The 57,671-nt window shown below is 49.3% G+C and carries 52 protein-coding genes, 1 pseudogene and 1 riboswitch; of the genes and pseudogenes, 33 read left to right on the top strand and 20 right to left on the bottom strand.

Annotation, left to right across the window (positions count from 1 at the left end; all coding sequences use genetic code 11):
* The first annotated feature begins 150 nt into the window (after positions 1 to 150).
* The 16 genes from HPY28_RS20055 (at position 151) to HPY28_RS19980 (ending at position 21,337) form a co-directional block, all read left to right on the top strand.
* The gene (locus tag HPY28_RS20055; RefSeq protein ID WP_173623698.1) at positions 151 to 1,911 is read left to right on the top strand and encodes a phage tail sheath subtilisin-like domain-containing protein; all 1,761 of its coding nucleotides are present in this window, start codon (positions 151 to 153) and stop codon (positions 1,909 to 1,911) included.
* A gap of 37 nt (positions 1,912 to 1,948) precedes the next feature.
* A complete protein-coding gene (locus HPY28_RS20050) occupies positions 1,949 to 2,380 on the top strand; it encodes a phage tail protein (RefSeq protein WP_174231253.1) in 432 nt (143 codons plus the stop codon).
* Positions 2,381 to 2,466: 86 nt separating this feature from the next.
* The gene (locus tag HPY28_RS20045; protein ID WP_007721338.1) at positions 2,467 to 2,844 is read left to right on the top strand and encodes a hypothetical protein; all 378 of its coding nucleotides are present in this window, start codon (positions 2,467 to 2,469) and stop codon (positions 2,842 to 2,844) included.
* Positions 2,841 to 3,032, top strand: coding sequence for a DUF6760 family protein (locus tag HPY28_RS20040; RefSeq protein WP_017250500.1), 192 nt, complete (start codon positions 2,841 to 2,843; stop codon positions 3,030 to 3,032). Before HPY28_RS20045 ends, HPY28_RS20040 begins: the two co-directional genes overlap by 4 nt.
* Positions 3,033 to 3,037: 5 nt before the next feature.
* Complete coding sequence (locus HPY28_RS20035) at positions 3,038 to 3,502, top strand: phage tail protein (protein ID WP_017250499.1); 465 nt, start codon at positions 3,038 to 3,040, stop codon at positions 3,500 to 3,502.
* A 33-nt stretch (positions 3,503 to 3,535) separates the two neighbouring features.
* Complete coding sequence (locus tag HPY28_RS20030) at positions 3,536 to 7,357, top strand: hypothetical protein (RefSeq protein WP_174231252.1); 3,822 nt, start codon at positions 3,536 to 3,538, stop codon at positions 7,355 to 7,357.
* A gap of 57 nt (positions 7,358 to 7,414) precedes the next feature.
* On the top strand, positions 7,415 to 8,050 hold the full coding sequence (locus HPY28_RS20025) for a CIS tube protein (RefSeq protein WP_069847664.1): 636 nt from the start codon (positions 7,415 to 7,417) through the stop codon (positions 8,048 to 8,050).
* A gap of 7 nt (positions 8,051 to 8,057) precedes the next feature.
* The gene (locus HPY28_RS20020; RefSeq protein WP_106836075.1) at positions 8,058 to 9,173 is read left to right on the top strand and encodes a phage late control D family protein; all 1,116 of its coding nucleotides are present in this window, start codon (positions 8,058 to 8,060) and stop codon (positions 9,171 to 9,173) included.
* Positions 9,170 to 9,895 (top strand): phage baseplate assembly protein V, encoded by a 726-nt coding sequence (locus tag HPY28_RS20015; RefSeq protein WP_017250495.1) that lies wholly within the window; start codon positions 9,170 to 9,172, stop codon positions 9,893 to 9,895. The genes HPY28_RS20020 and HPY28_RS20015 overlap by 4 nt, the downstream gene beginning before the upstream one ends.
* A gap of 16 nt (positions 9,896 to 9,911) precedes the next feature.
* Entirely contained in the window at positions 9,912 to 10,313 is a 402-nt protein-coding gene (locus HPY28_RS20010; RefSeq protein ID WP_174231251.1) for a GPW/gp25 family protein, read from the top strand.
* Between the two features lie 48 nt (positions 10,314 to 10,361).
* Positions 10,362 to 13,436 carry a putative baseplate assembly protein gene (locus HPY28_RS20005; protein ID WP_174231250.1) on the top strand — a complete coding sequence of 1,025 codons (3,075 nt, stop codon included), beginning with the start codon at positions 10,362 to 10,364 and terminating at the stop codon, positions 13,434 to 13,436.
* Between the two features lie 17 nt (positions 13,437 to 13,453).
* The gene (locus HPY28_RS20000; RefSeq protein WP_174231249.1) at positions 13,454 to 15,694 is read left to right on the top strand and encodes a putative baseplate assembly protein; all 2,241 of its coding nucleotides are present in this window, start codon (positions 13,454 to 13,456) and stop codon (positions 15,692 to 15,694) included.
* Between the two features lie 33 nt (positions 15,695 to 15,727).
* Positions 15,728 to 17,827, top strand: coding sequence for a phage tail protein (locus tag HPY28_RS19995; protein WP_217444847.1), 2,100 nt, complete (start codon positions 15,728 to 15,730; stop codon positions 17,825 to 17,827).
* 36 nt (positions 17,828 to 17,863) lie between these two features.
* Entirely contained in the window at positions 17,864 to 19,501 is a 1,638-nt protein-coding gene (locus tag HPY28_RS19990; protein ID WP_174231247.1) for a hypothetical protein, read from the top strand.
* 78 nt (positions 19,502 to 19,579) lie between these two features.
* Positions 19,580 to 20,404, top strand: coding sequence for an aldo/keto reductase (locus HPY28_RS19985; RefSeq protein WP_017250489.1), 825 nt, complete (start codon positions 19,580 to 19,582; stop codon positions 20,402 to 20,404).
* 186 nt (positions 20,405 to 20,590) lie between these two features.
* A complete protein-coding gene (locus HPY28_RS19980) occupies positions 20,591 to 21,337 on the top strand; it encodes an IclR family transcriptional regulator (protein WP_017250488.1) in 747 nt (248 codons plus the stop codon).
* Between the two features lie 71 nt (positions 21,338 to 21,408).
* On the opposite strand, the gene HPY28_RS19975 is transcribed toward HPY28_RS19980, so the two are convergent.
* Positions 21,409 to 22,374 (bottom strand): NAD(P)-dependent alcohol dehydrogenase, encoded by a 966-nt coding sequence (locus HPY28_RS19975; RefSeq protein ID WP_173623690.1) that lies wholly within the window; start codon positions 22,372 to 22,374, stop codon positions 21,409 to 21,411.
* Positions 22,375 to 22,555: 181 nt separating this feature from the next.
* Here HPY28_RS19975 and HPY28_RS19970 point away from each other — a divergent pair, with 181 nt between their 5' ends.
* The 3 genes from HPY28_RS19970 to uvrA all read left to right on the top strand — a co-directional run bounded on the left by HPY28_RS19970 (position 22,556) and on the right by uvrA (position 26,418).
* Entirely contained in the window at positions 22,556 to 23,188 is a 633-nt protein-coding gene (locus HPY28_RS19970; RefSeq protein WP_017250486.1) for a TetR/AcrR family transcriptional regulator, read from the top strand.
* Between the two features lie 9 nt (positions 23,189 to 23,197).
* Complete coding sequence (locus HPY28_RS19965; protein WP_017250485.1) at positions 23,198 to 23,701, top strand: DUF4188 domain-containing protein; 504 nt, start codon at positions 23,198 to 23,200, stop codon at positions 23,699 to 23,701.
* Positions 23,702 to 23,976: 275 nt separating this feature from the next.
* A complete protein-coding gene (uvrA, locus tag HPY28_RS19960; RefSeq protein WP_174231246.1) occupies positions 23,977 to 26,418 on the top strand; it encodes an excinuclease ABC subunit UvrA in 2,442 nt (813 codons plus the stop codon).
* Between the two features lie 60 nt (positions 26,419 to 26,478).
* Here the strand turns inward: uvrA and HPY28_RS19955 are convergent, their stop codons facing one another.
* From HPY28_RS19955 to acnA, 5 genes are all read right to left on the bottom strand, one after another.
* Positions 26,479 to 26,802, bottom strand: a complete 324-nt coding sequence (locus tag HPY28_RS19955; protein ID WP_017250483.1) for a DUF3892 domain-containing protein — start codon at positions 26,800 to 26,802, stop codon at positions 26,479 to 26,481.
* 71 nt (positions 26,803 to 26,873) lie between these two features.
* Positions 26,874 to 27,680 carry a DUF2785 domain-containing protein gene (locus HPY28_RS19950; RefSeq protein WP_017250482.1) on the bottom strand — a complete coding sequence of 269 codons (807 nt, stop codon included), beginning with the start codon at positions 27,678 to 27,680 and terminating at the stop codon, positions 26,874 to 26,876.
* Positions 27,681 to 27,792: 112 nt separating this feature from the next.
* Entirely contained in the window at positions 27,793 to 29,385 is a 1,593-nt protein-coding gene (locus tag HPY28_RS19945) for an alkaline phosphatase family protein (protein WP_174231245.1), read from the bottom strand.
* A gap of 79 nt (positions 29,386 to 29,464) precedes the next feature.
* On the bottom strand, positions 29,465 to 30,646 hold the full coding sequence (gene alr, locus HPY28_RS19940) for an alanine racemase (protein WP_174231244.1): 1,182 nt from the start codon (positions 30,644 to 30,646) through the stop codon (positions 29,465 to 29,467).
* A 238-nt stretch (positions 30,647 to 30,884) separates the two neighbouring features.
* The gene (gene acnA / locus HPY28_RS19935) at positions 30,885 to 33,614 is read right to left on the bottom strand and encodes an aconitate hydratase AcnA (protein ID WP_017250479.1); all 2,730 of its coding nucleotides are present in this window, start codon (positions 33,612 to 33,614) and stop codon (positions 30,885 to 30,887) included.
* Positions 33,615 to 33,901: 287 nt separating this feature from the next.
* Here acnA and HPY28_RS19930 point away from each other — a divergent pair, with 287 nt between their 5' ends.
* From HPY28_RS19930 to HPY28_RS19920, 3 genes are read left to right on the top strand one after another with little or no spacing between them, the layout of a single operon-like run.
* Entirely contained in the window at positions 33,902 to 35,659 is a 1,758-nt protein-coding gene (locus HPY28_RS19930; RefSeq protein WP_174231243.1) for an ABC transporter ATP-binding protein, read from the top strand.
* Between the two features lie 3 nt (positions 35,660 to 35,662).
* Positions 35,663 to 36,337, top strand: a complete 675-nt coding sequence (locus HPY28_RS19925; protein ID WP_069847628.1) for a response regulator transcription factor — start codon at positions 35,663 to 35,665, stop codon at positions 36,335 to 36,337.
* Positions 36,334 to 37,416 carry a sensor histidine kinase gene (locus tag HPY28_RS19920; protein ID WP_174231242.1) on the top strand — a complete coding sequence of 361 codons (1,083 nt, stop codon included), beginning with the start codon at positions 36,334 to 36,336 and terminating at the stop codon, positions 37,414 to 37,416. Before HPY28_RS19925 ends, HPY28_RS19920 begins: the two co-directional genes overlap by 4 nt.
* A 36-nt stretch (positions 37,417 to 37,452) precedes the next feature.
* Here the strand turns inward: HPY28_RS19920 and HPY28_RS19915 are convergent, their stop codons facing one another.
* The 5 genes from HPY28_RS19915 to HPY28_RS19895 form a co-directional block, all read right to left on the bottom strand.
* A complete protein-coding gene (locus HPY28_RS19915) occupies positions 37,453 to 38,478 on the bottom strand; it encodes a ThiF family adenylyltransferase (protein WP_017250475.1) in 1,026 nt (341 codons plus the stop codon).
* A gap of 4 nt (positions 38,479 to 38,482) precedes the next feature.
* Positions 38,483 to 39,190 carry a molybdenum cofactor biosynthesis protein gene (locus tag HPY28_RS19910; protein WP_017250474.1) on the bottom strand — a complete coding sequence of 236 codons (708 nt, stop codon included), beginning with the start codon at positions 39,188 to 39,190 and terminating at the stop codon, positions 38,483 to 38,485.
* 103 nt (positions 39,191 to 39,293) lie between these two features.
* Positions 39,294 to 40,112, bottom strand: coding sequence for an SPL family radical SAM protein (locus HPY28_RS19905; protein WP_174231241.1), 819 nt, complete (start codon positions 40,110 to 40,112; stop codon positions 39,294 to 39,296).
* Between the two features lie 12 nt (positions 40,113 to 40,124).
* Positions 40,125 to 40,838: a 2OG-Fe(II) oxygenase gene (locus tag HPY28_RS19900; protein ID WP_173623685.1), complete on the bottom strand. Its 714-nt coding sequence runs from the start codon at positions 40,836 to 40,838 to the stop codon at positions 40,125 to 40,127.
* Complete coding sequence (locus tag HPY28_RS19895; RefSeq protein WP_173623684.1) at positions 40,831 to 41,370, bottom strand: methylated-DNA--[protein]-cysteine S-methyltransferase; 540 nt, start codon at positions 41,368 to 41,370, stop codon at positions 40,831 to 40,833. The genes HPY28_RS19900 and HPY28_RS19895 overlap by 8 nt, the downstream gene beginning before the upstream one ends.
* A 172-nt stretch (positions 41,371 to 41,542) precedes the next feature.
* On the opposite strand from HPY28_RS19895, the gene moaC reads away from it, so the two are divergent.
* From moaC to HPY28_RS19870, 5 genes are all read left to right on the top strand, one after another.
* Positions 41,543 to 42,025 (top strand): cyclic pyranopterin monophosphate synthase MoaC, encoded by a 483-nt coding sequence (gene moaC, locus HPY28_RS19890; RefSeq protein ID WP_017250470.1) that lies wholly within the window; start codon positions 41,543 to 41,545, stop codon positions 42,023 to 42,025.
* 3 nt (positions 42,026 to 42,028) lie between these two features.
* The gene (locus HPY28_RS19885) at positions 42,029 to 43,276 is read left to right on the top strand and encodes an MFS transporter (protein ID WP_173623683.1); all 1,248 of its coding nucleotides are present in this window, start codon (positions 42,029 to 42,031) and stop codon (positions 43,274 to 43,276) included.
* Positions 43,277 to 43,336: 60 nt separating this feature from the next.
* Positions 43,337 to 43,451, top strand: a riboswitch (SAM riboswitch).
* An 83-nt stretch (positions 43,452 to 43,534) separates the two neighbouring features.
* A complete protein-coding gene (locus tag HPY28_RS19880; RefSeq protein WP_017250467.1) occupies positions 43,535 to 44,716 on the top strand; it encodes a pyridoxal phosphate-dependent aminotransferase in 1,182 nt (393 codons plus the stop codon).
* Positions 44,717 to 44,867: 151 nt separating this feature from the next.
* Positions 44,868 to 45,338 carry a hypothetical protein gene (locus HPY28_RS19875; RefSeq protein ID WP_017250466.1) on the top strand — a complete coding sequence of 157 codons (471 nt, stop codon included), beginning with the start codon at positions 44,868 to 44,870 and terminating at the stop codon, positions 45,336 to 45,338.
* 196 nt (positions 45,339 to 45,534) lie between these two features.
* The gene (locus HPY28_RS19870; RefSeq protein ID WP_017250465.1) at positions 45,535 to 46,743 is read left to right on the top strand and encodes an aminotransferase-like domain-containing protein; all 1,209 of its coding nucleotides are present in this window, start codon (positions 45,535 to 45,537) and stop codon (positions 46,741 to 46,743) included.
* A gap of 56 nt (positions 46,744 to 46,799) precedes the next feature.
* Here HPY28_RS19870 and HPY28_RS19865 read toward each other — a convergent pair whose 3' ends face one another.
* The 3 genes from HPY28_RS19865 to HPY28_RS19855 form a co-directional block, all read right to left on the bottom strand.
* On the bottom strand, positions 46,800 to 47,618 hold the full coding sequence (locus tag HPY28_RS19865) for an alpha/beta fold hydrolase (protein ID WP_173623681.1): 819 nt from the start codon (positions 47,616 to 47,618) through the stop codon (positions 46,800 to 46,802).
* A gap of 143 nt (positions 47,619 to 47,761) precedes the next feature.
* Positions 47,762 to 48,610: a family 1 encapsulin nanocompartment shell protein gene (locus HPY28_RS19860; RefSeq protein WP_007721249.1), complete on the bottom strand. Its 849-nt coding sequence runs from the start codon at positions 48,608 to 48,610 to the stop codon at positions 47,762 to 47,764.
* Positions 48,611 to 48,647: 37 nt separating this feature from the next.
* Positions 48,648 to 49,247 (bottom strand): IMEF encapsulin system ferritin-like cargo protein, encoded by a 600-nt coding sequence (locus HPY28_RS19855; protein WP_017250463.1) that lies wholly within the window; start codon positions 49,245 to 49,247, stop codon positions 48,648 to 48,650.
* A gap of 328 nt (positions 49,248 to 49,575) precedes the next feature.
* Here HPY28_RS19855 and HPY28_RS19850 point away from each other — a divergent pair, with 328 nt between their 5' ends.
* Positions 49,576 to 49,857: a DUF2325 domain-containing protein gene (locus tag HPY28_RS19850; protein WP_016742090.1), complete on the top strand. Its 282-nt coding sequence runs from the start codon at positions 49,576 to 49,578 to the stop codon at positions 49,855 to 49,857.
* A 63-nt stretch (positions 49,858 to 49,920) separates the two neighbouring features.
* Entirely contained in the window at positions 49,921 to 50,067 is a 147-nt protein-coding gene (locus HPY28_RS19845; protein WP_017250462.1) for a hypothetical protein, read from the top strand.
* Between the two features lie 30 nt (positions 50,068 to 50,097).
* Here HPY28_RS19845 and HPY28_RS19840 read toward each other — a convergent pair whose 3' ends face one another.
* From HPY28_RS19840 to HPY28_RS19830, 3 genes are all read right to left on the bottom strand, one after another.
* The gene (locus HPY28_RS19840; RefSeq protein ID WP_007721243.1) at positions 50,098 to 50,376 is read right to left on the bottom strand and encodes a S1C family serine protease; all 279 of its coding nucleotides are present in this window, start codon (positions 50,374 to 50,376) and stop codon (positions 50,098 to 50,100) included.
* Between the two features lie 22 nt (positions 50,377 to 50,398).
* Positions 50,399 to 51,850 carry a recombinase family protein gene (locus HPY28_RS19835; RefSeq protein ID WP_174231240.1) on the bottom strand — a complete coding sequence of 484 codons (1,452 nt, stop codon included), beginning with the start codon at positions 51,848 to 51,850 and terminating at the stop codon, positions 50,399 to 50,401.
* Between the two features lie 112 nt (positions 51,851 to 51,962).
* Entirely contained in the window at positions 51,963 to 52,283 is a 321-nt protein-coding gene (locus HPY28_RS19830; RefSeq protein ID WP_017250460.1) for a winged helix-turn-helix transcriptional regulator, read from the bottom strand.
* A 199-nt stretch (positions 52,284 to 52,482) separates the two neighbouring features.
* Here HPY28_RS19830 and HPY28_RS19825 point away from each other — a divergent pair, with 199 nt between their 5' ends.
* Positions 52,483 to 53,577 carry a YheC/YheD family endospore coat-associated protein gene (locus HPY28_RS19825; protein ID WP_017250459.1) on the top strand — a complete coding sequence of 365 codons (1,095 nt, stop codon included), beginning with the start codon at positions 52,483 to 52,485 and terminating at the stop codon, positions 53,575 to 53,577.
* A gap of 64 nt (positions 53,578 to 53,641) precedes the next feature.
* Here the strand turns inward: HPY28_RS19825 and HPY28_RS30955 are convergent.
* A pseudogene (locus HPY28_RS30955) lies at positions 53,642 to 53,896 on the bottom strand (trypsin-like peptidase domain-containing protein); the annotation flags it as partial.
* A gap of 398 nt (positions 53,897 to 54,294) precedes the next feature.
* Here HPY28_RS30955 and HPY28_RS19815 point away from each other — a divergent pair.
* Positions 54,295 to 54,828, top strand: coding sequence for a PadR family transcriptional regulator (locus HPY28_RS19815; protein WP_017250457.1), 534 nt, complete (start codon positions 54,295 to 54,297; stop codon positions 54,826 to 54,828).
* Between the two features lie 57 nt (positions 54,829 to 54,885).
* On the opposite strand, the gene HPY28_RS19810 is transcribed toward HPY28_RS19815, so the two are convergent.
* Together HPY28_RS19810 and HPY28_RS19805 are read right to left on the bottom strand one after the other, a co-directional pair.
* Positions 54,886 to 55,998, bottom strand: a complete 1,113-nt coding sequence (locus HPY28_RS19810) for an aminopeptidase (RefSeq protein WP_017250456.1) — start codon at positions 55,996 to 55,998, stop codon at positions 54,886 to 54,888.
* A gap of 173 nt (positions 55,999 to 56,171) precedes the next feature.
* Positions 56,172 to 56,264: a YjcZ family sporulation protein gene (locus HPY28_RS19805; RefSeq protein WP_017250455.1), complete on the bottom strand. Its 93-nt coding sequence runs from the start codon at positions 56,262 to 56,264 to the stop codon at positions 56,172 to 56,174.
* Positions 56,265 to 56,489: 225 nt separating this feature from the next.
* Here HPY28_RS19805 and HPY28_RS19800 point away from each other — a divergent pair, with 225 nt between their 5' ends.
* Both HPY28_RS19800 and HPY28_RS19795 read left to right on the top strand, forming a co-directional pair.
* The gene (locus tag HPY28_RS19800) at positions 56,490 to 56,723 is read left to right on the top strand and encodes a hypothetical protein (protein ID WP_017250454.1); all 234 of its coding nucleotides are present in this window, start codon (positions 56,490 to 56,492) and stop codon (positions 56,721 to 56,723) included.
* A 454-nt stretch (positions 56,724 to 57,177) separates the two neighbouring features.
* Positions 57,178 to 57,576, top strand: coding sequence for a hypothetical protein (locus HPY28_RS19795; RefSeq protein ID WP_017250452.1), 399 nt, complete (start codon positions 57,178 to 57,180; stop codon positions 57,574 to 57,576).
* Positions 57,577 to 57,671: the final 95 nt, after the last annotated feature.

Genomic DNA, 57,671 nt, shown 5'->3' with positions numbered 1-57,671 from the left:
GACACCCTGCTGCCTGATTATAGAGCAAGATTCATGTATCAAAACGGCTTTTTTCGTAAGTGGTAAAGCAAGTGATGAAATTAATCGGAGGGAGGGACTGATTGCAGGTTTCTGCTGCTAATACATGCGGAACTCTCCAATCAGGATACGATGCCAGAGTACTTATCACCAGGGGTGTATGTCGAGGAGTTTGATAGTGGCCCCGTTCCCATGGAGGGAGCGAGTACGAGCACGGCCGGCTTTATCGGGTTGGCCCAAAAAGGACCCGTTGCGGGATTGCCTGAGCTGATTACAGGTGTCAATGATTTCCGCAAGTTGTTCGGTTCCTATTTGTCTGAGAACGCGTTTGGCGAATACCGCTATCTCGCCTATGCGGTGGATCACTTCTTTCTGAATGGAGGCTCCCGTTGCTATGTGATGCGAGTAGCGCCAGCAGATGCGAAGCCAGCTTCCAATGAAGGCAACAGCGAAGGAGCTGTCCTTCGGATTGCTGCTAAAAACCCAGGGGCATGGGGAAATCAGATCCGCGTAAATTTGATTCCGTCGAGCAAGGCAAAAACGCAGATTTACGAGCAGCTAGGAGAGGCTCCCAAGTACCGTGTGAAAAATAGTGCAGGCTTTCAACCAGGTGATGTCGTCTCTTTCTATGACGGTGAAACCAAACAGTACAGGGAAGTGGTTTCGTCCCAAGACAATGTGATCGAGCTGTCAGCTGTGCTCACAGGAGACGTCGTCGATAACAATTTGCTGCCAGTCAAAATTTTGTCCACATGCGAATTCACGGTGCAAGTCTTCTACAACGATGAGGCTGAAGAGTTCGACAAATGCTCGCTCAATGTCTCTGCTGCCAATCATGTAAGCAAGCTGCTGTCCAAGAGCAATATCGTTGAGGTCGAAGCGGGTGCTGCTCCAGCAAGCCCTGAAGTCATTCCTCCTTTTACCGTCATTTCAGGGATGGCAGAAGAAACTCAATCCGAGGGCGGAAAGACGGAATTCGGTCTGTATCAAATCTCTTTGGCAGGAGGTAGCGACGGTTCTGTCGCCAATCTGTCAGCGGGCGAATACATGGGGGAGGATCACGGACCGGGGAAACGTACGGGAATCCAAGCCTTCATCGATAATGACGAAGTGAGTATTATGGCCATTCCTGGCGTGACAGACCCAAATGTGCAGCTCGCGCTTGTGGCTCATTGTGAAAACTTGAAAAGCCGCTTCGCCATCCTCGATATCCCACGTGACAAGAAAAAAGTAAGCGATGTGTTGACGCATCGCAATATTTTCGATACGCAATACGCGGCCATCTACAATCCTTGGCTGCAAGTGTTTGATCCGCTAGACAAGCGCAACATCTACATTCCGCCATCAGGCTCCATGGCTGGTATTTACGCACGCTCGGACAATACCCGAGGCGTGCATAAGGCTCCGGCAAACGAGGTTGTGCGCGGCTGCACAGGACTGGATTGCCAGTACAATACGGGCGAACAGGATATTTTGAATCCGAAGGGAGTCAACCTGATTCGCGCGTTTACAGGTCAAGGAATTCGCGTCTGGGGTGCGCGGACGATGTCATCGAATGGGCTATGGAAGTACATAAACGTACGCCGCCTGTTCATTTTCCTCGAACAATCGATCAAAAACGGGACAAACTGGGTGGTATTTGAGCCGAATGACGAGAGGCTGTGGGCCCGCGTCCAACGCACGATTGATTCTTTCCTGACGCGTGTTTGGCGAGATGGCGCGTTGATGGGCTCAAGCCCGCAGGAAGCCTTTTACATTCAAATCGGCAGAAGCACGATGACACAGGATGATATCGACAATGGCAGATTGATCTGCGTGATTGGTATAGCACCTGTCAAACCAGCAGAGTTCGTCATCTTCCGTATTACGCAAAAAACATCTGATCAGCAATAATTCACGACGGAAAACGGTGTGAGGAAAGGGGTACAGTATGGCAGAGCGCAAGGATCCATACCGCAAGTTTCGGTATCGGGTAGAGATGGATGGGATTCAGCAGGCTGGCTTCAGTGAGGTTTCGGGTTTTGATGCGTCTGTGGACGTAGTCGAGTATCGCGAAGGCAATGAGGTAATTACTCCGCGCAAGCTCCCGGGCTTGGCGAAGTACGGGAATATCACGCTGAAATGGGGCGTGACGGATTCGATGGATTTGTACAACTGGATGCAGGACACCATCCAGGGCAAGGTCGCACGCAAAACGGTAACGATCATCGCCATCAATGAAGCTGGGGATGATGTCGCTACATGGAAGGTCATTGAAGCATGGCCGACCAAATACACGGCGCCTGATTTTAACGGTACGTCCTCAGAGGTAGCGATTGAGCAGCTGGAAATCGCCCACGAAGGAATGACACGCACGAAATAATAGAAGATCCCGACGCCAAAGAGTGGCAAGGAAATGACTTTTCTTTGTCATTCTTGCTGGCCTAGGGTGATGAGGAGGATGATACCATGGCATTTAAAACGGAATACGAATTCGAGCTCCCGCGCGGCTATGTTGATGAAGAAGGAAACCTGCACAAACGAGGTGTCATGCGCTTGGCGACGGCTGCCGACGAAATTTTGCCGATGCGTGATCCACGTGTCCAGCAAAATCCCGGTTACTTGACGATTATTTTGCTGACGAGAGTGATTACCAAGCTGGGAGATGTACGGGGAATTGACACAAGAGTGGTGGAAAGGCTGTTTACCGCTGATCTCGCGTACCTGCAAAACCTGTACAGACAGATTAATGAGTTGGACAGCTCGATGTTCAAGACATCTTGCCCGAAATGCGAGCATGAATTCCAGGTAGACATGGCTTTTTCAGGGGCGCTGGAGGGAGTATGAGTGGGTATCCCATCGACAAGATTTATGAAGAAGCCGCCTTCATCGCCTACTATTTTCACTGGCCACATGACGAGATCATGTCGATGGAACACAAGGAACGGCGGCGCTGGTGTGAAGAGATATCCGCGATTAACCGCAAGCAAAATGACGAACCCGAAAACGTTTTTGATGTGTTCAAGCGGAGGTGATTCTGGTGTTAGCCAATGAGAATCCATATTACACCAACCTCCGATTTCGTGTGGACTTTCTTCCGTTTGGATTGGAGATGGATGGCATCTGGGTCGCTGGATTTAGTGAAGTGTCCGGATTGGCCGTAGAAACAGAGCTGGAGGAGTACCAAGAGGGCGGCGTGAATCATTTCGTCCACAAGCTGCCGAAACGCAGCAAGTTTCCCAATCTCGTCTTCAAACGAGGGTTTGTGAGATCAAACGAGCTGTGGAGATGGTATGAGGACTTCCACTTTGGCCCGCCAGAAAAGCGCAAGCGCAAGCAGGGAGCGATCATTCTGATGGACCCAAACGGAAATGACGTGGGGGCTTGGGCATTTGAAGGGGCTTATCCGGTCAAGTGGGTTGGACCGGAGTTCCGGGCCACGCATGGAGAAGTGGCCATCGAGACATTGGAAATCGTGCACCACGGCTTAAAAGCGTATTTTTAAGCCTTATCCCGTCTGCAAGGAGCAAAAGAAACGATGATAACGATCAAGGCGCTCCCACCTTCGCGTGGTCCATCACTGCAGCCAAGGGCGTCCAGCCAAGGCTTTGCACAAAGCATCATGCAGAAGTATCGGCACGAGGAAGGGCGCGATCCCGGCTACCTCGCTTTGATCCATCGTGATTTTTCGCCGAGTATCGGAGGGCAGGAAAACCACTTTCATCAAACCTTCATTCATGTACGCATGCAAGTACAAGTGGAATCCTACCTCGGATTGAATCGAGAAATGTTGCCGAACGGACAGGCTGGTTTCCCATGGCCAAAAGAGCGTGCGGTGATAACGCAAGCATCGGGATCAGGACGAAAAGTACAACCAGCTACTTTGATACATGAGCTTTTTCGGAAGTGGGAGTCATCCAAATTAATCGAGAAGGTTTACCTGCCTCGGATCACGGTTGTCTCAAATGGGAGAGATAGATATCGCTGGCCCAGTTATGTTCAGTCTTCAGTTCAGCGAGCAAGCTCACTTGAAAAATGGCTGCCGCTAGGTCGATTCAAAGAGCAGATAGACCCGGTCGATATTACCTCGCCTCTTTGGAAAGCAATCGTTTCAGACAGCAAAGAAACCGTACGGGAAAGATTCAGGACGCCTGAGACTTCCTATGGTTCACCGGAATTTTTGGTACACATGGCGCGAATGGGTGATCCTGGTGGACGCAAGGGCATGCAAAATGCACGTGAGCGGATACGGCTCGAATCAGCGACAAGAATAGACGCGATCTCGCATTCACGTGTCAGAGCAACGCGTTCTGAAACAGGGCGATTCGAACGGTTTGGGGCTCGCAATTTTTTGCAGTTGATCGGTAGAGGAAGGGAACCAGAGATTGGGACGTGGTCTTTTCCTATTTTGCTAAAACGAGCAGAAGGACGGGCTGCGAGCTCTTTTTTGGATCGCGTGGTGTGGACAGAGAAAGCCGGAATTGACGGCAAAGATATCACTAGACGAATCGTTCATGAAAGTGAAAGTACACGTTGGTCCGTAGCTTCCCGGCAGACTGAGCTGTGGGTGCGCTGGTGGGAAAACCTGAGTCTGTACTGGCAGAAAAGTAGAAGAGCAACATGGCTGCCAAGGACGATGACTGTGCATCCACGTCTACGTGTTTTACAGCCGATTGTTTTCCCGAAAAGCCGTCAACATCCGCAAGCGAAAAGCGCATGGATGCTAGAAACGCTGTCCCCATTGGAACGGAAGATATTTCAGAGCAATGAGCTTTCGAAGATGTTCTCGTCCGTATTGCCTAGCATACTTCATCGAGCTGATGCTGGTCGGACCAAACAGCAGGCTGTAAGGGAACGGTTCAAACAGCTGTTCCATTTAGCTCAACAGTTTTCGAGGGTAGAAAGTGAACATGGGCAAGCAGTGCTTGTTTCTCGACAGAGGTTGAAGCAGATAGAAAGCAGGCGGGAAGAACAGTCGAGTGCCTTGGCGCATTGGTTGCGTCACCTTGTCATAAGTCGAGAGCGACAAGCAACCGCGCTTGCATCTAGGGTGGAGCAGGAGCAGCCGAGTAGCATTACATTTCACCCGTCACAACTGCTGCTTCCTTTCGAATCCATCGGAACAAGGAATCAGCAGACATACGCGTTCCTTCAACAACTGATATTTCAGGAAGCTAGGTTGAACGAGATTGTCCGGGAGCAGTCCATTCGCTTGCGATCAAGCCATGAGCAAACTCATCCAGGCAAAACGCGCGTGATCCCGGTTGTCTCTCATGCATCGTATCAGCAGCTCGACGTGCTACAGCATGAGTGGTGGACGGGTTTGTCGTTACGCGTTTTACACCCCGTGCAGGGGCTACTGTTCCCATTGCGTATGACGCGTATCACAGATAGTTCCCAAACAGCTCCGCTTCTCTCGCAGCCAATTGTCAGGAAGTCGATCGCTGCTTATTGGATACAGAGCTTCCAGTCCGCCAATGCTCCTGTTTTCTTTGAAAAACGAGGATGGTTGAACCAGCCTTGGATCAAGGAATATCTTGAAACGCATAACGAAATAGAGCGCGGGCCAGCTGGTATAGCTAGTGCTGCACGATTTGCATGGAATCGCTTCGTACCTGTCTTCCATGTGAATCGCCAACTCTGGCAAACGCTCCAGAATCAAATCGTCAGTTCTACCCATCAGGAGATGAACAGGAAGTCTGTGATGGCGTGGGTGCATCTTCAACAGAGAGTGGCAAAACAGCTCAGCGCAAGGGAATTCCTTGCAACTAGAACGCATGCGCCAAGGTACCTTCCGTATGAGCTGGGGAATCAATCTCCGTATCCTGAAGGCATCTCCCAACCGTTTTTTCAGTCACCTATTCATTTTCCGGGAAATAAACACGTGTATCAGTTGCCATACGAGACGATACGTCAGCTACTGTCGTTCCAGGGTAGGAAAAACAAGCGGGCAGATGTTGCTTTCTTCAAGAATCAAGAAAAGTTCAGCCTACCGGGACGAAAAGCGACGATCTCGATGGTACACGAGCATGAGCATAGACCAATACGGCACACCTTCTTCCTAAAAAATGAACAGAGTACAAGTCGAGCATTCTTGCATACTCATCGTCATGATCGGGATGCCGTTTCCCTCAGGTTGAACGGCTTTGGTTCTGCAATGCTTCGTGTCACAGAGTGGATTGGACTTGAAAGAACAGAACATCAGCGATTGTACAACACGTCTGCGAAGTCGTTTTCTATCAGAGAGGATGTCTCTGACAGGAACTCATTGCAACGGATCGCTGCTGGATGGAGTGCAGAACTAGGACTCACGATCCTCTTGCAAAAAAGCGCGAAGCTGGCTGCGATGAGCGAGTTTGCAAAGGTAGGCAAAATTAGCACAAGTGGGAAAGCTCCCCCGAGCAGTGAAAAGCAATCGAATGATCAGCCAAGGTCTCGCCAGGGCAAAAGCAATCCATTACGAGAAAGCCGTCCATCCCGTGAAAGCTACCACTCCCGTTTCTTGCGCCAGACAGCCAGCTTGTGGACAAGCTCCATTGCCCTGCGTGCTCGTCTCTATCTTCAAGTCATGGAGCAAATCAGAAAGGCTATCCAGACTGATTTCCGAACGGAAGCATATGTCCAAAACCATCACTTACTCGTGACTGTTCTGAATCGTCACGATGCACAAATGGTTGTTCAGAAACAATGGGGACGACTCCCTAGCCTTGTGCATGGTCAAAGCGTGGGGGTGCCCGACAGTTTCATGCATGAGAGTGGAAGCAGACGTGCAACAGAGCGACTACCACGAAAAGGTCGCGTCAACAGCTTGGAGCCATTATCTCGCCACAGCCGTTTTCAACAAACGAACCATGAGCAGATTCTGACGGTCAATCAAGGGCTATTCAACCTGACGTCAACAACACCAATGGCGGCGGAAAAAGTGGAGCATGCGAAAGAAAACACATCCCTAGCATTTTTGCCAAAGCCAATGCTTGCGATGGAGAAGCAGCCACCACTCCTGCAAGCTTTGCAGCAAGCTCAAAGAGCGCCCGGAGAATCCGAGCAGCGCTCCTTGTCCGAAAACGCAACCCATACTCATCGACAATCGTTACGCACAGCAGACAGCTATGCAAGCCCTGCTGCTACCGTTCAGTCCCCGCCGTCCATGGCGTTTCTGAGAAAAAGCATTCCGCCTCAAGAAACCGCAGTGCAGCAGACGACAACACTTCCACTCCAACGACAAGTCGATCTAGACGTGCAAGAGAGGGCTGGCAATCAGGCGTCGTTATCCCCACAAGAGGTGGATCGATTGATGGATAAAATGATGAAGGAGCTGGACAAGCGCCTCATTCAAGAGCGGCAGCGACGAGGTTTATAAGCAGGAACTGCCGCATTCACAGACGACTATTTCTTCGGTAAAGAGAGGCAAAAGCCAATGATGGGTCAGGAGAAAAAGGCCAAAATTTTAGTGGATCGCAACGGGCAAGGAGACTTCAAGGAGAGTATTTCCGTTCTCTTTAACCCTTCCGAATACAAGGTGGATGCTTCCAATAACTACTCGTGGCAAAAGATATTGGGACAATCGGTACCAGTGGGGATGTTCACGAGCGGAGATATCGAGACATTATCGGTCGACTTGTTTTTTGATACATACGAGGCTGGAGTGGATGTGCGTGCATTCACGAATCAGGTGCTGGGGCTGATGGCCGTAGAAAAGAAAATCAGTACACCACCCCTATGCAAATTCGTCTGGGACAGCTTTCAATTCACCGGTGTTGTCGAAAAGGTTTCGCAGCGGTTTACGATGTTTCTCGATCAAGGGACACCAGTACGAGCCACGTTAGGCGTCACGTTTAAAGGCACGAGTGTGAAAAAGTCCGCGGACGATATCGGAGCCGCAAGAGAAAAAGTCGCACAACAAACGGTCAACCAAGGAGACCAGCTGTATTTGATGGCGTATCGCTCGTACAGTGATGCATCGAAATGGCGAAACATTGCGAACGCCAATCGGATCGACAATCCCAGACTTCTAAAACCGGCTACTACCCTGCATGTGCCACTTGTGAGGTGACGAAGGAATGAGCGAATTGAAATTGACGACAGACCGCCATTCCTTTGATGACCTGCGCCAAACGTACAATAACTTTCATTCCCCAGCCTTGGAAATACTCGTTGGAGGGAAAAAGCTGATCAGCCAGGTAGGTGTCGCCATTACCAAAGCAACGATCAACTCCAGCTTGGACGGCAAAGCCGATACGTTTTCGTTTTCGGTAACCAATGCTTTTGATACGGCAAAGTGGGAATTTCGCTGGGCAGATGATCATTTGGTTCCTGGAAATGAAATCGAAATTCAGTTGGGCTACGGAACTGAGCTTTCCAGTCTCTTTTACGGGCATATTACAGCCGTTTCGTTTGCATGCGAGGAGACGCCTACCATTACGGTAAAAGGGATGGACAAATCGTTCCTGCTTATGGTGGATAACAAGTCTACCTCCTGGAATAAAAAGAAATACAGCGATGTCGTGAAAGAGTTGGGACAAAAATACGGCTTGTCGACGCATGTGGATGATACAGTTCAGACAATCGAGACCATTACAAAGACGGTCTCCGAGACTGACTTTCAATTTTTAAATCGTCTCGCTAAAATTTGTAACTACGATTTTTTTATCGTCGGGAAGAATTTATATTTCCGTAAGCCACTGAGCAACATGACGCCGGTCCTCACCTTGATCTGGGGAGTTTCCTTACGCAGCTTTTCCGTCGATGTCAACATCGCTTCCCAAGCTTCCTCATACACGGTGCGATGGGTAGACAAGGACAAATCAACGGTGCTCCAAGAAGCAAAAGCAACGAGCACAGATATCGGGAAGCTCGGGACCAATTCGAAGACAAGTGCTGATCTGTTGAAAGCAATCGGTGATTATTTTGATAAATACGAGTCAACGAAAAAACTGGACTCACCTGAGGAGATAAAAGCGGTTGCCAAAGCACGCTTGAATCAACTCGCCATGAACCTTCTCGACGGCAACTGTGAGGCAGTGGGTCTACCAGAAATTCGGGCTGGCCGCTATATCAAGCTAGAGGGCCTAGGGAAAAAGCTGAGTCAGCCTTATTACATCACATCCGTCACACACACCATCGATGTGGCATCTGGCTACGTCACGACGTTTCATGTGAAGGGAAATACAATATGAGCTTTGATCATTGGTTCTACCAGGATGAAATCACAGAAGAAGAACGGGCGAAAATCCACGGTGTCATTGTCGGCATTGTGACGAACAACGAAGACCCGGAAAAGCTCTCGCGAGTAAAACTGAAGCTGCCTCTGGTTGATAATGAACGGGAGACGGACTGGGTGCGAATCGCCACGCTTTTTGCAGGAAAAGATCGCGGCAGCTTATTCATTCCGGAGGTAGGCGATGAGGTGCTAGTTGCATTTCACTGGGGAGATGTACGCGAACCATTTGTGATCGGGATGCTCTGGAATCAGGAAAACAAAGGCCCGGAAATGGCGGAGAAAAACAATATCCGAAAAATCACGACCCGTGCAGGCCACGAAGTGATTTTTGGTGATGATCCGAATGACGGGAAGATCACGATTGCTACGAAAAAAGGACAACAGGTGGAGCTGTCGGACAAGGATGAGAGTATTGTGCTTACGGAGAGCAGTGGAAACAACCAAATCTCCATCAAAGGCGGCAGCACCAACGAGGTTACGGTGAAGAGCGGTTCAAGTACGATTACGTTGAATGCAAAAGGGCAAGTGACCATACAGTCAGACACATCGCTGACAATCAAGTCCACCCAGCTGAATCTGGAGGCGCAGGGAGCCATGTCGATTAAAGCAGGAGCGTCCCTGAACATCAAATCTGACGGAATGGTTGCCGTCAACGGTTCGGTGATCAAATTGAATTAATTCATGGGAGGATTCCATGCAGCAGCCATTCGGTGAAAAAGGATGGAAGTTCCCTATTCAGGTGGATCAGGCTACAGGCCGGATTCGTTTGTCCGACTACGAGGATGACATCGCTGAAGCGATTCGCATCATTCTTTCCACGGCAAAGGGAGAGCGTGTGATGCGACCGAAATTCGGGAGCGGATTGCAAGGCTTCATGTTTGATGGGACGGACGGAACGAGTCTAGCTTTGCTCCAGTCGGACATCGCAGAAGCGATCATGATCTGGGAACCACGTGTGCGGGATGTGCAGGTGGAGGCCAAGGTCGACAAGACTCATTCCGAAACGGTGAACGTTACGATCAGCTATACGGTACGTGCGACAAACAAAGGCTATCAGCTGTTGTATCCTGTCCATCGTCACGGTCCACGTGGATAGTGCAAGAGTCACAGTCGCGTGAAGAAAAATGGAAGGGAGGTGGGTAACGTGAAACCACCTTTGGTCGATCCGCGGGACATGCAGGCAGTCATCCGAAAAATGCGCGAAATGGTGCCATTCTACACCCCGGAGTGGCGCTTCACTCCAGAAGATCCTGATGCGGGTACGGCTTTATTTCTCCTTTTCGCAGACATGCTGATGAATAATCGTGAGCGTTTGAATCAAGTACCCGAGCGGAATTTTATCGCTTTTCTCAATATGCTCGGTGTTGGAATGGCTCAGGCTAGATCGGCAGAAACCTTTTTGACATTTGAATTGAGTACAGGTGTGCAAAAGCCAGTGTGGATTCCGGCGGGCACAAAAGTTTCGGGTAAGTCTGAGGAAGGCGATGAAGTGGTTTTCGAAACCGATCAGCCTATGCTGGCTACCCCCTCTCTCCCGACAGATCTGTTGTTTTCCAATGGCAGTCGAGATTTTTTAACAGATGTAACGGGGTGGCTTGGAACAAATGCACCGCTCTCTCTCTTGGACTGCAAGGCTTTACCGAATCATCAGGAGCATTGCTGGTATTTGGGGCATGAGGACTTGTTTTGTTTAGGAGATCGTGCTTCGATCCAGCTCACGATGGTTTCCAATCAGGAACGCTATCTGGAATCCTTGCTAACAGAGAAGCTGGCGAATCCAGAGCTGGTCGAGTGGACGTATCTGTCAGAGGGCGAATGGGTTTTGTTCGACAAAGTCGAGGCTGATCAAAATCGGCTGCGCTTGGAAAAAAAGCAGCGGAAAAAATGGGAATCGAGTGAAGTACAAGGAATCGAAAATCGTTGGCTCTGTTGCAGAGTGAAGCCAGGCATGATTCATGAATGGGTGAAAAATGGTGGGAGCACCTCTCTGACCCACATCCAGATGAAGACGGATTATTTGCCAACGGATGACCTGGAGGGCCTTTCACCCGACATGCTTTTTTCCAATGATGTACAGGTTTCTGGGAGCGGTTGTCTTGCGTTTGGCGAGCAGCTCGCACCGTATGGCATGTTTTTTTTGTCCTGTGAAGAGGCGCTGACGAAGCCTGGAAGTACGGTCGCCCTTCGTTTTCGGATGAAGACGGTGGCTTATCCCGCTACGCATCTGTCACAACCGGAACCGAAATGGAAATGGATCATGAAGGAATCTTCCTTTGACCCTCCTGCGACGACACCCGTCACGGTCAGCAAGGTGGTATGGGAATACTGGAACGGCAGTGGATGGATGGTGCTCCTGGCAGGAGAGGATAGGGAGAAGCTGTTTGCTGGCACCGATTCGGATGAAGAGATTGTGGTTATCTTTACGTGTCCAGATGATTTGCAGCCGACAACCGTCCAATCACAGCTAGGTTATTGGATCCGTGTGAGAATTCTTCAGGTGGAAGGTTTATACGGCCCGAATCCTGTATACATGGCCCCGTGGCTGGGAGACATGCGCCTGACCTACTCGTACCAAGAGTCGCTACATGAGCCGGAAGCGATTCTCACACAGAACGACTTGGATTGGCAGCACCCTGTCCGTACAGGTAATCATCAGGCTAGCTTCCAGCCGTTTTTGCCGTCCGAATGCTTGCATCCCGCCGTCTACTTTGGATTTGAACAGCCGCCATTACAAGGACCGCTCTCTTTCTACTTTTCTTTTCTACCGATGGAAGAATCCCCAGGGCCTGCTCCGGTTGTGCAATGGGAATACAAGCGCAAAGAAACAGGAACAACGTCTTGGGCCAAGCTGCAGACAATTGATCAGACCGCTGGTTTTACGGAAAGTGGTACCGTCCGTTTCGCTGGTCCTTTTGATATGGAAAAAAGCAAACTGTTTGAGCGGGAGCGTTATTGGATTCGCGCCGTCAACGTAGACAATCGTCTGGGAGGAGGCGCTTTGGATGCACGACATCCCGTGCTAAGCGGTTTTTATCCGAATACGATACGAGCCATTCAACAGGAGACGATTCGCAATGAAATGGCAGAGCGGATAGCAGAGGGGCCACAAGCCGAGTACAGACTCATCCGACATCCCGTCATGGGCGAAGAGGTGTGGGTAGATGAAACAGGCTTCTTTTTGCCGAGTGAACGAAAGAACTGGCTGGAACATCCAGAAAACCGGGTGGAACTTCTCTATGATTCGGAAGGGAACGAGCAAAAATGCTGGGTTTTGTGGAAGCGAGTAGAGCATCTGCACGATTCGGGCCCGGATGATCGCCATTACTGCTTGGAGAGCGCTACCGGAATCATTTTGTTTGGCGATGGCAGACACGGTAGGGAGCTTCCACAAACCGGACTCGGTTCCGTGAGGGTGACGTATAAGGTCGGAGGGGGAACAGCAGGGAATCTTCCAGCTGGGCAGTTGAATCAACTGGAACAATCGATTCCGTTTGTCCAAGCTGTCAGCAATCCGGTGCCTGCACTTGGGGGAAGTGATCGGGAATTGCTGGCGGAAGCCTTGCAACGAGGTCCTCAAACCATCAAGCATCGCTATCGAGCGGTGACGGCTGAGGATTTCGAATGGCTCGTCCGTGAAGCGCATCCGGGGATAGCCAAGGTGAAGTGTTTACCGAATCGGAACAGCCGCCTGCAAAGAGAAGCAGGGCATGTCACTGTGATCGTATTACCCGCAGCGGGATGCTTCGGCACACAATTTTTGGAGCTTCGGCGTTCTGTCACGAACTCCTTGCTTACACATGCGGCAGCGACGGTAGCCTCTCCCGAACGGATTCATGTTAGGGAGCCTGTCTACTTGGAAATTGCGGTGACAGCAGAGCTAGCAGTGGGGTCTTTGGAGGAAATCGTTGAGGTGGAGCTGGAGACACTCAGCAAGCTCGCGCGATTCCTTGACCCGATATCGGGAAATCTGCATGGTGGAGGCTGGGAAATAGGACAACGTGTGCACCCGTCGCTCTTGTTTGCCTTGTTGAAATCTGTAAAGGGCGTCCGCTTTGTGGATCATCTGACCTTGGCTGTATTTCGAACGGAAAGTGGGCAACGAAAGGAAATACTCGCTTCTGAATACGAAACGATCATACATGGGATCGTCACAGAGGGTGCGCATCGAATCAGCGTCCGCGTTCACGACAGCCAGGCTTTCTTCCCAACCAAACATTGAAAAAGGAAGTGTGCGCTATGCTTCCATCCAAGAATCTGGATGATCGCCACTTTGAAGAGATCCTAGAACAAGCAAAAAACGCGATCCCCAAGCTGCAGCCAGAGTGGGGTGATCACCGTCATCACGATCCGGGCATTACGCTTTTGGAGATGTTCGCGTGGTTGATGGAAATGCAGCAATACTATCTCAATCGGATAACGGAAAAGAACGAACGGAAATTTTTGCAGCTCATGGGTGTACACCCACAACATCAGTCATGTGCGACGACTGATGTTACGTTTTTCGACGTGTCAGAAGAAGCGATTCTTCCGGAGAAGACGAGATTGTTCGCGGGGAATCTTCCTTTCGAGACGGAACATTCGCTTGTTCTGGTACCCGCCAGTCTGGAGCGTGTTCTGGTTCATACAGAAAGCGGGACGGCAGATGTGAGTTCATCTAATGCGCATAACGGTGTTTCCTACTACGCATTTGGCCAGGAACCAAGGATAGGGAACAAGATTTACTTAGGCTTTGATCGGCCGCTGCCAGTGGGGAAGACAGTCTCCATCGGTTTGCGTCTGTTTGAAGACTATCCTGTCCCACTGGTCTCGCTTACACCCACGTCCCTTTTCGTTCCATCGGCGAGTCTAGTTTGGGAGTACTATGGACAGAACGAGCGCACGCAAGAAATGGGATGGAGTCCGTTACCAGTCTCGGATGAAACGCTGCATCTCTCCTTTTCGGGACGAGTCCTGATCGAGCTTGAAGGGGCAATGAAGCCAATCATGCTTTACCCCGCCAATGATCGGCCTCGATTTTGGCTCTGTGCGACATTGCGTGCAGGTCGATTCGAATTGGCTCCACGCATGGAAAAAATAGAGCTGAACACCGTGAACGCCATCCAATGTGAAACCTTCAGTCAAGTGTGGGAGTACGATGGAACGGGTCAAGTGGATCAGACGATCGTGCTTGCAAGCTCGCTATCGTATGAAGGCACAGTAGAGGTTCAATGCAAAAAGGGGCGTTATTGGCAAAGTGGATGGGATCAAGATGAACCAGATCAAGCCGATACAGGTGCATTTTCTTTTCGCGTTTCGCGCGACTCAGAACAGGGAGCTACGATGATTCGGTTTGGGAGTGCAATACCTGAGGGCCGCAAAAATATTCGGGTCATCGCCTATCGGAGTGACTTTGCAGGGCAGCGATTCATTGGAGAAAGCAGTGGATTGCCACATCAAATGTTCCGGTTGAATGTCCAATCGATCTTGCCAGAAACGTTTGTCATTCAGGTGGCGCGTCAGGTCGAAGGCAGTCCGTTTCCCGTCTGGGAAGACTGGTCGCTGGTCACTGATTTTGACCGATCGGGACCACAGGACCGCCATTTTATGTTGAATGATTCGGACGGGGCAGAAATCGCGTTTGGCAACAATGAGCACGGAGCCATTCCCGAAAGGCTGGAAGGCATGGCGGGCATTCGGATCATATCATGTCAGACAGGCCAAGGCGCGAAGGGGAATGTACAGGGTGGCCAAATTACCCGGTTCCTTCCACTCGCCAGGCAGCGAACTACCGCGCAGGTGACGAATCCCCGTCCAGCCAGTGGGGGAAGCGAGCGCGAAACGATCGATCAAGCCAAACGCAGGATGAGAATGGAATGGAAGAAACCGCAGCGGGCCGTTACAGCAGAAGATTATGAGGCCATCGCGCTGTCGACTCCCGGATTGCGAGTGGCCCGCGCGAAGGCCATCCCCCTGTATAAAGTAGGGGAAATGGGAGCAACCGAGCAAAACGCAGCCGCTCAAATGACCGTCGTCATCGTCCCGTTCAGCGACCAGCCGACACCACAGCCAAGTGAAGGCTTCCTGCGGACCGTTCGTCACCAATTGGAACAGCGAAGGCTGCTGACGACAGAAGTCCATGTGACTGCTCCAGCCTATATCAAAGTGACCGTTTTCGCGACAATCGTGGTGGAGCCTGCGTTTGCAGACAAAAAGCAGATCGTGCTACAGGCACTGAAGCGGTATTTGACGCCATTGAATGTCCAAGATTCTTCGACTCATCAAGGAAAAGGATGGGAATTTGGTCGACCTGTTTATAAAAGCGATCTTTACGAGGTGTTAAACCAGATCGAGGGTGTGCTATACGTGACGGATTTGTGGGTTTCCACAGAGGGTACAGGCATCATCAGGGATGAAGGGGGAGATATTCAGATTCCGCTCCATGCACTGGTGTACTCAGGAGAACATGTTCTGGAGCTCGTTGTGGATAGAGAAAGATAGACGGGAACAAACGGAGGAGTGGGCGTGGATACAATGAATCGTTTCTTTTCCCTGAACAATCCGTCCGATTGGCAGCGGGGGGCTTGGTATAACCTTCACGTCTCCAACGAGGGGATCGCGCTGAACAAATCGCCCGAATATGTGATCGATCATGTGCATCAAGCTGGGACGACACATCACTCTCGACTCTTGGATTTTTCCATTGCACGCGTCGGTTCGTTGCTTTGGCTGGATGAAAGCGGGCATATCACGCATTACGATGACAGCAACAACTTCAAGGAGACGGTGTTTCGCGCTGGACGGGGGTTGTTTTCCAAAGACTCGTTTCTCGTCGCTGACGATGAATACGTGTACATTATCGACCCCGAAGCGAGGCGAAAAGTCGGAGCTTATTCCATAGCCAACGGCCAATGCGTTTGGAGCTGGGAAGATGGGGACGGACAGCGGCTTTTTCCTTTGGATGCAGGGCTGGATGAAGAAGGACATCTTTACATCACGACACCCGTGGTCGTAGATGGAGACAACGAACGGAAGGAAATCGCGGCGGGAACACAAGTCATCGTCCTTCGGCTGAATCGGGCAGGCAAAATAGACGCTACATACGCGCATGCGGAATTGAAAGTAACAGAGACAGCTACACTCCGTGAGATCAGGCGAAGAAGGTTGTTTCGCCTGTCTGTTGCCGAAGCGGGCGAGGCCTATCTATTTTGGGCACAGACGAATCAAGTGTTTCGATTCTCTTCGGAAGGCTCCGATGTGTGCAACCTGGCGATCCCGTCAGGCACCAAGCCCGCGGGATTTGCAGTGGGCCCAGGTCCCATTCTCTACGTGGGTGATAGTCGTTCCATCGATTCGGCTCATGATCATACCCGATTCATTTTGCGGTTTCAACCAACGGGAGAAGCACTCGCGCCACTAACGAACTACCATGGACGAGCAGACAAGCTCGTTTTTGACAATCAGCAACGTTTGTATGTTTGGGACGCACAGAAAAATGTTCTGACCATGTTGCGGCTCGTCTCGCGGACGTCCACCTTGGATGCGACCGGAATACCGATGGGCATCTACTTCTCTCGTGCATTGGATAGCGCGGAATTTGAAACGGTGTGGCATAAATTTACGCTGGTTGCAGACATACCGGAAGAAACGCAATTACTCATCTCGACGTTTTCTTCTGATCGAAAAGAGCATGTGATTCATGGAGCCGTACACAACCTGGATGATTTTTTGCTGGCACCCGACATGGACTGGAAAACCAAGCTGCAAAGGACGGCCAATCTATGGTCGGAGCCAGTAATCAACGCCTCAGATGCGTTGTTTCATTCAGCAAAAGGTCGTTACTTATGGATCAAAATCGAATGGCTCGGTACTGACCGTCACTCCCCGTTGCTCAGGCAATTGCGGATTTACTCGCCGCGCGACACATTTTTGCGGTATCTACCAGCGACTTATCAAAGTGAACCTGCCAGTGCTGATTTTTTGGAGCGCTTCCTCTCCCTTTTCGGGACGTTTTACTTGGAGCTGGAGGAACAGATTGATACCATTTCGCGGTTGTTCGATCCAGATACGACACCTGGCGAATTTGTCCCTTGGCTCGCTTCCTGGTTAGGGATGGGCAGGGAAGAGCATTGGACAGAGGCGCAGCGACGAGAGCTGATTCGTCGTGCGCCGGAGCTGTACGCAGAGCGGGGCACTCGTGCGGGCTTGGAAAAAATGGTGGAGCTGTATACCGGGGAGCGCCCGATGATCGTGGAGTATTTTCAAATTAGGGACATGAAGGCGATCCCGGAGCTGCACGAGCTGATCTCTTCCTTGTACATGGATCATCCCTATCAATTTTGCCTGATCGTTTCACAGGAATGCGCGAAAACAGAGCGGGAGCAGTCGGTTCTGCAAAAGATTTTGGAAGATCAAAAGCCTGCTTTTACAGAGGCGAAGCTCATCGTTCTGCGCCCGGGCATCTACGCCGACCTCCATAGCTACGTGGGGATTAATTCTTATTTGACAGAGCCGTCGTTCCTTACGCTTGATCAAAATTTATCCATACCATACAACACGGTACTAAGCGGGAAGGACCGCAGCAGACGAATCGATTATGACACGAGGATTGGCCTGGATGCAGAGCTGGAGTAAGAAGCCGAGATTTTTACGCAAAGTGAGGTGTTCGAGATGAAGAATCTGCGTTATTTTCCACATGAACGGAATGTGTATTTCAAAGGGAAGCTGTTGACCGTCAGAGATTTCGAATCAGAACAGCGCTATTTCAATGACAAACGTCGACTCACCAATCGGTTGCTTCACGGGGGTGGAGTGGTATGCGGTTTGCAAGTGATCGCTGTGGACGAAAAGCAGATTTCGGTCGAGGCTGGAGTCGCTCTCGATTATCTCGGGAGGGAAATCGTACTTCCTGAGCCTGTGAAGCTGAAGCTGTCTATGATGGAAGGCTTTAGCAACAACGATTACGCGAAAAATGTGTACGTCTGCTTGTCCTATGATGAAAAAGGCAAAGAACAGGTCTTCTCCGTCTCCGAAACGGTCGAGCAGGAAATGGCTGAATACAACCGAGTGGCAGAAGGATATCGGCTTTTTATCAAAGAGGAGGCACCACATCCTGCTGCCATCGAAGGGGTGCAACTGGTAGAGCAAAGAGTGCTACTATATGCAGATCCACAGGTGCGCATCTGGCAGGCGACCCCACGATACGTCAATCCAGGTGAAGAATTTACCTTGCAGTTGCACATCGAGAAGACGGTACAAACGTCACGCGTGCACTTCCAATACAAGCTGGATGCACCAGGGCTGACAGTCTTGGAGAGCAGTGACGGTAGTGTATCCTTCTTAGAGCCTGTTGACGCGAAAGAGACGGATTACGTCATCTCCATTCCGATCAAGGCTGGCTGGGATCGTGGAACGGTGGAGCTGGCAGTGCTGGGGGGCAAGGCAGAGGTTCAACTCGGCGATCGCTTGGTGCATACTGATCTCGTTTCTGTAGGAAAAATCGAAATCACGCCAGACGATCTGGTAGAGCGGCTCGTGTCCGATTACTACAATCGCAAGCTGGATCAGGTGACACATGCAAACGAACAACCTTTTCTTTATTTGGCAAAAGTATGCTTGCTGCAAATGAATGCGACCTATGTCATTGAGAAGGTTGTTCCTGTTCCGTTTGGTGAGTACGTGTATACCCCAGCGCTTTTGCAAAAGCTTGCGTTGCGTGCGCAGAAGGGGAAGCAAGTCGAGCAAGGGTCCCATGCGGATTCCTTCCGGGTGACCACGCGTGTGAAAGAAATCGCAGCAGGCGATAAGCCGCAGTTTGATGTGAGCTACGATCATCTGGCGTCCGTCTACCAGTTTGAGCTTGGTCTGCCCCGACCCGGAAAGGCCAATGAACAAGTAGCAACTGGCGTGGTGGAAATACCGATTGAGCCATATTCGTCCAACTGGCCGTTTGGAGTCAGGATCGGCAATCGATATTTTTCTGACGAGATCAAGCACTCCCTCGGAAAAGGGAACGTGTATGTCAGTGCAGGAGTCGAGGATTTTCATGCAGATGTGATCGATGAGTTGCTTTCCCAACATGAGCAAGTGATGTACGGGCATAGTAGTGTTTTTGATGATTCAGAGTATGCGACAGATGCAGCCCATTTTGCCGTAGGGGTCATCGTTTATCCGCAGAAAGGAACGTTTCGGATCGGTGTTCAGGTAAAGGGAGCTGTTCAGACAGATCGGGCAAGGATCAGGTGGTGGGCGATCAAACCGCAGGCAGCTGGGACAGAGGACGTGGCGCATCAAGATTCACAAGAGTAGCAAGGTTTGCTTCATTCTGTATTTATGCTACACTTTCTTAATGTAAGTACATATCAGCGTTAGACGGGAGGAGATCCAATGGCAACACATATCACAGATCATTCCGTTTTGAACAACGGGGTGAAGATGCCCTGGCTGGGTCTGGGTGTCTGGAAGGCAAAAGACGGAAACGAAACGTTGGCCGTCCGTTCCGCGATTGAGGCGGGCTATCGCAGTATAGACACAGCAGCCATCTACGGTAACGAAGCCGGCGTAGGCGAAGGAATCCGTCAAGCCGGGATTGATCGCGATCAATTGTTCATCACGACCAAGGTGTGGAATGCGGATCAAGGCTACGAGTCAACGCTGAAGGCTTTTGATGAAAGTATGAAAAAATTGGGTATCGATACGCTGGATTTGTACCTGATTCACTGGCCCGTAAAAGGCAAGTACGTAGATACATGGAGGGCTTTGGAAAAGCTGTACCGCGATGGATATGTACGTGCGATTGGCGTCAGTAATTTTCATAGCCACCACCTCGAGGATTTACGCCAACATAGCGAGATCATTCCGGTTGTCAACCAAGTCGAGTATCATCCATTGCTTACCCAAAAAGAATTGCATGCGTATTGCAAAGAGCACCATATTCAACTAGAAGCATGGAGCCCGTTGATGCAAGGAAACCTCGATCATCCTCTCTTGGTGGAATTGGGACAAAAATATGGCAAGTCTCCTGCACAAATTGTGCTTCGCTGGGATTTGGAAAACCAAGTGGTCACGATTCCGAAGTCGATCACACCAGAGCGGATTCGCCAGAACGCAGATGTTTTTGACTTCTCCCTCAGTGCAGAGGATGTAGAAAAAATCACTGCCGTAAATGACAACAAGCGGTTTGGGCCAGACCCAGATAACTTTGATTTTTAAAGGGACAACGATAAGGCATAAAAGGGGAGCCGCAACAGGTCGGCTACCCTTTTTTCATTCCTGTCTTGGAGTGGACCTTGGATTCGCTCTTTACTATGCTTTATTTTTTCGTATACTGAAAAGTAGCATATTCGTTTCATCAGACGAAACGATCGGAACAAAGTAGGAAGCAGGTGTCAAACACTTATGGAAGAAGAACAAAAAGCAAACGTTCGGGCAGTCGATCGGGCTTTGGATATCCTGCTCTGTTTTACAGACGCTACGGACCTGGGCCTGAGTGAGATAGCGAGTCGACTCTCCTTGCATAAAAGTACCGTGCATCGTTTGCTGGCAACGCTGGAGAACAAAGGATTTCTGATACGTGATGTTCAGACGGAGAAGTATCGACTTGGGTTTCGGGTTTGGGAGTTATCCGCCAATTTGTCGCAAAACGATGATCCAGCGATTTTGCTGCTGCCGGAGATGGAGCGATTGCGGGATTTGGTGGAGGAAACAATCAGTCTGTACGTGCGGGATGGAAACGAGCGGATACGCGTACAGGCAGTCCAAAGCAAGCAGCCGATTCGCAGGGTGGCGCCAATCGGAGCGCGTATGCCACTCACGGTGGGGGCATCCAGCAAAGTACTTGTGGCATATGCAGAGCCTTTTATTTTGCAGGAAGTCATCAGCGACCCGAATTGGCCTGACTATGTGAACAAGGAGTCTTTTATTGAGCAATTGGATCAAATCAGGAAGCAAGGCTTCGCGACTAGCGTGGAGGAACGGGAGCTGGGGACAGCAGCCGTAGCCGTCCCGATATTCAACCGCAACGGACAATTGGTAGCGTCTATTGCGGCGTCGGGTCCTTCCAACCGCTTGACTCCTGAAAAAATGAGCCAATATGCGCCTTATATCATGGAAGCAGCCTATCGGATGGGGAAAATGATGAAATAACGAAGAAGCCAATCAAAACACAAAGAGAATGTGTTTTGATTGGCTTTATTTATTGAACGATCGATGCGTAATCATTGGCGCACGGTTAACACCACGTTGCCTTTCTTATGCCCCAGCTCCACATAAGAGTGGGCCTCCGCTGCTTGCTCTAGCGGATAAATGCGATCGATGACGGCACGCAGCTTGCCGGCCTCGATTAGCTCCTTTACATACCTCAAGTCGTCCGCGTTTTCGTTCGCGGTTCCACCAATCACCTTCTTACCACTCGTCATGTTCGTCCATAACCCGCGAACGATTGGCAAAGGGCTGAAATGGACCGCTCGCAGGTAGTAACCGTTCGGTGTCAGTCGCTCGACGCATGCCTGAAACGGACTCTTTCCGACCGTATCGAAAATGATATCGTAGACCGCAGTCTCGTCCTCGAAGTTTTCTTTTGTATAATCGATGATTCGGTCGGCCCCCAACGATCTTACCAGCTCCACATTCGATGTGCTGCATACTCCGGTCACTTCCGCACCGAAATACTTGGCGAGCTGTACCGCATACGTCCCGACACTGCCAGAAGCACCGTATATGAGCACACGCCTGCCGTGCTGGATATTGCCCTTCCGGAGAAATTGCAAGGCAGTATAGGCACCGACCGGAACCGCGGCTGCTTCCTCAAACGTCATGTTCGCAGGCTTCAGTGTAATACAACCGTTCTCAGGTAAGCATTTGTATTCGGCATACGCGCCGAAGCCGATTCCGCAGGCAGCATAGACGGCATCCCCCGGTTTAAACTGAGAAACGCCACTGCCCGTTGATTCGACCACTCCGGCTAATTCGAAGCCGAGAATCTTGATTTTCCTCGGCTTCCACAGACCATTGAACAGACGTGCCAGGAAAGGATCTGCCTTGCGTAAACGCCAATCCCCCGCTGCGGCAGTTGCAGCATAGACTTTGATTAATACCTCGTCGTCCTTCGGTACCGGTTTGGCGACATCCCGGAGCTGTAGGACATTGGGCGGCCCATATTGCTCGTATACGATCGCTTTCATCTCTTCGCCCTCCAATTAGCCTTGGTTGTTTTCCTATTTTATACGGAGTCATTTGATTAAAGTTTTCATTTTTTTGAATAGGAGAGCTGATTTTTTTGCTTACTTGAATAAAAAACTTTACTCAAGTTAATTTATATACTATTATAAATGTAAAGTGGAAATATGGAAAAAGGAGTTCAAGATGGCAGAAGCATTATCGCTACGCGAGAAAAAGAAAGCCAAAACTAAATTCGCCCTTCTGGACGCTGCCTTGGAGCTGATAGGCGACGGGAGCTTCCGAAATGTCCTAGTGGATGACATTTGCGAACGAGCAGAGGTGTCGAAGGTCACATTCTTTAAATTTTTCCCGCAAAAGGAAGAGCTCTTGATTTATTACATGAGCATATGGCAAGCAGAGTGCTTTGTTGAGTTGCGGAGTACAGGTAAGAGGGGATGGGAAGCCGTTCGGCATATTTTTGCCAAGGTTACATGCGATAGTGAGAAGCAACCTGGGATCATGCTTAGCCTTATCAGCTTTTTAGCCGAGCAAAAAATGCACCCGTGTGTCCCACTTTTATCTGATGCTGAATTGTATTTGCGCTTCCCCGAGGAAGAGGAGAGAGAAGCCATTCGAGCTACTGATCTGCATGAAATGTTGCAAACGTGCGTGCAAGAAGCAGCCGAAGATGGACAGCTTGCCCTTCACTTGTCGGAGGAAGAGGCTGTTATTTTGCTATTCTCGATCTTTTACGGAGCCTATCTGACTGCACATTTGTTTCATGTGTCTGATTATATGGCGTTTTACGAGTTGCACCTCAAATCTTTGATAAGGTAGGGGAGTCGGATGGCAAAAGTAGTTCCGGGGCGTTTTACAGCACAAATGGAAGGACCTTTCGTCGTATTTATCATCGGGATGCGAATCAATCGTAGGCTTGCGGTTCACAAATGGATGCCAGTAGCCAACGCCATGGGAGGCATGATGCGAGAGTTGTATCAGCACCCGGAGCTCGGACTGTTGGGTCACACTTCGCATTTTAATCTGCGTGAAATCACCCAAATCCAGTACTGGCGATCCTATGAGCACTTGGAAAATTACGCGAGAAAAAGCCACAATCATTTGAGCGCGTGGAAGAAGTTCAACCAAGCGGTAGGAACGGATGGAACGGTTGGGATTTTTCACGAGACGTACTTGGTTGATGCTGGAAAATACGAATGCCTTTATGGAAATATGCCTGTCTGGGGATTGGCCAAGGCAGGGGAGCATCTACCGGCAGTGGGAAAAAGGGAGACGGCACGCCGGCGTTTGGGCGGTGAGAACGAGCCAGCGGTTCCTTCTCCTACACTATAATAGCTTGTCGCAAACAAGCGGCCCTTTCTTCTTTTTAGAGCGATGCAGCATTGGACTGATTGTCCAACTGCTGCAAGGTCTAAGGAAGAGAGGGTCGTTTTGTTCGAGAAAAACATTAAAGCTCCATGACGTGATGCTTCGTCTTTCTAGCAGTAGTCAAAGGGTCGTTTTTGCAGTAACCTTGGCACTTGCATGAATGTTGTATAGTAGATCAAGCAGGTCGGTCTTCGTCAGCGAAAGGGACTGACATTTCAATCATGAAGGAGGTTTTTTGCATGAAAGACTTGATTCGCATTCGGGGAGCAAGAGAAAACAACTTGAAAAACATTTCTCTTGAGATTCCCAAGCATCGTCTCGTGGTGGTAACCGGACCATCTGGATCGGGTAAATCGACACTGGCACTTGATATTCTGCAACGAGAATGCCAACGACAATATATGGAGTCCAGTGGAATGTCATCTGAATCACTAGCGAAGCCTCGTGTGGATTCGATCGAGGGACTGTCTCCCTCCATTGCAATCAGTCAACATGTGACCAACCGTAATCCTCGATCAACAGTGGGAACCGTTACAGACATGTATACCTATCTGCGGACAGTCTATGAAAAGAAGGGGGAGAGACACTGCCAGAAGTGTCACACACCAATAGCACCTGCTGCCAATGGCAAAGAAACAGAAGCCGTTACGTGTCCGGTATGTGCCTATATTCATTTCCCTCTGACCAAAGCAGATTTTTCGTTTAATACGCCCCAAGGTGCTTGCCCGACTTGCAGTGGATTGGGGACGGTCGTCGATATTGATGTGGAAGCCGTGTTTGATGAAACAAAGAGCATTCGGGAAGGAGCTGTTACCTTTTGGTACGAGGCGATTAATGAATATCAGGCCAGCGTGATGGAGGCGGCAGGAAAACATTACGGCTTGTCGATGAATCTGCCTTTGAACGAGTACAACGAAGCGCAGTGGGATTTGCTCAAATATGGCGTGGAGAGCGAGGAGTTTTCTCGACACTTCCCTTCTGTTCAGCCTCCGAAAACGGTAGGAAAGGGAAGGTTTAAAGGTGTGATCACAGGGATGTGGCAACGCTATAAGGAAAAAGACGGACAATCGGGTGAAGCTGCTTACTTTCTGACCCAGCCTTGTCACGACTGCCATGGTGAGAGGTTAAAGGAGGAGAGTCGCCTCGTTACAGTCGAAGGGAGGACGCTGCCGAGCCTATCCAAGAGCTCATTGGAGGAGCTGGGGGATTGGGTGGAGAGTGTGCTTGTACGAGCTGTCCGTGAAGAAGACACGATTTTGGAGGCTGTCCTTCATGATTTGCTCATCAAGATCAGGCGCGTCATCCATGTGGGGCTGGGCTACTTGACCCTCGATCGACAGGCCATCTCTCTTTCTGGCGGTGAAGCACAGCGATTGCGGCTCGCTTCCATTCTCGGCTCTGGCTTGACTGGTGTACTTTATTTGCTGGATGAACCAACATCGGGATTACATCCAAAGGACACGGATGGACTCGTGAAGGTCATGAAGGAGCTGCGTGATTTGGGCAACACTGTGCTGCTCATCGAGCATGACCAACGAGTCATTCAAGAAGCGGATCACGTGATCGATGTAGGGCCAGGAGCAGGACGTTTTGGCGGCGAAATCGTCGGGCAAGGTTCGCTGAAAGAATTGCTGAACCAACCGCATTCTGTCACAGGTCGCTACTTGAAAGAACAGAGAGTGCTGTCGTCCAAAGAGCGCAAGGGAACAGGCGAGTGGATTAAGATTGAAGGGGCCACGTTGCACAATTTGCGGGATGTGACGGTATCGTTCCCACTGGGAAGGCTGGTAGCAGTTTCGGGTGTCTCTGGCTCGGGTAAATCGACACTCGTCTACGATTTGCTGGCAGCCGCTGCCGAGAAGCGAACGGGAAAAGCAGCAGGATGCCGCGCAATTACAGGACTCGAAGCCATTCAAAGCGTCATAACAGTGGATCAGTCGCCGCTATCACGCATGCAGCGCTCCAATGTCTCCACGTACGTCGACTTGTACACGCTCTTACGCAAAATATACGCTGCCTTGCCCGCAGCCAAAAAGCGTGGTTTGGATGCCAAACACTTTTCATTCAATACGCCGGGCGGAAGATGTGAGCGATGCGAGGGACTGGGGCGAGTGGAAGTGGACATGCACTTTCTATCCAACTTACAGGTCGTCTGCCCGGATTGTCGCGGAAAAAGATTTCGTTCAGAGGTCTTGGAGGTATCGTACCAAGGCTATTCCATTTCCGATATATTGATGCTTAGTATTGAGGAGAGCCTCTCCCTGTTCAGCGAGCAAAAGAAGATGACGCAATTGCTGACCCTGCTGTGTGAGGTAGGACTCGGCTACTTGCAATGGGGGCAGTCCGTGACGACCTTGTCCGGTGGTGAAGGACAACGGTTGAAGCTGGCTAGGGAGCTGAGTGCATCTTCTACAGGGCATACGCTGTACTTACTGGATGAGCCATCGACAGGACTGCATCCAATTGACGTCGAGAAGCTCCATGTCCTCTTGAGCAAATTGGTCGACGCCGGAAATACCGTATTTATGGTCGAGCACAACACAGAATTGATCGCCGCTTCTGACTGGGTGATTGATATGGGACCTGGAGGTGGTAGTTCTGGAGGGAACGTGGTTGCGAGCGGGACACCAAAAGAAGTGGCGGCCACGAAAGAGTCGATTACCGGAAAGTTTATCCACTAATCCAATACGCGTCGATACAAAAAGGTCGCCCCGATTCTGCTGTGGGCGACCTTTTTTCCGTCAAAAGTCAGGTAGACGATCCAAATTGTTTTCCTTGATTCCGTCTGGCTCACTCCGCAGAATGTCTCTCCCATACTTGTGAAACACGTCTACATGAGCCAGCTTGCCAGCCTTTGCATCGTTGAGTGCGGTGATATAGTCGAGCTCACGGCCTGTGTCTGTTTTAAAGGCGATCAAGTCTCCATCGTCGTTTTTCCTGACAGCCACGATTTGCTCTTTTCCTGTATTCGTCAGTGGGCTGTTATCTCCATTTTCCTGGATCGCCTGTTGTTCTCCAGCATTTTTGTAGGCCTCATAAATTTGTTCAAAGCTCCGTTGATCCATGCATCATCCCTCCTCATCAGTAGGGTGCCTAAAACAAAGGAGAACATGCATTCGTTTTTTGCTTTCGGGGACTATGCTCGCTGTGCACTAAGAGGAAGTAAGGTCGCTGCTATCCGCTTATATTTTTCCTGGTCGTGGATGCGATAGTACAGGCTCCGCAAAAAGTTTTTCGCATTGATTCGCCCCGTGTACGCTTCGATTGAATAGCTACTATCTAAACGATTCGCAAAACTCCGAACCCATCCATCGATATCATCCAAGGAGAGTTCATCACGATTCCAGACAGAAAGGACAGCAGTCACCAGGCGCTCATCTTCTTCGTGCGCATAAACTGATTTCGCCCCTATGATTGTTTCGCGGATGACTCCGAGAATTTGCTTCAGGTCAGTCTGATCCAGTTCACTGCATTGGGCCAGGTCATCGAGAGCGTCAGCAGCATGAGCGGTAGCATGTGCCCAGCCCTTTTCTTCCACATAGCCTCGCAGGTCTGTTTCTTGCCGTATGTAAGCGAAAAGTTTGTCTTTCACGTAAAGGATCGCTTCTTTGGCGAGAAAAGGATGATTCCGATGCAGGATCAGGATAAGGGGGAGCAATAAAACGGAAAAGGAGCGCGTGAATACCGAGTCAGTCCCATTTTCACCTATGCGATAAAATAAATGCTGGTCGTCGAGTGCAATCGCTAGCAGCTCTTGTAGCTGTTCAGGGGAGAGCACACCTTCCTCTATCCAATGAGAAAACGTGGAATAGATGAGCTCATCACGCAGTTGGGGATCGGCTGAACCGATGTGCGTAACCATTTCGAGCGCGAGTTCAAAAGCATGTGGCGGCGCCAGAAAGCTATTCGCCCGAATCGCGAGCAAGGTTTCTTTTAATGACATCTTCTCAGCTCCTTTATTTTCCTAATTTTACAACATTGCTGGAGACGGTGAAATAAAAAGAGAAGAGGGCAGATTTACCGATACCTGCCCTTTTTTGTAAAAGCTGATTTGCTCATTCGGTTGTCAGACGCAGAAGCCAGTCTTTCAAGTCGACGATACGCAAAGTTTGGGGCCCCGTGGTGGTCCCGGTTACCAGGAGGGGAACGAGTGAATCCACCTCGTGCAAGGAACCGTGTGCCGCTCCGCCGATATGGGTGGGAGAACTTTCGGTAATGAGCTCATGCCCTGGCTGAACAGTAACGACCACATATCTGCCTTCATGCGAATTCATCGCACCGTAGAGCCTCGCCAAAACGTCCGGATATTTCCCATACGTGATCCGGTTCTTGTTCATGGTCAGATCGAGCAGACGCGGATCGCCGCTGAAGGTCCATGTTTGCCCATATGGATCGGTAAAGGGACCGTTTGGTTGATAGCTAAACTCTCGGTTGATTTTGCCTGCTGTAACGATAATCTTTTTGTCTTCCTTTCTTGCAAGGATGTCCAGCTTTGGTTCACGCTGCAAACGTTTTACGATATCGGATAACGGAATACGTGAGTCCAGGGCATAAATATAGGCCATCCGTTCGTTGGCCGAAATCACGATTTGGTCAGAAGGGGTGACAGGCTGACTGATTTTGGCTATTTGATAGTCGGTCAGTAAGCTGCGCAAGTCAATGGTAGCGGCCTTGCGATCATCCAGAACAGCACTCTGGGCACTGTCTCCCATGACGATCCACCGCGCTTCTTTGATTGCCTTGTCCCAAGATCCAAATGCATCGAGTACGGCTTGAAGCGCTTTATCCGCTTTTTCAATCCCTTTGATCGTAGCGGGGCCCTTCTTATGTACTTCCATATCATTTTCCGGCAAGTAGGCGATGGTAAGAGGGGGGAGCTTCTTGTTGGCGATGAGATAGGCAGCCTCCTGCGCGGAAAACTCATCATTCATCCCGTATTTTCGCCAAATGCGCTTTTCACTCTTTTGATTCGGATCCAGCTGGGCAAATGCTGCATACGACATCAGTTTTGGTCCGGTCACATTCAGTTCGCCAGGCAATCGCGTGCCGAAATCAATGAGACGGGGGATTTGTAAGGCGTGCGGCGTTGTGCCTCGCCATAGAATAGCATTGATGGAAGCGGTATCCTTGCCTTTTTCCGCCAACTCTTCATGGATGGTTTTCGTATCTCGATTGAGCTGGACCAGGTTCAATTGATGAAGGATATCTAGCAGCACTTGTGGCTGATCGATCTTCAGACCTTCTTTGGGACCATACCCGTAATAAATCATCCGCTTTTCCTTGTTGCTGAACCAGGATAATCCCGGTACATGATGCTCATTGGCATACGTTCCTGTAAGGAGCGTGCTGTCGATAGTTACCGACATGGTGGGAAAAGAACTCACAACTTGCGGGTAATAGCGCCCGTTTGCAAGCAAATAACCTAAAGCAGGAGCGCGACCTTGCCGGATCGCTTCTTGAAGTGGTTTGTCCATTAACGAATCAATGAGAATGAGCAGGACAGGCTTTTGCGATTCATTTCTCTCAGCTGAGGGTTGAGCCTTAAGGCTATGCTGACGGATTTGAGAGGCTGAGTCTGGCTTGCAGCTGATCACAGTCAGACTCAGCGCCAACAGGAGAAGGATGGCGTATGTGAATCGCGACTTCATGTTTCCATTCCTTTTTTGTGAATTTGGTTTTCCCTATTTTTTGTTTTCGCGGAAAAATTATTCACCAAGGCTGCCTCATTTAACCTTCCGGCAACAGATGAGAGATCTCGACAACCACCCCTTTTTCCAAAAACAAGCGAGGGATGCGATTACTGAGGGTGGCAACGACTTCATAGTTGATCGTCCCGAGCATTTCGGCAATCTCATCGACAGTAATCTCGCGGTTTCCTTGCTTGCCGTAAATCACGACCTCATCGCCTTGCTTTCCAATGCCTTCTCCCAAGCTGACCATCATCTGATCCATCGTCACTCGCCCTGCGATCGGCAACCGTCTGCCTCGATACAGAACAAATCCCCGGTTAGAGAGTGCGCGCGAATAACCATCGGCATAACCGATTGGAATCGTCCCGATGACCTCTCCGCGCTTTGCTATGTATGTAGCACCATAACTGATCGTATACGGTGGCGTCAGCATGGTCTTTACATAGGAGAAGCGCGATTTCAAGCTGAGCGCCGGAACGAGCTTGACGCGATTGAGTTGTCGGATATAAGCGGACGGATACAGCCCATACATGCCGATTCCGAGGCGGATCATATCGGCGCTGAATGCGGGAAAAGCAATGGTAGCAGCGGTGTTGCACATGTGTACGGTCGGAAGCTCGAACCCTTTTTCCTTCAGATAACGAAGATATTGAACAAACAACTCGTGTTGCGCTTTGGTCAATGTGTGATCGGGTTCATCCGCAGTGGAAAAATGAGTGAAGATTCCTGTCCATGCAAGGGAAGAGCTTGACGTTAAGGCCTTCACGACTGAAAGCAACCCAGATCTTGTCCGTACGCCCAAACGTCCCATACCTGTATCGATGTTGATATGGATGTTCAGACGATTGGAGAAAGCTGTTGATTTGACAATTTTATCGGCTTTTTTGATCCAATCAGTCTGGAAGGCAGACAGCTCAATATTCCAGGCGACCGCCTCTTTGACACGTGAAAGAGGAGTGAATCCCAGCACGAGTATAGGGGCTACAATTCCTGCCTTTCGTAAGACGATACCTTCTTCCAGAATGGCGACAGCGAGGGAAGTAGCCCCGTATTCGAGGGCATGGCGGGCTACTCCAACAGAACCATGGCCATAGGCATTCGCTTTTACAACCGCCATGATTTTCGTCTGTTTAGGAATATGCCGACGTATCGCTCGAATGTTTTTCTTGATGGCATCGAGATTTACCTCAATCCAGGTTTCGCGAAACAACTGTTTCATCACGAATCCCTCCCTTTTTCTGGGAAACGGTTCCCTCTTCCATGCGTATTCACCGTATCTTCCACTTAAGCGTGGCCTACCGGGAAGAGATAACAAAAAGCAGGCCATGTGTAGAGTGGCCTGCAAACGACAACCATGTGTCTGGCTGGAAACGTAAAAAGAGCAGACTGCCGAATACTCGGAGTCTGCCCTTTTCGTTGGGTGGGTGCTGATACGAACTTATTTTTTAATCGTTTGCTTACGCAGTTACTGGTTTACCTTCATCCAGCAATTGACGCAGAACCGTTTGCAGGATACCACCATTGCGGTAGTAGTCTACGTCTACCATGGAATCGAGGCGCACGATTGCTTCGAATTCGAAAGTGCTGCCGTCTTTCTTAGTAGCTTCTACTTTTACGCGTTGGCCAGGTTGAACATCATCGGAGAGGCCTACAATGTTGAAGGACTCAGTACCGTCGATGCCGAGGGACTTCCAGCTTTGGTCACCAGCGAATTGCAGAGGCAGAACGCCCATACCAACCAGGTTAGCACGGTGGATACGCTCGAAGCTCTCAGCGATAACCGCTTTGATACCCAAGAGGAATGTACCTTTTGCTGCCCAGTCACGGGAAGAACCAGTACCGTACTCTTTACCAGCCAGTACAACGAGTGGAGTACCGTCTGCTTGATACTTCATGGAAGCATCGTAGATGGACATTACTTCGTCAGTTGGCAAGTATTTGGTTACGCCGCCCTCAGTTCCAGGAGCTACTTGGTTGCGGATACGGATGTTTGCAAATGTACCGCGCATCATTACATCGTGGCTACCACGACGAGCACCGTAGGAGTTGAAGTCTTTGCGCTCTACGCCGTTTGCTTGCAGATACAGACCTGCTGGGCTAGTTGGCGAGATGTTACCAGCTGGGGAGATATGGTCAGTTGTCACAGAATCACCGAAGAGTGCGATCGTGTTCGCTGCTTTGATGTCTGCGATTTTAGCGATTTCTCCAGCCAGGTTTTGGAAGAATGGCGGCTCTTGGATGTACGTGGATTTTTCATCCCACTCGTACAGGTCGCCAGTTGGAACGTCGATTTTGTTCCAAGCTTCGTTTTGCGTGAACACTTGGCCGTACTCAGCGCGGAACAGAGCAGGATTCATAGCTTTGTCCATTGCAGCTGCGATCTCTTGTGGAGAAGGCCAGATGTCTTTCAAGAATACAGGTTGACCGTCTTTGCCAGTACCGATTGGCTCTGTAGTCAGGTCGATATCTACAGTACCTGCCAGTGCATAGGCGATAACCAATGGAGGAGAAGCGAGGTAGTTCGCTTTTACCTGTGCATGGATACGGCCTTCGAAGTTACGGTTACCGGAGAGTACCGCTGCAACTGTCAGATCTTCGTCAGCGATTGCTTTGCTGGTTTCCTCTGGCAATGGACCGGAGTTACCGATGCAAGTGGTGCAACCATAACCTACTACGTTGAATCCGATAGCATCCAAGGAGTCGATCAGACCAGCGTCAGTCAGGTATTGCGTAACTACGCGGGAACCTGGAGCCAGGGAGCTTTTTACGAAAGCAGGCTTTTTCAGGCCTTTTTCCACAGCTTTTTTCGCCAGGATACCTGCACCCAGCATTACGCTAGGATTTGATGTATTGGTACAGGAAGTGATCGCTGCGATAACAACTGCACCTGTTTTCAGCGTAGCTGTTTCACCGTTTGCATAAGCAACTGGTGCGCTAGCTGCGATTTTCTCTTCAGAGAGACCAAATCCGCCTTTGTCGATCGGCGTACGCAAGCTGTTATTGAAGGATTCCTTCATAGCAGTCAGTTCTACGCGGTCTTGAGGACGTTTTGGACCAGCCAAGCTAGGTACGACAGTGGACAGATCCAGTTCCAATGTTTCGGAGAATACTGGGTCAACAGTCTCGTCAGTACGGAAGAGGCCTTGTGCTTTGGTGTAAGTTTCAACCAAGGAGATGAGGTCTTCTTCACGACCAGTTTGACGCATGTAGTTGAGTGTCTCAGCATCTACTGGGAAGAAGCCCATTGTAGCGCCGTACTCAGGTGCCATGTTCGCTACGGTAGCGCGGTCAGCCAGCGAGATGTTGGACAGGCCTGGTCCGTAGAACTCCACGAATTTACCTACAACGCCTTTTTTACGCAGCATTTGCGTAACAGTCAGAGCGAGGTCAGTTGCAGTTGCACCAGCATTCAGTGTGCCAGTCAGTTTGAAACCAACTACTTCTGGCGTTACGAAATACAGAGGTTGGCCGAGCATTCCTGCTTCTGCCTCGATACCACCAACACCCCATCCAAGAACACCAAGACCGTTGATCATAGTGGTGTGGGAGTCAGTACCTACCAGAGAGTCAGGGAAAGCAACCAATTCGCCATCAACTTCGCGAGTAGCGATTACAGTAGCGAGGTACTCCAAGTTTACTTGGTGAACGATACCAGTAGCTGGAGGAACCGCACGGAAATTGTCAAACGCAGTTTGTGCCCAACGCAGGAAGCGGTAGCGCTCTTGGTTGCGTTCGAATTCCAATTTCATGTTGTTGTCCAGAGCGGACGCGTTACCGAAATCGTCAACCATGACGGAGTGGTCGATAACGAGGTCAACTGGAACCAATGGGTTGATTCGTTTTGGATCTCCACCAGCGCGTTTCATCGCGATGCGCATTGCTGCCAAGTCAACTACAGCTGGTACACCAGTGAAGTCTTGCAGTACGATACGAGCAGGCATGAGAGGTACTTCTTGGTTTTCGTCGCGGCCTTTTGTCCAGGTCGCCAATTGTTGTACGTGTTCTTTCGTGATTGCACGGCCGTCGAACTGACGAACAGCAGCCTCGAGCAGAACTTTAATGGAGAACGGCAGTTTGGAAACATCGCCCAAACCTTGTTCTTCCAACCCTTGCAGGCGATAGTAAGCAAAAGACTTGTCGCCTACTTGCAGGGATGACTTTACTTTGTAAGCATCTTTGTTAGCCAATGTATACAACCTCCCTATAATAACTTGGAGTTTCACCAGGTGAAACGTTGTTTCGTTTCTTCATTACGAACCTATTATATACGATTTGTTTCCCGGCTTCTACCCCAAATTCATCATTATTATACAAAAATCATAGGTAAAGAAAATTGGATCACGAACGTCTTCTTATTAGAAAGAAGAAAATTGCACGCACTTCAATTATTATCCCGTTTATATTTCGTTTACATTCATGCAGTATCTTATCTCTTGCAAGAGAAATGAGTGGAGAAAAAGGGGAGAAATAACGAATGGAACAGACCAATCGCGTAGCGAAATGGGGAAACTGGAGGCCTTTCTTTCGATTAATTAAGGAAACAAAACCATCCAAGCTAAAAATCGGTGTCGCATTGTTCATGAGCATCGCCACCACACTGGTTACTTTAGTGATTCCGCTCTTTACAAAAGACTTGGTCGACAGCTTTTCCTTAGCTACGATCACGGCAGGACAAATTGTGCTTTTGGTCGTCGCTTTTGTTGCACAAGCCATTGCGGGAGGGCTGTCCATCTACTTATTAAACCATGTTGGCGAAAGTGTGGTAGCTTCGCTCCGTGAACGACTCTGGAAAAAGCTTCTCGTCCTGCCGATCTCTTATTATGACAACAACCGGACAGGTGAGACGATCAGTCGAATGACCAACGATACGGGCGTCGTGAAAAGCCTGATCAGTGATCAATTATCCAGCTTTTTCACCGGATTGATCACGATTGTTGGTTCCGTCGTGACGTTGCTATACCTCGATTGGCAAATGACCTTAACGATGCTCGTTGCTGTTCCGTTGTGCATGGGGATTCTCCTGCCGCTTGGCAGCCAAATGTACAAAATTTCAAAAGGATTGCAAGATGAGACTGCGAGCTTTACAACGATCATGAATCAGGTGCTTCAGGAGATGCGGCTCGTAAAATCCTCCAATGCCGAGGTGTACGAATTGGGGATGGGGACAAAGGCAATCGGAAACCTGTTCCGATTCGGGTTGAGAGAAGGAAGAGTCCAAGCCATCATTGGACCGTTAATGTCCTTTATCCTGATGGTGCTGCTCGTGGTTGTCATCGGCTATGGCGGCATGCGGGTGTCCTCGGGAGCATTGACAGCTGGTGAGCTGGTCGCGTTTATTTTGTATCTGGTGCAAATTGTCATACCGCTGGGGCAATTCACACAGTTTTTCACCTCCTTGCAAAAGGCCATGGGGGCAACAGAGAGAATCATTGCGACACTGGAAGCAGAGGAAGAAGATCTTCTGGCAGGACGGACCCTTGATAACGCAGGGCTGCCGATTCATGTGAATCATGTTAGCTTCGCGTATGAGAACGGGGAAACGATTCTTGACGATGTCAGCTTTACGATTGGGGCCGGAAAAGTAAATGCGATTGTCGGGCCGAGCGGCAGCGGCAAAACGACGTTGTTTTCAATGGTCGAAAGGTATTATCAGCCACTGAATGGAGAAATCAGGCTGGGCAATGATCCCATCACGGATTTTTCCTTGAAGTCATGGAGAAGTCAAATCGGATACGTATCCCAGGAAAGTCCTTTGATCGCCGGAACCATCCGAGAAAATATTTGCTACGGGATTTCACGGACGATTAGCGAGGAGGAACTGAAGGAGGCGGCAAAGATGGCCTATGCGGATCAATTTATTGAGGAATTGCCGAATGGCTATGAAACAGAAGTAGGGGAGCGAGGCATGAAGCTATCGGGTGGACAGCGCCAACGAATCGGCATTGCCCGTGCACTGCTTCGTGACCCGCAAATCTTGATGCTGGATGAAGCGACCTCTAGCTTGGACAGCAATTCCGAGATGATCGTCCAGAAGGCGTTGCAAAATTTGATGAAGGGACGTACCACCCTCGTGATAGCCCATCGCTTGTCGACTGTGGTGGAAGCAGATCAAATCATCTTTTTGGAAAAGGGAAAAATCACAGGGATGGGTACACATGAAGAGCTTTTTCAAACCCATGCGATGTACCGCGAATTGGCTAGTCAGCAATTGCTCGTAAAAGAGAGGGTGTAGAACGTGACCACAATTATGGTAGTCGACGACGATCCGCATATTCGCGAGCTCGTCAGCGTCTTTTTGCGCAATGAAGGCTTTACGATAGTGGAAGCCGCAGACGGACAGGAGGCACTGGACAAACTAGAGTCGGTTCAGGCACAACTGGTGATTCTTGACATTATGATGCCGAACATGGATGGCTGGGAGCTGTGCCGAAAGCTTCGCAAGCATTACGATTTTCCCTTACTCATGCTGACTGCCAAGGGAGAGACATCACAAAAAATCAAAGGCTTCGAGCTAGGGACAGACGATTATTTGGTGAAGCCGTTTGATCCGCAGGAGCTGGTCGTCCGGGTAAAAGCGCTGCTCAAGCGTTACCGGATTGCCGCTTCGCATCAGGTTCAAGCAGGAAAACTGCTGCTTGATCGTAAAACGTTTGCAGTCGCCAGTGGCACGAAAACATGGAGCATTCCACTAAAGGAGTTCGAGCTGCTGTTCAAACTGGCCAGCTATCCCGGGCAGACCATCTCCCGCGAGCAGCTGATCGAACAAATATGGGGCTATGATTTTGAAGGCAATGAGCGTACGGTAGACGTGCACATCAACCGATTGCGGGAGCGATTTCCGGAAGCGATGTACGGCTTTTTGATCCGGACAGTCCGGGGACTTGGTTATCGTTTGGAGATCGTCGTATGAAAAAGAGGAGGCCAGAACGTCCCCATGTTTTGCTGAAAATCGCAGGCGTAGTGGGCTTATGTGCTGTTTTTGCTTTGTGCGGGCTAGGTGCATACGGGATTACCTCTCTCTTTTATGGCTATATGGACTATGATCCCCATGATCTTGTAAAAACGTTGGTCAATTCAGTTTTGAGCTGCATCCTGTTTATTGGGGTAGGCATGATCATTTCTTTCTTCACCATGCCAAGACATCGGGGCAGGTTTCAACCATTGATTGATGCGCTCAGACGGATCGCCATGGGGGATTTTCGGGTCAATCTCGATATCAAGCTGGCGCATGAATGGGGGGAGTTGGTGGAGGGCATCAACCACGTGGCGGAGCAATTAAACGAGATGGAGAAGCTGCGGCAGGAGTTCATCTCCAATGTTTCCCACGAAATTCAATCGCCCTTGACGTCGATCAGCGGGTTTGCTCGCGCCCTGCATAATGAAAGACTGAGCCCAGAAGATCGTAAACGTTACTTGGAGATTATCGAGTCGGAAAGCAAGCGCCTGTCCAAGATCAGTGACAACCTGCTTAAACTCACTGCGCTAGAGGGCATCCAGCATGATTTAGAGCGGAAGCGGTATCGGCTGGACACGCAACTACGCGCAATCATCCTCGCATGCGAGCCGCAATGGATGGCGAAAGAGATTGAAATGGACATAGACTTGGAAAAAGTCGAAATCGTCGCCGACGAAGATATGCTGAACCAAGTCTGGACTAACTTGCTTGGCAACAGCATCAAATTCACGGAGGCAGGCGGGAAAATTAACGTAAAGCTGGAGAGGGTAAACGGAGACGTACTCGTGAAAATAATCGACTCGGGAATCGGGATATCCAAGGAAAATCAGGAGCGCATTTTCGAAAGGTTTTTCAAGGCGGACCCATCGCGGAACCGAGCCAATTCGGGCAGTGGCCTGGGACTGGCAATCGTGAAAAAAATAATCGATTTGCATCAGGCCACGATCGTCGTTGAGAGTGAAGTAGGGATTGGTACCACGTTTACGATTACATTTGTTCAAACAGATAAAAAAGCTGCCCCTTCGTCCGGATGACGGTCTGGGACAGCTTATTTTCATTACGGGTACCAGTTACGCGCCGATATACTTGGCATGGAGCGAACGTGCTAGGCTGATGTCATCTGTGCCTTGCACGAGGACACGACCATCCGGGAAAATGACGAGCGTGTATGTATCGACACGGAAACGCAGCAAAAATTTGTTTTGCTCGATTTGTCCCAAAGGGGAGAGTCTATCAGCCAATGCGTTCAGATCAAGTGTCAAGGCAGCGGCGGGCGAGATTTGTACGGTGTCTCGACCGCAAAGCGAAACAGCTTGTCCATCCTGGGTATCCGGCTGCAAAAACGAAAATTGCTTGTGCCCACATGTCGGACAGTCGTCTCGGCGGGCATTGACCACCTTGATTTGCTGATGGCGGTTATGCCAAATCTCAAAGTGCTCCAAATTCGGATTAAGCTCATCCGTTGCATCAACTAACAGCTTGAATGCTTCTGTTGCCTGATAGGAGGCGACGATGTGAATGATTGGTCCGATGACGCCAGCCGTGTCACAGGTAGGCATCTCACCCGGGTTTGGTGCTTCAGGGAAAAGGCAGCGTAAGCAAGGCGTGATCCCTGGACGAATCGCGGTAAATGTTCCAGTCGCACTCACAGCGCCACCGTACACCCACGGAATACTATGCTTAACGCAAACATCGTTCACGAGATATCTCACCTGAAAATTATCCGTCGCATCCAGAACGAGATCGACATCTGCCAGCAATTCCTCCGCATTATAAGCGGTAAGGTCTGCGACAATCGGTTCGATCGTGACAGCTGAATTGATCTTTGTCAGCTTGGCGTGAGCGGCGATTGCTTTTGGCAAATGCTCGGCTGCATCGGATTCGTCGTAGAGCATTTGACGCTGCAGGTTGCTCGGCTCGACGAAGTCGCGGTCAATGATGCGGACAAAACCTACTCCAGCACGGACCATATGATTGGAGAGAACAGTTCCAAGTGCTCCCATGCCGACGATCGCTACGCGGCTTTGCCCCAATTTTTCCTGTCCACTGCGCCCGATCGGATGAAACAATGTCTGACGGGAATAGCGAGTATCCAAGGCGTTACTCCACCTTTCCTTCTGGCATCGCAAGCGGATTCCACGGTCCTTGCTGATGTCCCTTCCATTCGCTTCCATCTTCCCACATTTCTTTTTTCCAAATGGGAACGATCTCTTTGAGTCGCTCAATGGCGTAACGGCCTGCTTCAAACGATTCATTTCGATGCGCTGTTGCAACGGCACAAACAACCGCAATTTCTTCTACAGCCAAGTTACCGATACGATGGTGCATCGCGACTTGCGCTCCCGGCCAGCGTTCCTCGATCTCTGCTGCGACCTGCTTCATTTTTTCAACAGCCATAGGGGCATATGCTTCATAGGACAAATACACGGTGCGCTGACCATGGGTAAATTCCCGAACAGTTCCGACAAAAGTAAGGATTGCGCCTGCATGCGGGTTGCTCACCAGACGAACCAACTTGTCCGCAGAAATGGGCTCCTCGGTAATGGCGAAGCGCGGGTCTTCTTCTCCGCCGCTTACAGGAGGTAACAGGGCAATCTCGTCGTCGGCTGAAATGACCTGATTTTTCGCCGCATATTCATGATTGATGGAGACAAAGCAACTGCCCAAAAGCGCAGAGAGCGCAGGATATTCTCTTTCCACTGCTTGCAGTAGGTCGCTGACGGTCGCGCCTTCAGATAGGGTCAACTGTACTTCCCGGGCATTCGCACGTTCAGCGAGTCCGGCAAATAACAAGATCGTAATGGTCAAGACAATTCCTCATTTCCCTGGATGATACTACACTCTAGGCTAGACGATATCATAAACTGATCAAAGTTGCCAATGAATGGGGTGTTTCAATCAGCGGTTGATTCTAAGGAGCGAAGCCTTCCTGACTCAAATAGATCTGGTTCGGGGGAAAAATACGTAATAGCCGATCATAGACGATCCGATAGGCGGTAGGATCATACCATTTTTCTAGTCCAAGCTGTTCATAGAGAGCAGGAATGCCGTTTCTTTTCGTTCGTTTACCGCCGCTGCCATCTCCCATATAAAAGTCGTCGACACAGACACGTGTTACCAAGGGGCGCAAAATCTCCGGGAATGACTCACTGCTAGGCAAAACAGGGGCAATGGTTGCTTGTGTAGGGATGCCTGCTTCCGCCAAACGCTGGAGTGTTTTAAGCCGCGCTTGAATGGGGGGAGCTTGTGGGCTAAAGTGCCTGCGAATCTCCTCCAAATCGGTCTCGACGGTCATGCTGACGCGGACGCGATCACCCAGCAGGAGTAACAAATCGGCATCCCGCCAAACCAAGGGACTTCTCGTCTGCACCAGCAAAAAATCGGGTGGATGCTCTACCATGACTTCGAGTAAAGACCTCGTTACCTTTTCCGTTTGTTCGATGGGCTGGTACGGGTCTGTACTCGAAGACATGAAGATGGTTACCTTTCCTTTTTTCTTAGCCCGTATTAACTCCTTGCGCAATAAATCGGCTGCTTGCTGCTTAATGTCAACCCATGTGCCCCATTGCTCGTTGCGAAACAAAGAGACAGGCATTTGCCGAACATAGCAATAAGAGCAGGCGAAAGAACAGCCCGTATACGGATTGAGCGAGTGGGTGTAATCCGCAAGAAATCCGCTTCCTTTATTGAGGAGGGTTTTCGGCATTTTATAGGAAAGGATGCTCTTCATATTATGCGTTCCTCACTTTGCATCATGAAAAATAATTCCGAGGCTGTAGCGCTTTCCTGAGGTAATCGTGCTGACACCGTGGCGCAGCGTGTTTTTATAGAAGCCTCGCGTTCCCTGCACAGGACGATAGGATGTCGGGAAAATCAGTCCAGCGCCTTGGTCCAAGGTTATCACATGTCCCCGGCTCTGCGCGCGCGGCCGTTGCTCCATCAGCAGAAATTCTCCGCCAGTGTAGTCCTTCTCCTTCTGATTCAAGGCAAACACGACTTGAAACGGGAAGAACACCTCGCCGTACATATCCTGATGTAAACAATTGTAGCCACCCGTTTCGTATTTCAAAATCAATGGAGTAGAGCGCAGCTGCCCCTGGTCGTGACATTGCGCCAAAAAATCAGGGAGGGTAGCAGGATAAATAGCTTCACGTCCAAGCATTTCGAGCCACCGATTCGCAGTCTGCGCAAGCATCGGATAAAAGCCTTCGCGAAGCTCCTGCAAAAGTGAGGGAAGGGGAGCCTGATAATAACGATACTCCCCTTCACCGAAACGGTACCGTGCCATCTGGATCGTATTGCGAAAAAGATCATCCTGTCCATACGAAGCGATTAATTCTTCGCACGCATTCGAGCCTATTAAGGAAGGAAAAGCTGCATACCCTTGTTCGTCCAACTTCTGTTGCAGGGAATGCCAGTCAAGTGCAGCGATCCTTTCTGTCAGTGAACTAGCCATGCTTCACACCCCGATTCGACTTTTGCTCCAGATCAAGCAGAGTTGTCTTCATGGGCAGTCCTCCACGATAGCCAGTCAGTGAACCGTTTTTACCGACAACGCGGTGGCAGGGGACTGTAATGAGAACCGGATTGGCACCGATTGCTGCACCGACTGCACGAACAGCAGCAGGCTTTTCAATGATGTTTGCAATGTCGGTGTACGATGCCGTTTGACCGTATGGGATTTGACGGAGTGCTTCCCAGACAGCGAGCTGAAAAGGCGTTCCAGAGAGGTCGCAATTCATGGAAAAGTGCTCGCGCGTTCCTTGCATATATTCCATCAGTTCTGTTGCAAAAGGCTTTAGCCATGGGTCGTCTTGCACCAGTGCACTTTGTGGGCGATGCTTTTCAACCCACGCTTCCAATTCAGCAAAAGGCTGGTTGACTGAGCCGACATAACAAAGTCCGGCAGCCGTTGCAGCCAAATAAATAGTCCAATCACCATGCACAAGCATTGACCAACGTACCGTCTGATCCTTCATCGTTTCCATTTCCATACGCCTCCTTTGAGCTGTGTACGCACAGTATACCTCCAGCACCTGTTCTTCGTACGTTTTTGGGAGTGGATGAGCAAGATAACGAAACGATGTCCTCTACATTCCCATTGCTTTTAACCAGCGGCGGGAGTAAGGTAGGAGAAGATAGAGGAGGAAAGATACTCGTATGACTGATCAATTAACACATTTTAATGAACAAAATCGAGCGCGGATGGTGGACGTGTCTGAGAAGGACGTCACAAAACGGGTGGCTGTAGCCGAGAGCCAAATCAGCATGAAACCCGAAACACTCGCCCGAATCCGTGAAGGTCGAATCGAAAAGGGCGATGTACTCGCAGTTGCGCAGGTAGCAGGTGTCATGGCTGCCAAAAAGACGTGGGAAATCATCCCGATGTGTCATCCGCTGCCATTGACTGGCATCGACATACAATTTGCTTTTGTAGATGAAACGACGCTTGCGATTACAGGAACCGTGAAGACGACAGGGAAAACAGGCGTCGAGATGGAGGCGTTGACCGCTGTCAGTGTAACGGCTTTGACGGTGTATGACATGTGCAAAGCCATGGATAAAGAAATGATAATCGGTCCGACCAGTCTGCAATCCAAAACAGGCGGAAAAAGCGGCGATTTCCATCGGGGTGAGAAGTAAGCCATGAGGCAAAAGTGGGAATCCTATCCGAGCAGCATTCGTTTATTGGCGATTGCTGCCGTCATTTTTTCTACCGGAATGGCGTGTATTTGGCCGCTGGTCACGATCTATATTCACAACCATCTCGGAAAGCCGCTGACTGTAGCCGGCTTCTTGTTGCTTTTAAATCAAGGCGCATTCCTGATCGGGAGTATTGTCGGCGGGATGATGTTTGACCGCTGGGGTAAAATGCGCACCATTGTTGTAGGCTCCATCGGTGGAATGATCATTTCGGTCTGTTTAGGTGTTACACAAGATTTTACCGTATATGTCCTACTGTTATTATTGAATGGTTTGTTTTATGGATCCCTTTCTCCCGTTATGAATGCGCTGGCAGTGGTTTTATGGCCGGAGGGAGGCCGTAAAGGAATCAATCTGATTTACGTCGCACTCAATGTGGGTGTAGCTGCCGGCTCTGCTTTAGGCGGCTTCTTGGCAAGCGTTTCGTTTGCTTGGACGTTTTTCGGAAATGCGATCACACAAGTAATTGTGCTGACGATGTTTATGCTCATTTTGCCGCGTCAGTTAAAACTGGCAGAGCAAAAACGTCAATTGCAGACGACTGCTCCCGAACAAGCAGAGGGAGAACTTATACGAGAACCACAGCAAGAGACCAAGGTCGTATGGGGAGCATTGCTGCTCTTATGCGGAGGATTGCTCATTAGCTGGATTGTCTATGTACAATGGACAACGGTGCTGTCGACCTATATGCAATCCCTGGGCATTTCACTCCGTCAATACAGTCTGTTGTGGACGCTGAACGGCGGTTTGATCCTGTTTGGTCAACCATTGATTGCGTGGGTCATACGACGCTTTGCCCGTACGCTAAAAGCACAAATGCTCTTGGGCGCTTATATTTTTGCCATGTCGATGTTGATTTTGTCTCAATCAACGGTTTATGCAGGCTTTGTTGCAGGCATGTTCATCATGACGCTGGGAGAAATGCTCGTGTGGCCAGCGGTGCCGGCAGTAGCGGCACAGTTTACGCCAGAGGGACGAGAAGGCTTCATTCAAGGTCTGATTGCAGGGACTGGATCTGCTGGGCGGATGCTCGGACCACTTCTCGGCGCCTTCATTTTCCAATCGATTCATGCGCAGGGACTATTGTTCGTGATGGCGGGCTTGTGTCTGTTGTCTGTCGCATTCTTTGCCTTCCACACATCTTTTCAAAAAAGAAGGCATCAGGTACCCTTACAGAATCAAGCATCTTGACACGGTTTACGTGCTCAAGTAGTATGATATAGACGAAAAAACAGTATATTCCGTGTGTTTGACTTATTCAGAGAGGTGGAGGGACTGGCCCTATGAAGCCCGGCAGCGGATCTGTTCTATGCGATGGACAGATGCTGTGCCAATTCCAGCAGGATTTTTTCCTGACAGATAAGGACGTGACCAAGCTGATCTCCCCCTTTTTCTGTATGGAAAAAGGGGGTTTTACTGTATTGGGCCCAAGAAAGGAATGGAAGAAAGATGCGCATTCAACCCTCCGACATGATTGATCGACTCCCTACCCAGTTTTTTGCGACCCTGGTGGCAAAAGTAAACAAGGTCATTGCGCAAGGCCATGACGTCATAAACCTAGGGCAGGGCAATCCTGATTTGCCGACACCGCCACACATTATTGAAGAATTACAGGCGCAAGCGGCACAACCACTCCATCACAAATATCCGCCTTTTCAGGGACGCGTGGAACTGAAGCAGGCAGTGGCTCATTGGTATAAGCAAGAATTTGATGTGGACCTCGATCCGGAGGAAGAAGTCGCGATATTGTTCGGCAGCAAAACCGGACTCGTAGAGATTTGCCAAGTCCTTATGAATGCAGGCGATGTTGCACTGGTTCCAGACCCAGGCTATCCGGATTATTGGTCGGGTGTTGCTGTCGTAGACGGACGGATGGTCATGATGCCGTTGAAGGCGGAAAATGACTTCTTGCCTGACTACAGCCAGCTCTCCCAAACTGATTTGGATCGAGCGAAACTGATGTTTCTCAACTATCCGAACAATCCGACAGCAGTTAATGCACCACTCGAGTTTTATGAGGAAACCATTCGTTTTGCTCGAAAACATGAAATCGTTGTTTGCCACGACTTCGCCTACGGGGCGATCAGCTATGACGGGAAAAAGCCAGTCAGCTTCATGCAGGTTCCGGGTGCAAAAGAAGTGGGTGTAGAATTTTATACCTTGTCCAAAACGTACAACATGGCAGGCTGGCGTGTTGGTGCTATGGTAGGAAATCGCGAGCTGGTTCGTCTGATTAATCTCATTCAGGACCATTACTTCGTCAGTCTGTTCGGAGCGGTACAGATGGCGGCAGCCAAAGCGATGACGGAGTCACAGCAGTGCGTTCGCGATCTCGTTGCTGTCTACGAAAGCCGCCGCAATGCTTTGTACTCCAATCTGCATCGGATTGGCTGGCAGGCGCCACCATCTCAAGGGTCGTTTTTTGCTTGGCTTCCTGTTCCAAGCGGCTTCACATCCGTGGAGTTCTCTGACCTGCTTTTGGAAAAAGCGCATGTCGTCGTAGCGCCAGGAAATGGCTTTGGTCCGACAGGTGAGGGTTATGTGCGAGCGGCTTTGTTATCAAATGAAGAGCGTCTCGCAGAAGCGGTTCAGCGAATTGAGCGGTTGGGGTTATTTACGAAAACAAAATAAAGGCGAGGTAATTGGGTCACACTACCATACAAATGGAGTGTGGCTTTTTTATTCTAGAATAAAAATCATTCTCATTATTGACAGATAATGATTTTCATTATACGATGGCATTGTTAATGATAATTAGTCTCATCGAGAGCGGGAGGGTACCATGCGCTATCAGATTAACGGTTACACGGATATGTATACGGTGATCGCCAACGAGCGGAAAATCGGCGGAGCCATTGAAGCAGGACAGATTCGCCTGCGGACGGGAGAAGTTTACGCCAATGCTGTTCTCACTCGTTTGGAAATGTCAGGTGCGCATTTTTGCTCGATCGGTTTTGTTACGGAAGAAGGCAAAAGACTGATTGTCCATGTGAATGATATCAGCATGATCGCTGATGCTCGTCACGTCAACGTTTGTGAGCTGACGAATGAAGGCATGAGAGTGGAGAAATCCGCAGAGAGACTGAAGCGATTGAAACGTCTCTGTGAACTGAATGAAGGCAGCTGTACGCCGACCTTCCAGGAAGAGGCATTGCTGTTGGCAAACGATATTGGCATGGAAGAAGCGTCCACGCACGTAGACCTCTCTTTCCTCCCACACACAGAGAAACCGCGTGTGTTTCGCATCGCCTAGGAAGATATAGCCCATACATATTGGACCCCTTTTCGTTTGAGACGAAGAGGGGTTTTTTGCATGCAGTGTGTCAAGACTAACGATTGAACAACCGCTCGACATAGTCAAAACCTATCCACTCATAGCTACCAAGGATTGGACTTACGAGAGGGAGAGTGATAAAACAAGGATAAGCAAAATCAAGGGGGAACGGAACATGGAGTACTCATTTTCAAAATCTGTCGAAGCATTATCCTCCTCGGCAGTCCGGGAAATCTTGAAGCTGACCCAAGGCAATCAAGTGCTCTCGCTCGCAGGTGGACTGCCAGCAGAGGATTCTTTTCCAATCGCAGAGATGCGTGAAGCGTTCAACCGCGCATTTGAACAAGGAGCAAAAGCTCTTCAGTACGGATTAACTGATGGATACTTGCCGCTTCGTGAGTGGATTGCATCCCGCATGAAGCAAAAGCATATGAACGTCGGTGTAGATAATATGATCATCACAACGGGCTCTCAGCAAGCAGTAGACTTGTTGTGTCGTGTATATTTAGACGAAGGCGATGTCGTTCTCGTTGAAAACCCTACTTATTTGGCAGCTGTTCAGTTATTTCAATTCCGGGGAATCAAAGCGATCCCTGTAGACGGTGACGCCGATGGGATGGATTTGGACGATCTGGCGAAAAAAATTGCCCAGTACCGCCCCAAAATGGTGTACGTCATTCCTACCTTTGCCAATCCGACAGGAAAGGTATGGAGTCTCGAACGCCGTCTCGGCTTGCTTCGTCAATGTAAGGCACAAAACATTCTCATCCTGGAAGACGATCCATATGGAGAGATCCAATTCGATGGGGAAGCACCGTACCGCTCGATTTTCTCACTGGATGAGCATCCGACTGATTCCTGTGTGGTGTACACCAGTACCTTTTCCAAAATTGTCGCGCCAGGCTTGCGTACCGGATGGGCCATCGGAGATACACGTGTGATTCAAATGATGGTGAAGGCGAAGCAAGCAGTTGATTTGCAGTCAAGCACAATCGACCAGTACGCTCTGTATGAGCTTTTGTCCCGCTTTGATCTGGAGCGCCACATTGAGAAGATTCGCGAGTCTTACAAAGCGCGCATGGAATGGATGCATGAGCTCTTGGTTGCGCAAAACTGGGAGGGCGTACAGTGGGAAAAACCAAGAGGCGGGATGTTCCTCTGGGTGAATCTGCCGGAGCATATCGATGCGGAGAAGCTGCTGGCCCGTTCCGTACAGGAAGGCGTCGCATTCGTACCAGGGAAGCCGTTTTATGCAGCTGAGCCTCAAGTTAATACGATGCGCTTGAATTATACACTCTTGAACCGGGAAGACACGGAGCTTGCGATTTCGAGATTGGGCAAAGCATTCCACGCCTACAGTGAATCTCTCGTGACAAATGTTTAATAGAAGCAAAAAGACAACCATTGCCATTGGAGCTGGTTGTCTTTTTTGATGCATATTTACAGGGAAAGCTCCCTTTGCGCCCGATCCAGCCATTCATTCACAAGCTCCGTAAACAAAAGTGGCTGCTCAATCTGCAAGTTGTGTCCCGCACAATCGAGTGCGGCAAAAGAAGAGCGGGGATAGCCCTCAATAATATCCCAAATATCGCGATAGCCGACAGAATGATCTTGTTTGCCCACAACAAAAAGACTCGGGTGAGGGAAGGGAGCCGTATCCAATGGGAAGGACACGCCGTAGGACTGTCTGATTTTACTGAGGAAAGAAGGGTCAGACAGCATGTAGCCGTCGACAATCTCTTTTTTATAGCGGTTCCATGTATAATTGGTAGCTACTACCGCCATCGACTCAAACTCTGCTCGTTCCGTCTCACTCAACTTCTCCCATAGAGAAGGCTCCTCTATTAAGACGGGTTTATCCGGCAGTGTGCGCTTTGCTTTTTCAGGAATGACGTTCGGGCAGATGAACAGGGCGCCCTTCACTCGATCCCGGCGCTTCTCGATAACTGCTCGTGTAAGATATCCGCCGTATGATTCACCCGCAATGAAAAAGGGTTCACCTGGAATGAGCTGATCGATGAACGCAAGGACAACCTCCAGAATATCGTCCGTGGTGTGGATATGTTCGTAGTTTTCCGTTTGTCCCATTCCAGGCAGGTCTATGTAAAGTCGTCGGTATCCTGAGCGTTTCTCAAAAATTGGTTCCAGACAACCAGTCATGCAGCGGTGATCAAGTGAAAAACCGTGAATCATCACGACAGGAAAACCGCTTCCGATCTCCTCATAATAAAGGTTAACCCCATTGACCTCGCATCTCATATAAATCCCCCCAACGACATTTGTGTCAGATTGTTTCGAAAGTTTGGAACGTACGTTCTTATTATAAGGGATCTGTTACATATTTCAAGGATGAAAAAACACACCCACAACGAGAATCGTCAATGGGTGTGCCAAAGGGCTTCCTATTCTTCTGTTTCTTCCAACGTGCAAATTGCGCTTGGACGCTTGATCCGCAATACAACGCACTCGTAAACACGGAACAGACTGTTCATTTGCTCGTCTCCGAGGAATGCGGAGTCGAAGTCTTCTGCAATCGCCAGGTCGAGATTATGGCGGCCAGTCGCTACCAATACGCCGGAACGGCCCTTAATGGTAGGAGATTGGAAGACACCATCTGTAACGAGATTGCGAACATGCTCGATCTCAAGCACGTTGGTGCCTTTGTGCACGCGATGCAAGAGTGAGTAGAGCTCAGGAGAAACAACCAGTGCATACGGACCGCTGTGGCCCATTTTCAACAGCTTGTTGCGTGCTTCCACGATATCAGCAAACGCATTGCCAGATTCCATCCAATCGCTCTTCAGATGAGTGAGACGGCCTTTTACGTTCATCAGACCTGGGAGGTCGAATTCAGCAGCACCGTTGAAGATCAGATCGTCTTCCATCAGTGCACCACCAGCAGCTGCATTGGCAGCCGCGCTCATGTCCAAAGGCATGCCCAGTGTGCGTGCTTGGGCAACATCACGCCAGTAGAGCATGAAATCTTTGTACAGGATTGGAATCGTCATGCTGACACGGCGGCTAGGCTGTGTCATTTCCAGTGATTCTCCGCGCAGGGAGAGACCGCCAAAACGGGATTCCTCATATACATCGTTGGTAATGGTTTGGATACCTTCACCTAATGGTCCATAAATATCGATAAAACGACGTCCTACCAGCTGGCGGCGAGCCATGTCAACGACAGTTGCATCCAACTGGTTCCATTCTTCAGTCGTCAAGGGAGAGTCTGGGTATTTACGAAGCTTGTCCATAGTGTAACCTCCATGTTATTTCAGGATTTCCGATTCTTTACATTCCTTTCAAGCTGCCAACTGTCAGTCCTTTTTTGCCAGAAACTGCAGGAGCGGAATGCTTGACCACGGAAGCAACACCGTGAGGAGCGGAAGCCGAAGCTTTCAAATGATCTACCTGGTGAATGTCGTGCCCCTCATCGTGATCAGTGAGATCAGGATGAGCCGCATCAGAGAATCGTTGGCTCATGTTCGCCATGATCTCTTTGACTGTCAAATAGTCTGTATGCGTCTTTTCACGCATGCCATCCAGAAGCTGACGTGTTTCGTCATCCTTGAATTCATACAGAGAGAGCTCCAGATGCTCGCGGAAATTGTGCAGTCCAAAACGTTCCAGATTCACATCGGACAGCATTTGCGAGAGGTCGCGATCACTTAGCTGATCCAGGCTTTTTCCTGAGGAGACCTTCTCCAGGTAGGGAACCAATTCCTGCAAGCGACCCATGCGCTGTTCTTCTTCTTCCAAAATATGATGGTAGTAAAGACGAGTATGCTCGTCCGTTGCCGCGTCGATAATCGGCTGGATAACGCCCATGAAGCTGTTGATATAACCTCTGGTGCGATCAAAAATGGCGTGCAGCTGTGTAATTTCTTGCACCCTACGCCACCTCCTCATTACAATCTATTTTTTCATTATACCGTTGGAAAAAACACCCGGGCAACACCTATGTACATTTTCTTATGATTACGAAGAATATGGTGCGGTGTAATTTGGAAAAGAGGGCGGGAGCACTAGAGCGCCGTGGCTTTGCCTAGAGGCTTCGTTTCTAGTTTTGTTTTTTGACAAAAAAGTTATCATGGAGAGTATTGTCAAAGTCAATTGGGAATGATAATATTTATCAATAAGAGTGATATTCATTATCAATTAACATTCTGAGAAGAAAACATAAATCCTACATTACCTAAATTTAAGGAGGTAACAAGTTATGTCATCCATTTTAGTAATAGGCGGAGATCGCCTGGGCAATATTATCGAACTTTTGCAAGGGCAAGGCTTCAAGGATATTCACCACGTAACTGGACGGAAAAGCTCGCAAACCGGGGTGAAAATTCCAGCTGGTATCCACATGATTTTGGTGTTGACTGATTTCGTCAATCACAACTTAGCCAAAACGGTGAAAAACCAAGCCAAAGATCGCGAGCTGCCCATCGTATTCTGCAAGCGTTCGTGTTCTGCGATTGCCAAAGCCTTTGATCTCACTGCGTAAATACATACTCTCCAGAACGGGCAGACTACGTTCGTGAGTCTGACACCAACGGAGGAATGACGCATGGAACAGAATCGTTTGAGTGAACTGCCTATCGCACAGCTTACGGCCGCTCAGCTGCAACAATTAAAACAGGCAGAAGAACAAATCAACACAGAAGGTCCAAATGTATATCTTATTGCATTAGAGAAGCAATCCCCGTCCTCCTAGACGGGGTTTTTTTGTTGAATCGTTTGCTTCTCACTTGAATACGTATTGCTCCAGTTGCATTTTGAGGGCGTCAATCCCGATGGCGAAGCCCAAGCATTGGCTGGATTGAATGATGAATGCATTGAGGCCAACGACTTCCCCATTCAAATTAATGAGTGGACCTCCGCTATTCCCTGGGTTAATGGCAGCATCCGTCTGAAAAATTTCTTCGTACATTCGCTTCGCAACCTGTAAGCGGCGGTTTTTGGCACTGATGATTCCCGCTGTCACAGAATTTTCCAAACCAAGTGGGGAACCACCTGTCGCCATACAGGCAAAATCAGGGGCAATTTTAGTGAAAAGACAATAGATGCAGGCAGACCTCTCGATTTTTCTGACCAGAGGCAGTGTCTGTTGCTTCCACATCAACACGTTGGATGAGTGTGCAAACGAGCAATCGCCGTTCTTTTTCATTTGCATACGTCCAAATCAGTTTCCAATTGGAAAGCACATCTAGATCCAGCCGTTGTCCTTTTGAAAAAGAGGAGTAAGCGCGTTCCTGTTCTTTTGCAGCTCTCTCCAACGCACTGATTTTCTCTCGTAAGGCAGGGAGAGTAAGGAATCCATCTTCATAAGCTTGTTCCCAGCGCTGCCTCCGAATTTGCAGCTGTTGCTCGGTTTCTTTCGCAGGAGCGCGGGAATTCGTCTGTAACACAATCTGATACACTTCCTTCAACGCAGCGATTGATTCTGGCGAATGCTGCATCAGCTCGTGCACAATGGCTTTTTCCAAGCGATCCTCACGTATAGCAGGAGCATCACACGTACCAGCCAGCTTGTTTTTACATAAATAGTAGCGGTGCGTGTAACGTTTTTCTCCTTTTCCCGTAATCGTGGTTGTTTTCCCGCGCATAGAGGAGCCGCAACGCGAGCAGTACAGCAATCCGGAAAAGAGGTAGCGGGAGCTGAGAACGCGGGGATGGCTTGTTCCGCGAGCACTCATCCGCTCCTGCACTCGCGAGAAACATGGCTGATCGATAATGGCTGGGTGAGTCGCCTCTTCGATAATCCATTCCTCCGGGTCATTGCGTTGTTGATCGGCGTCGGTGTAATTCCAACGCAACGCACCATGATAGACGGGATTTTTTAACAGTCGAAGTACGGCACTTGCACTCCATGAAGCGCCATTTTTCCCGCGCAATCCGGAATGATTCGCCCATTCAGCGATTTGGCGCGGGGACTCGCCTCGATCATAGCGCTCGAACATGCTGCGTACGCCAGCTGCTTCCCTTTGATTCACGACCAGCGTTCCTCGCACCAGATTGTATCCATACGGTGCAGGTCCTCCTGGTCGTTTTCGTTCTCTTGCCATCTGGCTCATTCCCAGCTTGACCCGTTCTGCCAAGTTTTCTCGTTCCCATTGTGCGAGGGCAGCCACTAAGGTAATAAACAGTCGCCCAATTGCCGTAGTCGTATCGTAAACCTCGGTGCAGCTTTTAAAGTGTACCGCATGTCGATCGAACTCCTGCAGGAGCTGATACAGATCAAGGACAGAGCGAGTGAGTCGATCGAGTCGATAGACGAGGACGACATCGATTTCACCCGTTCGGATATCCTGCAGGAGCTGACCGAGTGCGGGACGATTCGTATCTTTGGCACTCACGCCTTCATCTGCGTAGACGGCATGGACTTCCCAACCTTGGGAGTGAACGTACGAGAGCAGCTTTTCCCTTTGAGCGGGAATCGAAAATCCTTCACGTGCCTGATCCTCTGTACTGACACGAATGTAGACGGCCGTTCGCATCGCCCGCCCTCCCTTCACCTTGGGTTGCTAGAGTGTACAGCAAAAGGGAGGAGCTTATGCCTGACCGCACATAAAAAACCCCGCTTATCCGTCTTGGACAAGTGGGGTTATGCTACATCCATTTTTGGCCCCATTCGTGAATGGAATCAATGACAGGACGCAGATCTTTTCCTTTTTCGGTCAATTCGTATTCAATGCGAACCGGGATCTCTGGGTACACTTTTCGCTCCAAAATTTCCAGCTCCTCCAGCTCTTTCAGCCTTTCAGAGAGCATTTTATCGCTCATATGCGGAACCATTTCGCGGATATCTTTGAATCGTACAGTACCACGTAGCAACACATGAATAATCAGGCCGGTCCAGCGCTTTCCAAGGACGTTTATTGCACATTCATATTTTGGACACATGTGTTCGCCAGAAAAATCTTGACTCATATCGGCGTCACCTCTATCTAGCAGCATTATTGTTGCCCTTTATTCTAACAGATTAGCTTGAAAAAAGTAAGTAACGAAAAGTTGGAATGACACTTTGTCAATGGTTGAGTAGTCAAGCCCGTTTTCATGGACAAATGTTTCCCTATAAGGTGTCCACACATACACTAATCGCGAAATAAGAAGCGAAGAGGGTGTTACGATGCTTTCTAAACGGGTAATCGGTATTTTAACCTGGCGGGAGGGTGTACGCTTTGAGGAACCAGATTATTTGCGAAGGTTGGTTCAAACAGGGCAAAAGCTAGGCGCAGTAATCTACCTGTTTTCGCATCAGGACGTCAATGTTTCCGCAAGAAAGATCAAGGGCTTCATCCCCAAACCGAACGGGGGCTGGATAAGTAAATCTTTCCCTTGGCCACAAGTTGTAATCGATCGGTACCGACGCAGGGTAAAAGAGTATATCCGGCTGCGGAATAGCGATCTGTTTTTCTTTGCAAACAGTCCGTTCAGTAAGAAATGGAGAGTGACGAATCTACTCGCTTCCGATGATCGTGTCAAACGCTGGATTCCGGAGACACATATTTACGAAAAAGGCTTGGTCCGAAACATGCTCGCACGTCATGGGCTCGTCTATGTCAAGCCAGGCAATGGCACAGGGGGAAGAAGTATCCTCAGAGTGAAGAGCAGCGGCAAGGACTATAGCCTCTCCGGACGTGACAAAAAACATAACCATCATGTAGCTCGGATTGATACGGTGGAAGGCGTGGAAAAATGGGTCAAAACGTGGGTGGCGGAACAGCGTATTCGCGATGGCAATTTCCTGGTGCAGCAAGGTTTGAACCTGGGGCTGCTACGCAAGCATGTCGCCGATGTACGGTTATTGATTCAAAAGGACGAGCGTGGGGAGTGGGTGGTGACAGGCTGCGCAGTACGTATGGGGGAGAACGGCAGTGCTACTTCCAATTTGCATGGGGGAGGCAGAGCGATTCCCTTTGAATGGTTTATGTTCAAGCGATTTGGAGAGGAGCGGGGAGAGCTGATCAAGCAGGAATGTTATCAGCTTGCTTTCGAAGTAGCAAACACGCTCGAGGATTATTTCGGTCGCATGATGGAATTCGGTCTGGATATTGGGGTGGATGTGGACGGACGTTCGTGGTTAATCGAAGTGAACCCCAAGCCGGGGAGAGAGGTTTTTCGCCAGATGGGTAACATGGGATTATACAAAAAGGCGATCGCTCGTCCCGTTCAATTTGCGCTGTATTTGGCCCGGAACCAGGCTCGTTTTTTGTCTCTTTGAACACAAATGGTGAACCGACGCTGATGACCCATTCTCCTACTTTTGTATGAGAGGAGTTGCCTAGTGGCAGTGGATATAGCTTGCAGTCTGCATCAATTTTGATGACGGCGTAATCCCGGACTCGATCAGCTATAATGCGTTTGGCTTCAAACACTCTACCGTTATATAGCTTCACGAAAATGTTTTTGGATTTACCGATGACATGCTCGCTCGTCAAGATATACCCTTTCGGATGAAAAAGAAATCCGGAGCCAAAGCTTCGTTCCGTGGGTGGAGAATTATCCTCTTGATCAATAAGGCTGCGAATTAACGAATCCACGTCTTTGGAATGGGGAGCATCCTCGGTCACGATGGAGACTACTCCTTCTTGAACTCGCTCGACAATGGGAACGAAGAAATTGAATGGGTGCAGACTACTGCTGCTCACAGGGTACTTTACCCGCGTATATTGGGACCATTTTTTACTTTTCACCGATCTCTCCCCCTACAGCAGATAGGTATGTATCATCTTATGGGGAGTGGAGTGGGAAGGGACGCCCAATTTCTAGTCACGTGAAGGATATATCATTAATTTTGATTGATATAATAAAGAAATAGCATTGGTATAATTATTTAAATCCATTTATAATAACATGTAGTTAAAGAATATTTTGAACATAAAGGCTAAGTCCTAGCCGCTAGAGAGAGAAAAAGAACGGTAACGGAGGATGCGAAGAGATGGATGTTAAAACGATCATACTGGGTTTCTTAAGCTATGGGGAAATGAGTGGCTACGATATTAAGCAAGCGTTTACAAACAGCATTGGATTCTTTTATGACGCTAGCTTTGGTGCTATTTATCCAGCATTGCGCAAACTGGAGGAAGAAGGCTTCGTGACGAAGCAAGAAATCATTCAGTCTGGCAAGCCGAACAAGATTTTGTACCGTATTACAGAAGCCGGAAAACAATCTTTCCGTCAAGAAATCCAGACGCCTATCTTGCCGCCAGTATTGCGCTCAGACATGCTGGTTAAGATTTTCTTCGGCAAGAGCCGCACGATCGACGAACAAAAGGATTTGCTAGAGGGCTGTTTGGATACGCAACGTCAATTGCTCCAACAAAGTAAGGCCTCTTATAAAAAGCTGGAAGTGAATTTTGACGAATATCAACGTTTTTGCTGGGAGTATACCATTCATCATCTGGAGTCAACGATTTCTTTTATGGAACAAAAAATGACTTCCTTGATGAAACAACCAGCTTATTCCGTTTAGCCACATAAAGCGAAGGGCTCATGTCTTGTGAACAATGAGCCCTTCGCTTATTTTCATTTATTTAAGGTTTTCTGGATTGAGGCATTCAAGCTCTGGTACAACGAAACGTCCGTCTTTGCGGATCAGGCGATCGTCAAACCAAATTTCTCCTCCGCCCCACTCAGGGCGTTGAATCATGACCAAGTCCCAGTGTACGGAGGATTTGTTTCCGTTAAACGCTTCATCGTATGACTGGCCTGGTGTAAAGTGGAAGCTTCCATCGATTTTTTCGTCGAAGAGGATGTCTTTCATCGGGTTTTGGATGTACGGATTCACACCAATCGCAAACTCCCCAACGAATCTGGCACCTTCATCGGTATCAAAGATTTCATTAATCTTTTCTGTATCGTTGGCAGTTGCTTCGATGATTTTGCCATCCTTGAAGGTCAGCTTGATATTGTCGTATGTAAAGCCTTGGTAAGGAGATGGCGTGTTGTACGCGATCGTACCGTTGACAGAATCACGGACAGGAGCAGTGAATACTTCTCCATCAGGGATGTTGGCTTCGCCTGCACATTTGATTGCAGGAATATCTTTGATGGAGAAGGTCAGATCGGTGCCTGGCCCTACGATACGTACCTTGTCGGTTTTCTCCATCAGCTCGACCAGGCTGTCCATGGCATTATCCATCTTGCCGTAATCAAGCGTGCACACTTTGAAATAGAAATCTTCGAAAGCAGCGGTGCTCATGTTAGCCAACTGAGCCATAGATGCATTTGGATAGCGAAGCACGACCCATTTGGTATGCGGTACGCGAATATCCAGTACAGGACGCGCTAGCAGCTTGGAGTGCAGCTGCATTTTGTCTCCAGGCACATCAGAGAGCTCGCTGATGTTGTCGCCGCCGCGGATGCCAATGTAGCAATCCATTTGCTTCATGAAAGCCACATCTGCTTCACGCATGATACCCAATTGTGTTTCGTTGGCACCCATCAAAAGTTCACGCTGAACGGATTGGTCGATCAGTTGAACAAACGGATTTCCCCCAGCTTCGTATACCTTGGCAATCACGGCTTTTGTCAAATCGGTAACGTTGCCAATGGAGTAAATTAAAACGTTTTCACCAGGCTTGACAGTCACTGAATAATTGACGAGGACGTCAGCCAGTTTTTCAATTCGTGGATCTTTCATAGGAAGGGGATCCCTCGCTTTCCATATCATTCATATCCATTGTACACAACTCAAACAGAAAAAAGCTACCCACTGGCGAGGGTAGCTTGCGGAGGAAACGCGCTTGAAGGATTCGGTATTTCATGTATATGCAAGGACCTGCTGAATATGGCTATATCTTCGGGGAAGAAAGATTAGTCGCAGCTGCACCCGATAATAACCAGCAGGATGAAAAGAATCAAAACCAGAGTGAAGCCGTCGAATTCTCCATTAAAGATGCCGCTCATCGAATAAACATCCTCCTCATATGTGTGTTAAGCCTCTTGTGCTTACATCTACAACATATGGGTGATCGCATAGGACCGAACCGGGCATCCGCCCATTTTTAAGAAAATTGTTTGGGGAATCTCTCTTTTTCATACTCTTGCAGTTCTCGATGTTTATTATTCTGAAAAGCAGGAAAAGCTAGAGGATACCAAAAGACTTTGCAAGTATGAAAGGATGTTTATGTGATGCAAAGATCATTATCGAGCCTGCAGCATGAGTTGGTCCAAATTACGATTAATGTTGGCGAAGACTTTAAATCCATTGTGTGGAAAGCGCAGTACGATATGGACTTCAATACAGAATGTCTGTTTTGTTTTTCCGAGCAAATTACTGGCTATCGTGTAGAAGATGAAGACGGAAAAGCAGGGAAAGTCGCTGTTTGTCCGCATTGTGAAAAAGTAAACGCTATCTACGCGTGAGATTGAAGTTTGATCGCAAAGGAAAGACGATGCTGCTTGCTAGCATCGTCTTTTTTAGTATGTTTAAGTTGTTGCTAGTTTTCAAAGGTACCGATGAACGCACAAAGCTGGTGGAGAAGAAAAAGCACAGGGCTCGTAGACCTTGACAACGCCTACCCAGTCGGAACTTAAAAAAGGGGACCACGCTTGTCGAACACTTCTTCCTTGAGAATCTTCCGCCCGTAGGGTGGCTTTGGCTCGACGGTCCCCTTTTTTAAGTGTAGACGGACAGTTCCCCCCATGCTGGCGTGTCAGAGTCGAAGAGAACTGTGCTTTTTCTTCTCCTCCACTATGTTGACTCTAGTCTATATCTGACTCTATATCCACCAAGTACCACCTGTTCTTTAGCAGGATTGAAAGGAGGCTTCTCGAATAGTATGAGAGGCATACATAAGTAGATATAGGGGTGAACACCGTGCAAAAGAGATGCAGCCGCTGCGGGAACGAAATGGAGATCGAGCTGCGCAACGTCGTGTACCGGAAACGGGTTAAAATTATGAATGTACCTGTACACGTCTGCGTGGACGAAGACTGTGACCATTCCCAAGTGGTAGATGTGATTAAGGATGATTTGAAGTCACTCATGGAGGAACTGGGCCAACATCCGCAGCGCAAGGCAGTCGAATTCGAAGAAATGTCAGAGTTATCCAACTTATTGGTATTGATTGCTAATGAGAAGGTGAATTCGACCGTAAGAGAATTACTTGGTGAAAAAGTCAACGAGCTATTGGATCTGTTTTTGTTGGCGCAGTCCCTTGGCGATGAAAAATGGATGTTGGAGCTACGCGAACGTCTCACGAAAATTATGGTGTAAGGATAAAGAGATGCCTGGAAGAAAGGTATCTCTTTTTTCATTTCTCCACTGCACCGCAAATGTAGACTTTGCTGCTTGGACTTATGTATACTGAT

This window comes from Brevibacillus sp. HB1.2 (genome assembly GCF_013332495.1).
GTDB classification, from domain to species: domain Bacteria; phylum Bacillota; class Bacilli; order Brevibacillales; family Brevibacillaceae; genus Brevibacillus; species Brevibacillus porteri.
This window is presented reverse-complemented; position numbering and strand designations above follow the sequence as displayed.

Excerpts from the sequence above, each read along its gene's own strand:
- HPY28_RS19830 (WP_017250460.1), bottom strand. The coding sequence starts at position 52,283 with ATGAGTCAAGATTTTTCTGGCGAACACATGTGTCCAAAATATGAATGT.
- HPY28_RS19860 (WP_007721249.1), bottom strand. The coding sequence starts at position 48,610 with ATGGACAAGCTTCGTAAATACCCAGACTCTCCCTTGACGACTGAAGAA.
- HPY28_RS19930 (WP_174231243.1), top strand. The coding sequence starts at position 33,902 with ATGGAACAGACCAATCGCGTAGCGAAATGGGGAAACTGGAGGCCTTTC.
- HPY28_RS19900 (WP_173623685.1), bottom strand. The coding sequence starts at position 40,838 with ATGGCTAGTTCACTGACAGAAAGGATCGCTGCACTTGACTGGCATTCC.
- HPY28_RS20010 (WP_174231251.1), top strand. The coding sequence starts at position 9,912 with ATGCAGCAGCCATTCGGTGAAAAAGGATGGAAGTTCCCTATTCAGGTG.
- HPY28_RS20000 (WP_174231249.1), top strand. The coding sequence starts at position 13,454 with ATGCTTCCATCCAAGAATCTGGATGATCGCCACTTTGAAGAGATCCTA.
- HPY28_RS19905 (WP_174231241.1), bottom strand. The coding sequence starts at position 40,112 with ATGAAGAGCATCCTTTCCTATAAAATGCCGAAAACCCTCCTCAATAAA.
- HPY28_RS19865 (WP_173623681.1), bottom strand. The coding sequence starts at position 47,618 with ATGAGATGCGAGGTCAATGGGGTTAACCTTTATTATGAGGAGATCGGA.
- HPY28_RS19950 (WP_017250482.1), bottom strand. The coding sequence starts at position 27,680 with ATGTCATTAAAAGAAACCTTGCTCGCGATTCGGGCGAATAGCTTTCTG.
- HPY28_RS19995 (WP_217444847.1), top strand. The coding sequence starts at position 15,728 with ATGAATCGTTTCTTTTCCCTGAACAATCCGTCCGATTGGCAGCGGGGG.
- HPY28_RS19815 (WP_017250457.1), top strand. The coding sequence starts at position 54,295 with ATGGATGTTAAAACGATCATACTGGGTTTCTTAAGCTATGGGGAAATG.
- HPY28_RS20030 (WP_174231252.1), top strand. The coding sequence starts at position 3,536 with ATGATAACGATCAAGGCGCTCCCACCTTCGCGTGGTCCATCACTGCAG.
- HPY28_RS20045 (WP_007721338.1), top strand. The coding sequence starts at position 2,467 with ATGGCATTTAAAACGGAATACGAATTCGAGCTCCCGCGCGGCTATGTT.
- HPY28_RS19845 (WP_017250462.1), top strand. The coding sequence starts at position 49,921 with ATGGAACAGAATCGTTTGAGTGAACTGCCTATCGCACAGCTTACGGCC.
- HPY28_RS19945 (WP_174231245.1), bottom strand. The coding sequence starts at position 29,385 with ATGAAGTCGCGATTCACATACGCCATCCTTCTCCTGTTGGCGCTGAGT.
- HPY28_RS20050 (WP_174231253.1), top strand. The coding sequence starts at position 1,949 with ATGGCAGAGCGCAAGGATCCATACCGCAAGTTTCGGTATCGGGTAGAG.
- HPY28_RS19825 (WP_017250459.1), top strand. The coding sequence starts at position 52,483 with ATGCTTTCTAAACGGGTAATCGGTATTTTAACCTGGCGGGAGGGTGTA.
- HPY28_RS19880 (WP_017250467.1), top strand. The coding sequence starts at position 43,535 with ATGCGCATTCAACCCTCCGACATGATTGATCGACTCCCTACCCAGTTT.
- HPY28_RS19970 (WP_017250486.1), top strand. The coding sequence starts at position 22,556 with ATGGCAGAAGCATTATCGCTACGCGAGAAAAAGAAAGCCAAAACTAAA.
- alr (WP_174231244.1), bottom strand. The coding sequence starts at position 30,646 with ATGAAACAGTTGTTTCGCGAAACCTGGATTGAGGTAAATCTCGATGCC.
- HPY28_RS20040 (WP_017250500.1), top strand. The coding sequence starts at position 2,841 with ATGAGTGGGTATCCCATCGACAAGATTTATGAAGAAGCCGCCTTCATC.
- HPY28_RS19875 (WP_017250466.1), top strand. The coding sequence starts at position 44,868 with ATGCGCTATCAGATTAACGGTTACACGGATATGTATACGGTGATCGCC.
- HPY28_RS19985 (WP_017250489.1), top strand. The coding sequence starts at position 19,580 with ATGGCAACACATATCACAGATCATTCCGTTTTGAACAACGGGGTGAAG.
- HPY28_RS19870 (WP_017250465.1), top strand. The coding sequence starts at position 45,535 with ATGGAGTACTCATTTTCAAAATCTGTCGAAGCATTATCCTCCTCGGCA.
- HPY28_RS19850 (WP_016742090.1), top strand. The coding sequence starts at position 49,576 with ATGTCATCCATTTTAGTAATAGGCGGAGATCGCCTGGGCAATATTATC.
- HPY28_RS20055 (WP_173623698.1), top strand. The coding sequence starts at position 151 with ATGCCAGAGTACTTATCACCAGGGGTGTATGTCGAGGAGTTTGATAGT.
- HPY28_RS19810 (WP_017250456.1), bottom strand. The coding sequence starts at position 55,998 with ATGAAAGATCCACGAATTGAAAAACTGGCTGACGTCCTCGTCAATTAT.
- HPY28_RS19805 (WP_017250455.1), bottom strand. The coding sequence starts at position 56,264 with ATGAGCGGCATCTTTAATGGAGAATTCGACGGCTTCACTCTGGTTTTG.
- HPY28_RS19885 (WP_173623683.1), top strand. The coding sequence starts at position 42,029 with ATGAGGCAAAAGTGGGAATCCTATCCGAGCAGCATTCGTTTATTGGCG.
- HPY28_RS20015 (WP_017250495.1), top strand. The coding sequence starts at position 9,170 with ATGAGCTTTGATCATTGGTTCTACCAGGATGAAATCACAGAAGAAGAA.
- HPY28_RS19980 (WP_017250488.1), top strand. The coding sequence starts at position 20,591 with ATGGAAGAAGAACAAAAAGCAAACGTTCGGGCAGTCGATCGGGCTTTG.
- HPY28_RS19990 (WP_174231247.1), top strand. The coding sequence starts at position 17,864 with ATGAAGAATCTGCGTTATTTTCCACATGAACGGAATGTGTATTTCAAA.
- HPY28_RS19840 (WP_007721243.1), bottom strand. The coding sequence starts at position 50,376 with ATGGCGACAGGTGGTTCCCCACTTGGTTTGGAAAATTCTGTGACAGCG.
- HPY28_RS19835 (WP_174231240.1), bottom strand. The coding sequence starts at position 51,850 with ATGCGAACGGCCGTCTACATTCGTGTCAGTACAGAGGATCAGGCACGT.
- HPY28_RS19895 (WP_173623684.1), bottom strand. The coding sequence starts at position 41,370 with ATGGAAACGATGAAGGATCAGACGGTACGTTGGTCAATGCTTGTGCAT.
- HPY28_RS20025 (WP_069847664.1), top strand. The coding sequence starts at position 7,415 with ATGATGGGTCAGGAGAAAAAGGCCAAAATTTTAGTGGATCGCAACGGG.
- HPY28_RS20020 (WP_106836075.1), top strand. The coding sequence starts at position 8,058 with ATGAGCGAATTGAAATTGACGACAGACCGCCATTCCTTTGATGACCTG.
- moaC (WP_017250470.1), top strand. The coding sequence starts at position 41,543 with ATGACTGATCAATTAACACATTTTAATGAACAAAATCGAGCGCGGATG.
- HPY28_RS19920 (WP_174231242.1), top strand. The coding sequence starts at position 36,334 with ATGAAAAAGAGGAGGCCAGAACGTCCCCATGTTTTGCTGAAAATCGCA.
- HPY28_RS19965 (WP_017250485.1), top strand. The coding sequence starts at position 23,198 with ATGGCAAAAGTAGTTCCGGGGCGTTTTACAGCACAAATGGAAGGACCT.
- HPY28_RS19955 (WP_017250483.1), bottom strand. The coding sequence starts at position 26,802 with ATGGATCAACGGAGCTTTGAACAAATTTATGAGGCCTACAAAAATGCT.
- uvrA (WP_174231246.1), top strand. The coding sequence starts at position 23,977 with ATGAAAGACTTGATTCGCATTCGGGGAGCAAGAGAAAACAACTTGAAA.
- HPY28_RS19975 (WP_173623690.1), bottom strand. The coding sequence starts at position 22,374 with ATGAAAGCGATCGTATACGAGCAATATGGGCCGCCCAATGTCCTACAG.
- HPY28_RS19800 (WP_017250454.1), top strand. The coding sequence starts at position 56,490 with ATGCAAAGATCATTATCGAGCCTGCAGCATGAGTTGGTCCAAATTACG.